The 57,671-nt window shown below is 55.6% G+C and carries 48 protein-coding genes (1 of these 48 running past the window's edge); 21 read left to right on the forward strand and 27 right to left on the reverse strand.

Annotated elements, in window-relative coordinates; translation table 11 throughout:
- Nucleotides 1-241 (forward strand): group II intron reverse transcriptase/maturase (locus KJ970_11125; GenBank protein ID MBU2691468.1); only part of this gene is annotated, 241 nt, incomplete at its 5' end.
- A 301-nt stretch (nucleotides 242-542) separates the two neighbouring features.
- Here the strand turns inward: KJ970_11125 and KJ970_11130 are convergent.
- The 4 genes from KJ970_11130 to KJ970_11145 all read right to left on the reverse strand — a co-directional run bounded on the left by KJ970_11130 (nucleotide 543) and on the right by KJ970_11145 (nucleotide 3,048).
- Nucleotides 543-929: a HigA family addiction module antidote protein gene (locus tag KJ970_11130; protein ID MBU2691469.1), complete on the reverse strand. Its 387-nt coding sequence runs from the start codon at nucleotides 927-929 to the stop codon at nucleotides 543-545.
- A complete protein-coding gene (locus tag KJ970_11135) occupies nucleotides 850-1,137 on the reverse strand; it encodes a type II toxin-antitoxin system RelE/ParE family toxin (GenBank protein ID MBU2691470.1) in 288 nt (95 codons plus the stop codon). The genes KJ970_11130 and KJ970_11135 overlap by 80 nt, the downstream gene beginning before the upstream one ends.
- A gap of 327 nt (nucleotides 1,138-1,464) precedes the next feature.
- Nucleotides 1,465-2,208 carry a class I SAM-dependent methyltransferase gene (locus KJ970_11140; GenBank protein ID MBU2691471.1) on the reverse strand — a complete coding sequence of 248 codons (744 nt, stop codon included), beginning with the start codon at nucleotides 2,206-2,208 and terminating at the stop codon, nucleotides 1,465-1,467.
- Nucleotides 2,209-2,376: 168 nt separating this feature from the next.
- Nucleotides 2,377-3,048: a hypothetical protein gene (locus KJ970_11145; GenBank protein MBU2691472.1), complete on the reverse strand. Its 672-nt coding sequence runs from the start codon at nucleotides 3,046-3,048 to the stop codon at nucleotides 2,377-2,379.
- 429 nt (nucleotides 3,049-3,477) lie between these two features.
- On the opposite strand from KJ970_11145, the gene KJ970_11150 reads away from it, so the two are divergent.
- On the forward strand, nucleotides 3,478-4,308 hold the full coding sequence (locus KJ970_11150; GenBank protein ID MBU2691473.1) for a phage integrase N-terminal SAM-like domain-containing protein: 831 nt from the start codon (nucleotides 3,478-3,480) through the stop codon (nucleotides 4,306-4,308).
- A gap of 179 nt (nucleotides 4,309-4,487) precedes the next feature.
- On the opposite strand, the gene KJ970_11155 is transcribed toward KJ970_11150, so the two are convergent.
- From KJ970_11155 to KJ970_11170, 4 genes are all read right to left on the reverse strand, one after another.
- Complete coding sequence (locus KJ970_11155; GenBank protein ID MBU2691474.1) at nucleotides 4,488-4,649, reverse strand: hypothetical protein; 162 nt, start codon at nucleotides 4,647-4,649, stop codon at nucleotides 4,488-4,490.
- 94 nt (nucleotides 4,650-4,743) lie between these two features.
- Nucleotides 4,744-5,151, reverse strand: coding sequence for a hypothetical protein (locus KJ970_11160; protein MBU2691475.1), 408 nt, complete (start codon nucleotides 5,149-5,151; stop codon nucleotides 4,744-4,746).
- On the reverse strand, nucleotides 5,148-5,753 hold the full coding sequence (locus KJ970_11165; GenBank protein ID MBU2691476.1) for a GNAT family N-acetyltransferase: 606 nt from the start codon (nucleotides 5,751-5,753) through the stop codon (nucleotides 5,148-5,150). Before KJ970_11165 ends, KJ970_11160 begins: the two co-directional genes overlap by 4 nt.
- Before the next feature lie 23 nt (nucleotides 5,754-5,776).
- Nucleotides 5,777-7,627: a carbamoyltransferase gene (locus KJ970_11170; GenBank protein MBU2691477.1), complete on the reverse strand. Its 1,851-nt coding sequence runs from the start codon at nucleotides 7,625-7,627 to the stop codon at nucleotides 5,777-5,779.
- A 251-nt stretch (nucleotides 7,628-7,878) separates the two neighbouring features.
- Between KJ970_11170 and KJ970_11175 the strand changes: the two genes are divergently transcribed.
- From KJ970_11175 to KJ970_11185, 3 genes are read left to right on the forward strand one after another with little or no spacing between them, the layout of a single operon-like run.
- Nucleotides 7,879-8,643, forward strand: coding sequence for a hypothetical protein (locus KJ970_11175; GenBank protein ID MBU2691478.1), 765 nt, complete (start codon nucleotides 7,879-7,881; stop codon nucleotides 8,641-8,643).
- 36 nt (nucleotides 8,644-8,679) lie between these two features.
- On the forward strand, nucleotides 8,680-8,976 hold the full coding sequence (locus KJ970_11180; protein ID MBU2691479.1) for a hypothetical protein: 297 nt from the start codon (nucleotides 8,680-8,682) through the stop codon (nucleotides 8,974-8,976).
- Between the two features lie 28 nt (nucleotides 8,977-9,004).
- The gene (locus KJ970_11185) at nucleotides 9,005-9,685 is read left to right on the forward strand and encodes a class I SAM-dependent methyltransferase (GenBank protein ID MBU2691480.1); all 681 of its coding nucleotides are present in this window, start codon (nucleotides 9,005-9,007) and stop codon (nucleotides 9,683-9,685) included.
- 54 nt (nucleotides 9,686-9,739) lie between these two features.
- On the opposite strand, the gene KJ970_11190 is transcribed toward KJ970_11185, so the two are convergent.
- The 6 genes from KJ970_11190 to KJ970_11215 form a co-directional block, all read right to left on the reverse strand.
- Nucleotides 9,740-10,408 (reverse strand): PEP-CTERM sorting domain-containing protein, encoded by a 669-nt coding sequence (locus KJ970_11190; protein MBU2691481.1) that lies wholly within the window; start codon nucleotides 10,406-10,408, stop codon nucleotides 9,740-9,742.
- 169 nt (nucleotides 10,409-10,577) lie between these two features.
- A complete protein-coding gene (locus KJ970_11195; protein ID MBU2691482.1) occupies nucleotides 10,578-12,440 on the reverse strand; it encodes an Ig-like domain-containing protein in 1,863 nt (620 codons plus the stop codon).
- Between the two features lie 45 nt (nucleotides 12,441-12,485).
- Complete coding sequence (locus KJ970_11200) at nucleotides 12,486-14,570, reverse strand: prolyl oligopeptidase family serine peptidase (protein ID MBU2691483.1); 2,085 nt, start codon at nucleotides 14,568-14,570, stop codon at nucleotides 12,486-12,488.
- 151 nt (nucleotides 14,571-14,721) lie between these two features.
- Nucleotides 14,722-17,211, reverse strand: a complete 2,490-nt coding sequence (locus KJ970_11205) for a T9SS type A sorting domain-containing protein (GenBank protein MBU2691484.1) — start codon at nucleotides 17,209-17,211, stop codon at nucleotides 14,722-14,724.
- Between the two features lie 113 nt (nucleotides 17,212-17,324).
- Nucleotides 17,325-17,852 (reverse strand): flavin reductase, encoded by a 528-nt coding sequence (locus KJ970_11210; GenBank protein MBU2691485.1) that lies wholly within the window; start codon nucleotides 17,850-17,852, stop codon nucleotides 17,325-17,327.
- Nucleotides 17,853-17,867: 15 nt separating this feature from the next.
- Nucleotides 17,868-18,668, reverse strand: coding sequence for a M55 family metallopeptidase (locus tag KJ970_11215; GenBank protein MBU2691486.1), 801 nt, complete (start codon nucleotides 18,666-18,668; stop codon nucleotides 17,868-17,870).
- Nucleotides 18,669-18,945: 277 nt separating this feature from the next.
- Here KJ970_11215 and KJ970_11220 point away from each other — a divergent pair, with 277 nt between their 5' ends.
- Complete coding sequence (locus KJ970_11220; GenBank protein ID MBU2691487.1) at nucleotides 18,946-21,279, forward strand: S8 family serine peptidase; 2,334 nt, start codon at nucleotides 18,946-18,948, stop codon at nucleotides 21,277-21,279.
- 7 nt (nucleotides 21,280-21,286) lie between these two features.
- On the opposite strand, the gene KJ970_11225 is transcribed toward KJ970_11220, so the two are convergent.
- Nucleotides 21,287-21,748, reverse strand: a complete 462-nt coding sequence (locus KJ970_11225; protein MBU2691488.1) for a VOC family protein — start codon at nucleotides 21,746-21,748, stop codon at nucleotides 21,287-21,289.
- Nucleotides 21,729-23,051, reverse strand: coding sequence for a reductive dehalogenase (locus tag KJ970_11230; GenBank protein ID MBU2691489.1), 1,323 nt, complete (start codon nucleotides 23,049-23,051; stop codon nucleotides 21,729-21,731). The genes KJ970_11225 and KJ970_11230 overlap by 20 nt, the downstream gene beginning before the upstream one ends.
- Before the next feature lie 163 nt (nucleotides 23,052-23,214).
- On the opposite strand from KJ970_11230, the gene KJ970_11235 reads away from it, so the two are divergent.
- The 3 genes from KJ970_11235 (at nucleotide 23,215) to KJ970_11245 (ending at nucleotide 28,464) form a co-directional block, all read left to right on the forward strand.
- The gene (locus KJ970_11235) at nucleotides 23,215-26,190 is read left to right on the forward strand and encodes an insulinase family protein (GenBank protein ID MBU2691490.1); all 2,976 of its coding nucleotides are present in this window, start codon (nucleotides 23,215-23,217) and stop codon (nucleotides 26,188-26,190) included.
- A gap of 253 nt (nucleotides 26,191-26,443) precedes the next feature.
- The gene (locus KJ970_11240; protein ID MBU2691491.1) at nucleotides 26,444-27,352 is read left to right on the forward strand and encodes a hypothetical protein; all 909 of its coding nucleotides are present in this window, start codon (nucleotides 26,444-26,446) and stop codon (nucleotides 27,350-27,352) included.
- The gene (locus KJ970_11245; GenBank protein ID MBU2691492.1) at nucleotides 27,349-28,464 is read left to right on the forward strand and encodes a hypothetical protein; all 1,116 of its coding nucleotides are present in this window, start codon (nucleotides 27,349-27,351) and stop codon (nucleotides 28,462-28,464) included. The genes KJ970_11240 and KJ970_11245 overlap by 4 nt, the downstream gene beginning before the upstream one ends.
- Here the strand turns inward: KJ970_11245 and KJ970_11250 are convergent.
- Nucleotides 28,461-28,883: a MarR family transcriptional regulator gene (locus KJ970_11250; GenBank protein ID MBU2691493.1), complete on the reverse strand. Its 423-nt coding sequence runs from the start codon at nucleotides 28,881-28,883 to the stop codon at nucleotides 28,461-28,463. The genes KJ970_11245 and KJ970_11250 overlap by 4 nt on opposite strands.
- A gap of 101 nt (nucleotides 28,884-28,984) precedes the next feature.
- Here KJ970_11250 and KJ970_11255 point away from each other — a divergent pair, with 101 nt between their 5' ends.
- On the forward strand, nucleotides 28,985-30,196 hold the full coding sequence (locus tag KJ970_11255; protein MBU2691494.1) for a BamA/TamA family outer membrane protein: 1,212 nt from the start codon (nucleotides 28,985-28,987) through the stop codon (nucleotides 30,194-30,196).
- Between the two features lie 20 nt (nucleotides 30,197-30,216).
- On the opposite strand, the gene hemA is transcribed toward KJ970_11255, so the two are convergent.
- Genes hemA through hemC form a run of 10 tightly spaced genes read right to left on the reverse strand, consistent with a single transcriptional unit; the run spans nucleotide 30,217 to nucleotide 41,341 of the window.
- On the reverse strand, nucleotides 30,217-31,521 hold the full coding sequence (gene hemA / locus KJ970_11260) for a glutamyl-tRNA reductase (GenBank protein ID MBU2691495.1): 1,305 nt from the start codon (nucleotides 31,519-31,521) through the stop codon (nucleotides 30,217-30,219).
- A 5-nt stretch (nucleotides 31,522-31,526) separates the two neighbouring features.
- Complete coding sequence (gene ccsA / locus KJ970_11265; protein MBU2691496.1) at nucleotides 31,527-32,384, reverse strand: cytochrome c biogenesis protein CcsA; 858 nt, start codon at nucleotides 32,382-32,384, stop codon at nucleotides 31,527-31,529.
- A 12-nt stretch (nucleotides 32,385-32,396) separates the two neighbouring features.
- Entirely contained in the window at nucleotides 32,397-33,839 is a 1,443-nt protein-coding gene (hemG, locus tag KJ970_11270) for a protoporphyrinogen oxidase (GenBank protein ID MBU2691497.1), read from the reverse strand.
- On the reverse strand, nucleotides 33,832-34,962 hold the full coding sequence (hemH, locus tag KJ970_11275) for a ferrochelatase (GenBank protein ID MBU2691498.1): 1,131 nt from the start codon (nucleotides 34,960-34,962) through the stop codon (nucleotides 33,832-33,834). Before hemH ends, hemG begins: the two co-directional genes overlap by 8 nt.
- An 8-nt stretch (nucleotides 34,963-34,970) precedes the next feature.
- Nucleotides 34,971-36,347, reverse strand: coding sequence for an oxygen-independent coproporphyrinogen III oxidase (gene hemN / locus KJ970_11280; GenBank protein MBU2691499.1), 1,377 nt, complete (start codon nucleotides 36,345-36,347; stop codon nucleotides 34,971-34,973).
- The gene (gene hemE / locus KJ970_11285; GenBank protein ID MBU2691500.1) at nucleotides 36,344-37,405 is read right to left on the reverse strand and encodes a uroporphyrinogen decarboxylase; all 1,062 of its coding nucleotides are present in this window, start codon (nucleotides 37,403-37,405) and stop codon (nucleotides 36,344-36,346) included. The genes hemN and hemE overlap by 4 nt, the downstream gene beginning before the upstream one ends.
- A complete protein-coding gene (gene hemL / locus KJ970_11290) occupies nucleotides 37,402-38,733 on the reverse strand; it encodes a glutamate-1-semialdehyde 2,1-aminomutase (protein MBU2691501.1) in 1,332 nt (443 codons plus the stop codon). Before hemL ends, hemE begins: the two co-directional genes overlap by 4 nt.
- On the reverse strand, nucleotides 38,721-39,695 hold the full coding sequence (gene hemB / locus KJ970_11295) for a porphobilinogen synthase (protein MBU2691502.1): 975 nt from the start codon (nucleotides 39,693-39,695) through the stop codon (nucleotides 38,721-38,723). Before hemB ends, hemL begins: the two co-directional genes overlap by 13 nt.
- Complete coding sequence (locus KJ970_11300; protein ID MBU2691503.1) at nucleotides 39,695-40,396, reverse strand: uroporphyrinogen-III synthase; 702 nt, start codon at nucleotides 40,394-40,396, stop codon at nucleotides 39,695-39,697. Before KJ970_11300 ends, hemB begins: the two co-directional genes overlap by 1 nt.
- Nucleotides 40,397-40,426: 30 nt before the next feature.
- Nucleotides 40,427-41,341 carry a hydroxymethylbilane synthase gene (gene hemC, locus KJ970_11305; protein ID MBU2691504.1) on the reverse strand — a complete coding sequence of 305 codons (915 nt, stop codon included), beginning with the start codon at nucleotides 41,339-41,341 and terminating at the stop codon, nucleotides 40,427-40,429.
- Between the two features lie 672 nt (nucleotides 41,342-42,013).
- Between hemC and KJ970_11310 the strand changes: the two genes are divergently transcribed.
- From KJ970_11310 to KJ970_11360, 11 genes are all read left to right on the forward strand, one after another.
- Entirely contained in the window at nucleotides 42,014-42,913 is a 900-nt protein-coding gene (locus KJ970_11310) for a 4Fe-4S dicluster domain-containing protein (protein ID MBU2691505.1), read from the forward strand.
- A 1-nt stretch (nucleotide 42,914) separates the two neighbouring features.
- Nucleotides 42,915-44,156, forward strand: coding sequence for a Ni/Fe-hydrogenase cytochrome b subunit (hybB, locus tag KJ970_11315; protein MBU2691506.1), 1,242 nt, complete (start codon nucleotides 42,915-42,917; stop codon nucleotides 44,154-44,156).
- A gap of 34 nt (nucleotides 44,157-44,190) precedes the next feature.
- Nucleotides 44,191-45,576 carry a cytochrome c family protein gene (locus KJ970_11320; GenBank protein MBU2691507.1) on the forward strand — a complete coding sequence of 462 codons (1,386 nt, stop codon included), beginning with the start codon at nucleotides 44,191-44,193 and terminating at the stop codon, nucleotides 45,574-45,576.
- Nucleotides 45,577-45,794: 218 nt separating this feature from the next.
- On the forward strand, nucleotides 45,795-47,693 hold the full coding sequence (locus KJ970_11325) for a cytochrome b/b6 domain-containing protein (protein MBU2691508.1): 1,899 nt from the start codon (nucleotides 45,795-45,797) through the stop codon (nucleotides 47,691-47,693).
- Nucleotides 47,694-47,770: 77 nt separating this feature from the next.
- Nucleotides 47,771-49,948, forward strand: coding sequence for a hypothetical protein (locus tag KJ970_11330; protein MBU2691509.1), 2,178 nt, complete (start codon nucleotides 47,771-47,773; stop codon nucleotides 49,946-49,948).
- 65 nt (nucleotides 49,949-50,013) lie between these two features.
- Nucleotides 50,014-50,592, forward strand: coding sequence for a hypothetical protein (locus KJ970_11335; GenBank protein ID MBU2691510.1), 579 nt, complete (start codon nucleotides 50,014-50,016; stop codon nucleotides 50,590-50,592).
- Nucleotides 50,592-51,752 (forward strand): hypothetical protein, encoded by a 1,161-nt coding sequence (locus KJ970_11340; protein MBU2691511.1) that lies wholly within the window; start codon nucleotides 50,592-50,594, stop codon nucleotides 51,750-51,752. The genes KJ970_11335 and KJ970_11340 overlap by 1 nt, the downstream gene beginning before the upstream one ends.
- 3 nt (nucleotides 51,753-51,755) lie before the next feature.
- Nucleotides 51,756-53,438 carry a peptidyl-prolyl cis-trans isomerase gene (locus KJ970_11345; GenBank protein MBU2691512.1) on the forward strand — a complete coding sequence of 561 codons (1,683 nt, stop codon included), beginning with the start codon at nucleotides 51,756-51,758 and terminating at the stop codon, nucleotides 53,436-53,438.
- Between the two features lie 83 nt (nucleotides 53,439-53,521).
- Nucleotides 53,522-56,635 (forward strand): cytochrome c3 family protein, encoded by a 3,114-nt coding sequence (locus KJ970_11350; GenBank protein ID MBU2691513.1) that lies wholly within the window; start codon nucleotides 53,522-53,524, stop codon nucleotides 56,633-56,635.
- Between the two features lie 25 nt (nucleotides 56,636-56,660).
- A complete protein-coding gene (gene phnD / locus KJ970_11355) occupies nucleotides 56,661-57,632 on the forward strand; it encodes a phosphate/phosphite/phosphonate ABC transporter substrate-binding protein (GenBank protein MBU2691514.1) in 972 nt (323 codons plus the stop codon).
- A protein-coding gene (locus KJ970_11360; protein ID MBU2691515.1) for a HAMP domain-containing protein crosses the window boundary here: on the forward strand, nucleotides 57,629-57,671 show its start. The gene runs 1,460 nt beyond the window's last position; only the first 43 of its 1,503 coding nucleotides appear in the window; it begins with the start codon at nucleotides 57,629-57,631; its stop codon lies off the right edge, out of view. Before phnD ends, KJ970_11360 begins: the two co-directional genes overlap by 4 nt.

A 57,671-nucleotide genomic window follows, 5' to 3' on the forward strand; every position in this document is an offset into this window, starting at 1 on the left:
CCGCCGGCGTGTCCGAATGTGCTACTGGAAGCAGTGGCGCCGGGCGCGAACAAAGGTGGGGAAACTGTTGGCATTGGGAACACGCAAACGCGAGGCGATCTTGACGGCGATCAGTCGCAAGAGCTACTGGCACCTGTCGAAATCCCTCGCGACGCAGACCGGGATGACGAATGTGTGGCTTGCAAGCCAGGGACTGCTTTCCGTTTGCGACCTGTGGATGAAAGCGCATGGCTATGCGTGAGGTTTCTCGTGTGCTCCATCATCGTGAACCGCCCTGTGCGGACCCGCATGCAGAGGTGGTGTGGGGGCTGGAAGTTAGACGCCTCCGGCTACCCGATTCGCCGAATAGTCCCTTCAAGTACTTCCGACGGTCCACTTCGGTTTCGGTGCGACCACCCATGCTGTCTCAGAACCAACGTTAATTATAACTGAAGGGCATGAGTGGGTCCATTGCCAAAATTGGTGGAGTGGGGGCAACGACCAAATCGGAGAGGACGATCGAAGCAGGAAGGACGATTGCCTTCGAAAGCGAATTCCTGAGATCAGCCCACCTTACGGTACATGCCGACCTCCTTCTTTAGGCGCTGCCCCAGCCGATCGGCTTCCACATCAAGTTCGTATTCCATTTGGAGTCCCATCCAGAACTCAGGGGACATTTTAAAATATCGGGCCAGACGAAGCGCTGTGTCCGCTGTGATGGCGCGTTTGCCGAGCACGATCTCATTAATACGCCGAGGCGAAACCCCCAGATCACACGCCAACTTGTTCTGGCTCAGTTCCATCGGGACGAGGAACTCCTCCAAAAGGATTTCGCCGGGATGGACCGGATCCATTTTCTTGGCCATGAGTCTATCCTTTGTGGTAATCCACGATCTCGACATCGTGGGCGTCTCCGTTGTTCCACCGGAAACAGATCCGCCATTGGTCATTAATGCAAATACTGTGCTGTCCTTTGCGTGGACTCTTCAGGGCTTCGAGTCGATTCCCAGGGGGCACACGCAAGTCCTGCAGAGTTCTTGCCTGGTTGAGCATCCTGAGCTTCCGCAAAGCCACCCTCTGGATATCGTGGGGCGGTCGCCGCGCTGGCATCCGGTTGGCGATAGCTTGAGTGTCTCGGGAGCTGAAGGATCGAATCATGGTGTCAGTATATAGCGCGTAACGTCATGTGTCAAGTTCCGATTTCTAACGTTGACTGTCAGTAATGACATTTTCATGCGATTCGGCACCATCCTTTGCCTTCTCCAGCGGCATGCAATTTGAGCAACCAGCTTTAAGGTAGGTGATCCCAAACTTTAGGATGGGGAGTTCCTTCTAGTCCATCCGAGCATGTGGAGTTCTTCTACCGAACGACAGAATGAGCGGCCGGGCCCAAGCGCTGACCTGGCGCGGGATGGGTGCAAACCCATCCCGTGACAGCCGGGGACAAAGTCCCGGTCCGCTCCATTCACTAGTTCGGCTCCTTCATCATCTCGGCTTCAAGCACGCAAACGTCACATGCTCTCTGCCGCCTTCGACATAGTTCTCCTGATGTATCTGGAAACCTACTTCCGTCAATGTCTCTCGCCACACCTCGTAGGCAAAGAGTCCCAGAATGTGGCAGTCGGTCTCGACCCGTAGTCTGCCGTGTTCTCTGATCAGGTAGAGAATTGTCCCCTCGTAGCACTCATCGGTTGGGTCAGGATCGTAGTCATTCTCGACGAACACAACCTCTACCTTTGCCAGTTTTGCAGTCCCGACCGCCGGGGTGGCGACAGTCCGGTTCTGAACGAATGTTTCCTTTGTATAATCGGGTCCGACGACCATGACGCCACCGGGGCTGAGATGTCGGTAGGCCGCCTCAAACGCCGATCTTAGGTTTGCACGGTTCGCCATGTACGAGATGGCGTCATCCATCAGGATGGCGTCAAAGGCTCTGTCGAGGTTGAAGCCACGCATGTCACCGGGCAGGAATGCACATTCTGGATTCAGTGCCCTAGACAATTCGAGCATGCGCGGGCTTAGGTCAAGCCCCGTCACGTTGTAGTGTCTTTTCAGGTTGAAGGCGTTCTTTCCCCCACCGCACCCAATGTTCAAGAGTGATCGGACAGGAATCTGGGCGTGTGCGCTGATGAGTCGGACCACATGGGTGCAATAGTCAGCGTACTCCTCCGGACCGCCCCACATCGGCCACAGCCAGGCGAGGTCATCATACAGCCTGAACATCTCCATGGTGCCCCTCATGTCTCTTGCAGAACGTTCTAATAACCCGCGAGGGTCATTGGCGCGACCCTCGCCTACTCCCAACATCGCGCTACTATTATCTCTCTTTGCGAGGGGCGTGACAATGGCGTTCGTCGGGTTAATTAGCTCGTTAGATGGCTCTACGCATTCAATGAGCTATTTGTATAGCCCCTTGATTGAACCCCAGGTCAGCTTGCTGGCATTCGTAGGATTCGGTAGGCCCGAATTTGCCGGCATCTTATAAACCCCAATGCTTAGGGCGCCCGCGTCATCGGGCCAAACTTCGGACAATTGATGCCAGCCTTCAGCCCACTGATGACCGGCTGGAACTTTGGTCCATGAATCCTCGGGGCTGCTGTCTAGATCGGACGCTAGAGACATTATGTCGTCACCTGAATGTGGCCAAATTCCGACGAAGAACTCATTCGGGACCCGGGCGTAGATCTCGATATCATACCCCCAGCAAGTTGGCCAAAACGGCGGGGCTGAAACATGGAGACCCTGGAGAACGCTAAGAACATTTCCCGGTGAGCCGGAATCGCTCGCCCAGACAAAGAGGCTTATATCAGGAGCCGCAAAACCTGTGGTCGTCAGGTAGAACTGTATACCGCACACCGTGCCCGCCCCTGTAAACCGCTCTGCGAATGATCCGAGGTCTGGAGGAGTCATTGTCCACTGCCAGCTATATCCATATTCAAAACTGCCATCGTGGTGAGTCCAAAGAGGAGTTTCGGGGCAGATTTCATCTTGAGCCGTCGCTATCCCTACTGCCGCAAGCCCGAAGGAAATAGTTGCTACCAGAATTGAAACTATCCATGGAAATTTCATGGCAGCCCCCTCTCTGCCCATCTAACCATTCCTTATCCGACCATCATGATTCGCCGGATCGGGAGGCGCCTGCGCTGTAAACGGCGCCCTTAAAACTTCCATTTCATTACATGTTTATTCACTGGCACACTGCTGGCAATAGAATACAGCACACCCTGTTAGGTGTCCAACCTGTAACGGTTTTCCTGCGCTATGATGACGGCGCGGTAACACCGTTGGAGTCTGGATATCGGGAGGTTCATTGAAGTTGGGAATATTCATATGGGAAAGCGAACCATCATCGTTACCCCGTATTATCGTGGTTATGAGGAGGTCCGCATAGAGAGAGGCAGTAGATCGGAGATGGCTCCTTGGCACGCTTCTGGACCTGTGGCGACACAACCGAATGATAACCTACGTGGCTTTGAGCTTTGGTTACGTCGTTCGCGGATGGCGACGGATCGCCAAATCCGTCAAGCTGCTGACGCTGTAAGCCTCTATTGCGGCCAGTACAAAAAGCTGGATGGGGGGAATCCCGAATCCAGGCTCGAAACAACCCACGAACCGCAAAGCCGCTCTCTGGATCCGCCGGCGGCGCTGGCCGAACTGCGACGGCTCCTCGAATTACGTCATTACGCGCCTAGTACGCTGAGCGCCTATTTGGGTTGGTCCCAGCGATATCTCAATTTTCTGGGCCGGAATAGAAAAGGGCCGCCGACAACGGCCGATGCCCAGGCCTTCCTGAGCTACCTGGCGACCCGTCGCAAGGTGGCCGCCGCCACGCAGAATCAGGCTTTTAACGCCCTGCTTTTCCTGCACCGTTATGTCTACTGCGCTGATTTCGGCGACATGAAGGATACGGTTCGCGCCCGACGCAGACGAAAGCTCCCGGTCGTCCTGACGATCGAAGAAGTGCGCGCCCTTTTCGCTCAACTGCGGGGTCTGGCTCGGATCATGTTGGCCGTGATCTACGGCGGAGGCCTGCGGCTGAATGAACTTGTACAATTACGCGTGAAGGATCTCGATTTCGACGCCGGCACGATCACCATTCGCGCGGGCAAAGGCGATACGGACCGCGTTACCCTACTCCCAAAACGGTTGCATCCCGGATTACAGAAACACCTGGAGAGAGTGAAAGCCAAGCATCACCGAGATCTGAATGCCGGCGCCTGGGAAGCCCCGTTGCCGAACAGCTTCAAGAGAAAGTATCCCAACGCTGGGCTCGAGCGGTATTGGCAGTTTGTCTTTCCCTCGAGCACAAAAGCGTTGAGACGACCATGATCTACACCCATGTATTGCCGACATTGGGATCGGATATAAGCAGTCCGCTGGATGATTTATAAGTTACTGAATTAATACCCCCGAAAAGGTCACCGACTCCCTGAGACCACTTAGTTTGAAGAGGTGAACGCCGTTCGGGCAGGATGAATCGCCGTCAAAAGATGACGTGTGTGCCTCAATTACCTCCTCGGCACAACCGCCGCGAAGAAGAGGCCGATCGGCCCGAGCAGACTGCACAGCAGGAACCATCCGCAACCTGAACGCCCTTTTGTGGTGGCGATCCAGGCGCCGATCACTCCAAAGATGAACCAAATCGGTAAAGCAAGTGCAGCTTCCATCATTCCCTCCATGCGCAGGTGGAACCACCATCTCTATACGATGTCACCTGGAGAAAATTCATCAAGATTAGAATCGGCGGCGCCCAAAATCTCTGACCTAGAATTGCTTGCGGTACTGGTTGGGGTCTGTCGGCTCAGGATCCCGCCGCTCCCAATACGATTCCTGAGGGACCGCTTTTTTCTTGAGGGGATCATGTCCGGTGAGCCGCATGATCAGGCCGATCGGCGTCACTGCGATGTAGTAGAAAACCGAGAGGATGACCCGAGTCATGACCCAGCCGAGAACGTGCGCGAACTTCATCCAATATTTATAGATCGGTTTCATGACCGCAAGTTTGAGGAGGGTCATGAGCATGAGAAGAACGCCGGGCGCCATAAGGAAAGGCCAGGGGATCTTGCCGTCGCGCCACCAGCTGAGGCCGCTGAGGAGGATCAGGACACCGCCGACCAGGTATCCGAATTGACGGACTTCTTTTGGGAGTCCCCTGTGATTCTGTTCCGTCATGACGTCACGCTCCCATCCGGCTCTGTCATCTTTTCCCATTCCGAACGGAGGCACCCGTAATGGATGCGATTATGCCAGGCGCCCTTCCACTTGATCATTTCGCGCTCCGCGCCCTCACGGACAAAACCGATCTTCTCCGCGACATGCTTCATTCGCGGATTCATCGACCATGTGGCGAGGGCGATTTTGTGAATGTCTGAGTTCTTAAAAAGATGCCGGATCCAGAGGCGCAGGGCCTCAGTGCCGATCCCTTTGTTTAAATACGCATCCTCGCAAATATCGATGCCGATGCTCCAAACGGCGGGGAATCGTTCATCGGCGTAACGATTCACCCATCCCAGCGAGAGACCCTCCTTCGAGGCGATAATCGCCGATTTGCGCGGGGTGACCTTGCCTTTGTCGCAATGAATCAGGAAATTCGTCTTAAACTTTTCGCGCTCCTCCGCCGTTTGAGGGAAATCGATATGCTCCCAGGGGGCGTCGAATTGCAGCCATTCGCCCCGTGAGAACCAACGCAGTTGCGTCTCAAGATCATCGGGTTCCCTGTCCCGGAGGACGGCCCTGTCGCCGGCGGCGATGATCTTGTCTTGTTGGATTTCCATAGTCACTTTAGATTCAGCGCCTCTTAATCCGGTGGAAATTCCTGCTGCCACTCCTCCGGCGACTCCTCACGAGCCGGTTGTTTTGTCTTATCGAGAATGAAGGGTCCCATGACGAGATAATCCATTTCGGTTCGCATGAAACAGCGATAAGCATCCTCGGGTGAGCAAACGATCGGTTCGCCGCGCACATTGAACGATGTGTTGATAATGACGGGACATCCGGTCAGTTCCTTGAAGGCCGTGATCATGGCGTGATAGATCGGATTGTCGAGTTTGTTCACCGTTTGCAGGCGCGCCGTGAAGTCGACATGCGTAATAGCCGGAACTTCCGACCGGGGAACGTGCAACTTTGCCAGCCCGGTGAGCTTCTCTTCCTCCGCTGTCAGGGTTCGCCATTTATCGGGATGCACGTCGGCCACGAGAAGCATATAGGGGCTTTCCCGGTCGATCGAGAACCACTCGGAGACATCTTCCGCCCGGACCGTCGGTGCGAAGGGGCGGAATGATTCCCTGTATTTAATCTTTAGATTCATGACCGATTGCATCTTCGGGGAACGGGCGTCGCCGATGATGCTGCGGCTGCCCAGCGCCCGCGGGCCAAACTCCATCCGGCCCTGAAACCATCCGACGACTCTCTCGGAATTGATAAGTTCCGCTGTTAGTCTCGGGATCTCTTCGATGAGGAATCTCTCATGGGGAATCCCCTCCGCTTCGAGATACGCTAGGATCTCCCTTTCTGAGAACTCGGGTCCGAGATACGAACCGGTCTGCTGATCCCGCGGCGCCTTGTCCTGATGAGACCAATCAAGCTTGCGGGGTTGATCGAGGAAATGATGCCAAATAGCATAGGCCGCGCCGAGGGCGCCGCCGGCGTCGCCGGAAGCGGGCTGAATCCACAGATCTTCAAAGGGGCCTTCCCGAAGGATTTTGCCGTTGGCCACGCAATTCAGAGCGACACCGCCCGCCAGGCAGAGATAACGCGCGCCCGTTTCTTTGTGAACATGCGCCGCCATCTTTAACATGACCTCTTCGGTGACGACCTGGATCGACCGGGCCATATCCATTTCGCGTTTTGTGATCGGCGTCTCCGGCTTTCGCGGCGGGCCGCCGAAGAGCTTTGCAAACCGGTCATTTGTCATCGTCAATCCGACTTGATAATTGAAATAGGGGAGATTGAGCCGGAAGGAACCGTCATCCTTGATATCGATAAGCTCCGATTTGATCAAATCGACATAGCGGGGCTCGCCGTAGGGGGCCAATCCCATGATTTTGTATTCGCCGGAATTGACCCTGAAGCCGGTGAAGTATGTAAAAGCTGAGTAAAGAAGTCCCAAGGAATGGGGAAACTTTATCTCGGATAGGATCTGGACCCGGTTATCCCGGCCGATCCCATAAGAAGCCGTCGCCCACTCGCCGACCCCATCCGCCGTAATCAGGGCCGCTTCACGGAAGGGCGAGGGAAAGAAAGCGGAGGCGGCGTGCGATTCGTGATGCTCGGGAAAGAGTATCTCGCCATTATAGTTCAATTCTTTGCAAATGAGATCCTTGAGAAGCAGCTTTTGCCGCATCCAAATCGGCATCGCCGTTAAAAAAGAGGTGATCCCCTTGGGCGCGTAGGCGAGATACGATTCCAGCAGCCGCTCAAATTTCAGAAAGGGTTTATCATAAAAAACGACATAATCGATGGCGCTGATGTCGATCTCTGCTTCCTGCAGGCAATACTCAACGGCGTGCGCCGGAAAGCGGTAATCATGTTTCTTCCGGCTGAACCGCTCTTCCTGTGCGGCGGCGACAAGCTTTCCGTCGCGCAACAAACAGGCGGCACTATCGTGGTAGAAGGCCGAGAGACCGAGGATAGTGAGGCTGTCCGGCATTGAAAAAATCTCCCAGATCTTGAATGCGACTAGGGTTAGAGAATATCATAGGGTCTAGGGTATTCCCACAACTCGCCTTAACTCCAAGCGTTACAACACGATACAGCCTTTTGGCGCCAGGGCTGCCGATCCTTGGAGCGAAAAAGATGATACTGCCGGACCCGGGGCCCCTGGTGTAAACTCAGGATGGCCGTTATGAACTGATCGGCAGAAGACTCTAAGATCAAAACTCTCAAGAAGGAGGAGAGCGAATGCGTGGCGGGACACCATGGTTTCGGCTCTTGTTTTCACTGCTCGTGGTCGCCGGGCTTGTTTGTCTTGCCGGATGTGGTTCGGATAAATCGACCAAGCCGGATGACGGCATCAAGGTCCGCATCACCCCAGCTCAAGTGATGGTCCGTGTACAACACACCTATCAATTCAATGCCACCGTTACCGGGGCGGTTGATCCCGATGTGACCTGGTCTCTTGATGAAGGGCCTGGTTGGGGAATGGTAGACACGACCGGAGTCTACACAGCGCCCGACACAATGCCCGATCCGGCGACGGCCACGGTGCGTGTTACCTGTGTTGAGGACTCTACAAAGCAGGCCACGGCATTGATTGATATCGGAAGCCTGATTACTGTGACGATCTCGCCGAAGCAGATCACGCTGCAGCTCGGCCAAACACATCAGTTTGAGGCTACAGCGACGACCGGCAAGCTCGATCCCGATGTGACCTGGAGCATCGATGAGAGTGAGGATTGGGGGAGTATCGATTCCGACGGCTTTTACGCCGCTCCTGCCGTCATGCCGGCGACGTATGCGGTGACGATTCGTGCGACGAGTTTGGTCGATCCCGAATCATGCGCCACGGCGCGGCTTTTTCTCTCAAGTGTCGATCCCGCCACCATGGTGCCGGATTTCATGTTGGAAGATATGCACCCGGATACACCAACCTCGGGAACACTTGTTTCACCGCGGGATTATCTGGGGAAAATATCCGTATGGGGCTTCATTAGAGGCAGCACCTGACCTTCCTGCTACGCTCAGTTTGAGCTACTTGGTTCGATGCAGGCGGAATTGGAGAATGAAGGATTGGCTCTGGATGTCCGCATTCTTGGACTCAATATGCCGAATAACGAGGTGAACAACGCGGTCATGTGCGCTCATAGCAGCTTGCCTTACCTTCAAGATACTACAGGTGAGCACGCCTGGCAGGAGTGGGATGTGATCGGCTATGACGTCATCATTGTGGACGAGAACAATGTTTTCATAACAAAATATAATGTCGGAGCGCATACTCTCGTGACGCCCAGCAACTATTACGAATTGAAGCAGATGATTTCAGACGCCGCGGGGAAATGAGCCCGGGAGTGATGGAGCGGATCATTCCATGGGGAGCGGGTATTACAGCGAAAGGCTATCCGGCAAACGCCTGCTACAATGCTATGAGGTGGCGTCCGCCCGGGTGCGCCGCTATCTCGAATCCGAGCTGAATCATGCGCTGAAACAAATCCGGCCCGGTCAATCCGTCCTTGAATTGGGCTGCGGGTACGGCCGCCTCCTGCCGCCGATCGCCGCGAAAGCCGGGCGGATCATCGGCATCGACTCCTCTTTCGATAATCTCGAGTACGGCCGGGAATACCTCGCCGGATGCGGATGCCGCTCCTTCGATCTTCAGGTGATGGACGCCGCTCGACTCGGCTTCAAAGAGGATCATTTTGATTGCGTTTTGTGCCTTCAAAATGGGATCTCCGCCTTTCAGGTCGACCAACGCGCCTTGATCCTCGAAGCTCTCCGCGTGCTGAGACCGGGCGGCCGCGCCCTTTTTTCGAGCTATGCGGAGAGGTTTTGGAATGACCGGCTGGAATGGTTCCGCCTGCAGGCCGCCGCCGGATTGTTGGGGGAGATTGATGAGGAACAAACCCGCGATGGCGTCATCGTCTGTCGTGACGGTTTTCGGGCGACGACCGTAACACCCGCCGGCTTTCATGCCTTGCTCCACGGTCTCAATGTTCAAGCGAATATTGTAGAAGTAGACGGATCGAGCCTCTTTTGTGAGATGACCAAATAAAAAAGACCCGCCTGATGGGGCGGGTCTTTCGATATTCCTTTGAACTGGAATCCTCTAGCTGTTCTTCCGGCGCTTCCTTGAGAGGGAAAGAACGCTCAATCCGAGAAGCGTCAGCCCGATGGTCGCCGGTTCGGGAACGGGCGGTACATCGGGGGTGAGGTTTGAGAAGAACAGGTCGTCGACATCGGCCCGGCGCCCCAACAGATCTGCTTCGTTGTTCGCCCAAGCCGTCACCTCGACATAGCCGAATTCCTGCCCCGCCTCGGCGATAATCCCTCCGAAGGGGTAGGCCCCCACCCGCGGGGTTAATGTAGGATTCGGTCCAAAGACGAAGCTACCGAGAGACAATCCGCCCAGATAGTCAAAGACCTCAACCTGCAAGGCTCCGGGAAAGGCGATCCCGAAACTCGCTATGGCTTCATCGAAGTCGAATCCTATCGTGGATGGATCTTCACCGCCGCCGGAGATGCCGTGTTCATCGAGCTGGAAGCGATCATCAGTATAGCCGTAGTCATCTCCCTGGGGAAAAGTCAAACCCAGAACCTGATACTGATTGGCCAGCAGCGTCCCATCGGGCAGATCGGTGAAATCAACGTGCTGAAGATCTCCCGCCGAATCCATGAAGAGAGACATGTCCTCAAAAAGGAGAAAACCTGCGGCGGGGGAGACGAGCAGTCCGAGAACAGCGAGGAGTCCGAAACAACGACTCAGTACAGCAGTCATCCTTGACCTCCAGTTGAAGTGGATCCGATGTTGTAGGATTTTACTGCTAACCCATTTGCGACTTCACAGATGGATGTTCTTTGCACTAACACCCCATCTTAATGAGGGATCTCCCAGCGGTCAAGTATGATGAGCCGGCGGCCGCCCGCGGGGCGCCGGCGGGATCGCCTCACGGCATGTTGATCAGGGAATGCAGCAGGATATCCCCCTCAGCGGTATGAAGTTCCAGATCGGGGCCCCAAGTGCCGGAGATGACCGGACCGGTGAATTGGAGCAGCCCATAAACAGCGCCGTCCTTGAGCAGGCCGCCTTCATAAAGCCAGTAGTCGGGTTCCGACACGGTATTGAGCCAAGTGGAATCGGGCCCGCCACTGCCGAAGTGTGTATAAGCCTCCCAGCGCACCGAAGCCGGCCGGCCGGCTTCCTCGCCGACGAATTGATAGTTGGATCCATTGAATGAGGCGGTATTCCCATTCCTAAAAATAAAGTTCCTAATCTCTACCGCGTCTCCGGAATTATGAATCAAATGGGACCAATAGGATTGATTGACCGTAATGGAAGCGGTTGGTGATGTAACCGTCCCGGTGGTTCCGGTGGTGAGTTCAGATTCCGCCCAGCCCGAGTCAACCGATGAGGTCTGGTCCCCTTCGTCGACAATGTCGATTTGAAGCGTTTCATCGTTGTAAACCACCGAGCCGGTACTCCGTCGCTGCCATTGCCAATGACCGTACCCAACGGAACCCTTCTCGCTTTGGATTCTGAAATTCATTTGATCCTGAATAAAGACAGTGAAATCCAACTCATGTTCATCGAGAAAATCTTCCCAGGTGCCGTCGACATAGCCGTCGAATTGTGTAAATACGAATTCTATGGCGGGAGATCCGGAGAAGAGCACGATGAGCCGGTCATTGGGCGTCGGGGAGTAGGTGAAATCCTCAGAATTGGGGGCGGATTGGGTAAGCGTTCCCGTGAAGGTCGGCGATCCACCATTGAGCTCCGTCGCTCCCCAAACCGCCTGCGCGGCCAATGAAATAGATTCTTCGGTCAATTCGTTCGACGAGTAGGCGGTATCGAAAATCTCCTGAATCAGTTCCTTTTCTTCGGTGGGGACACCGCCACTGCTCTGCAGCGTCACCTGCGCCGTGCCGCTTTTCGACGGATCGGCCGTGCTGGTGGCGCGGACGACAGCCGTTGCCGGATTCGGCAGGGCGGCCGGCGCGGTGTAAAGACCTGATGCATTGACCGATCCGAAGGAAGAGCCGCTATCAACACTCCAGGTCACGCCTGTGTCGGTTGTACCGGTGACTTGCGCGCTGAATTGCTGCGTTTGTCCCAATGTGACCGTGGCGGTTGGAGGGGTAATGCTCACCGAAATCTCACCGCCGGTTTCGGTCAGCGTGATTTGGGCTGTTCCGCTCTTTGATGGATCGGCGGCGCTGGTGGCGCGAACGACAGCCGTTGCCGGATTCGGCAGGGCGGCGGGCGCGGTGTAAAGACCTGATGCATTGATCGTTCCGAAGGAAGATCCGCTATCAACGCTCCAGGTCACGCCTGTGTTGGTTGTGCCGGTGACGATAGCGGTGAATTGCCGCGTGGCGCCCAATTGAACAACGGCTGTGGCCGGCTGGACCGCCACGGCGATCTCGCCGGTCATGTTGTTGACAATCACGGTGATTTCATTTTCCGCCGTGGCATTGGATCCTTCCGCCTTCGCCTTCAATGTGTGGGATCCGTTGGATGTATTCGCCGTATTCCACATGATCGCATAGGGAGAGGTCGCGTCATTCCCGATCTCGGTGCTCTCAATGTAAAATCTCACCATCCCGGCGTTGGTCGCGTCGGCCGTGACCGTGACATTGCCGGAGACGGTGCTGTTATCAGTCGGATGCGTAATTGTTACCGTGGGGCCACCGGAATGTTCATCCGGCTGGGTCGCTTTGTCGCGCCCGCATCCGCCGAGGAGGGCGGGCAGGATGTAGACAAGGAATGCGAAAAGCGGCAACATTTTACGGAATGATCGATTTTTGAACATGCGCCGTTCCTCTCTATTCAACGGATATCTTCCGAGCCACCGGGGCTATGGATCCACCACCAGATCTCCGGCGGGACCCGCAGGTGTTATGTCGAGCGCCGTCGTCAAGAAGGCCCATTGGTCCGTGGCCTCATCGATCAGTTTTGAGACCGGCTTTCCAAGGCCGTGACCGGCTTTGGTTTCAATACGGATAAGACCCGGTTGTTCACCTGTTTGAACACTCTGCAAGGCCGCGGCGAATTTAAAACTGTGAGCTGGAAAGACCCGGTCGTCGTGGTCTCCGGTGCAGATCAGGGTCGCCGGATAGGCCGTTCCCGGCTTCAAGTTGTGATAAGGGGAATAGGCCAGGAGCGCTTCGAATTCCGCCGGGTCGTCCGGCGAACCATAGTCGGATGTCCAAGCCCAGCCGATCGTGAATTTGTGAAACCTCAGCATGTCGAGGACGCCGACAATGGGGATGCAGGCGCCGAATAGATCGGGCCGCTGCGTCATGCAGGCTCCGATAAGCAGGCCGCCATTGCTGCGCCCGCTGATGGCCAGTTTCGATGGGCACGTATATTTGTTGTCGATCAGCCACTCGGCCGCGGCGATGAAATCATCAAAGACATTTTGTTTTTTTAGCTTTGTGCCCTGTTCATGCCATTCCTTTCCGTATTCCGCTCCTCCCCGGATATTCGCGAGCGCGAAGAGACCGCCCATTTCCATCCATACAAGGTGCGGTACCGAGAAGAATGGGGTCCTGGCGATATTGAATCCGCCATAGCCGTAAAGGAGTGCCGGTTGATGGCCGTCGAGCTGGATCCCCTTCTTATGGCAGATAAACAGGGGCACCTTTGTTCCGTCTTTGCTGTCATAGAAGATCTGCTCGGTTTCATAATCATCGGCCTTGAAAGGAAGCTCGGCCTGCCAGACGACATTCAACTCGCCGGTTCCCATATCATAATGGCAGATGGTGCCGGGTGTCGTAAAATCAGTGTATGAGAAGAAGGCCTCCCTGTCGTCATACCGTCCACGGATCTGCTCGACCGTCCCGATTCCCGGCAGCTTTATTTCGCGGATAAACTCTCCGGTTCTATTGAAGACTTTTATGCGTGTATGCGCATCGTGCAGATAGATAGCGGCGAACATCTTATTGATAAACTCGACGCTTTGAAGGGCATCGCCGGCGGGGGGGATGATCTCCTGTTTCTCCAAGCCTGCGCCGCGGCGCGTATCCATGGAGATGACCCTTCCTGAAGGAGCATCAAGATCGGTCATAAAATAGAAGATGGAGCCGGTATTACCGATAAAATGGTAGGAGGCGTCGAAATCGGTCAGCAGCTCGATAACCTGCGCCTGAGGGTCTTGGAGATCGAGATAAGCGATGCCGTTTTCACGATACGTCCCTTTCCAAATCAGGATGAGCAGGTACGCCCCGTCATGTGTAGCATGCCCTTCAAATCCCCATTCCTTCTCATTGGGCTTTTCATAGATCAAAATATCTTCAGATTGAAGCGTGTTGAGGCGATGCTTGTACAGCTTGTGGTAGTAATTTGCGCCCTTGTAGATATCGCTTTCATCTGGCTCGTCATAACGGCTGTAATAAAAATCCATCCCATCTTTTGACCAGGCCGCTCCCGAGAATTTAACCCAGTTTAGTTTGTCCGGGAGAGTCCGGCCGCTTCCGACCTCCATGAATCGCCATTCCTGCCAGTCGGAACCCGATGCCGAGAGGCCATAGGCCAGTTTCTTGCCGTCATCGCTGACGGCGAACTCGATGAGTGAGATCGTTCCATCATCAGAGAGGGCATTTGGATCCAAAAGAACTTTTGGTTCCCCGGCCAAGGATTCAGACCAGTAGAGAACATCTTGGTTTTGGAGCCCGTTGTTTTTTGTGAAGAAATACCGTTCTCCCTTTTTAAAGGGAATGCCGAATTTTTCATAATTCCACAACTCTGTCATGCGGCGGTGGATGCTGTTTCTGAAGGGGATCTTATCCAGGTACCGGAATGTTACGTCGTTTTCGGCCGCGATCCATTGTTGTGTTTGGTTCGAATCGAGATCTTCCAGCCGGCGATAGGGATCCTTGACTTCGATGCCGTGGATCTTTTCGACGATATCGTCACAAGGGGATTCAGGATATTTAATCATGAAGAGAGGCTCCCACCTTTAATTTAATGTGAATGTCTGGAGGTAGAATACTACAGAAGGGATCATGGTCAAGAATTATGCAGTGCCCGGCCGGCCGGTTTTGGAATGACGCGGCGGCTGGCCGGGCAAAGCGGTTCCAGGGCATAAGCCCTTATCTTGCCAAGATGAGCTTGCGTGTTCTGGTGTTGGGACCTGCCTCCAATTGAGCGAAGTAGACACCGGACCCGACCGGGATGCCAAGATCGTTATTCCCATTCCAACGGACAGCATGCCGGCCGCCGTCCTGCCATGCATCGACAAGCGTCGCAACCCGCCGGCCCTGGCTGTCGAAGATGCGCAGGCGGATCTTCTCTTTGCCGGGCAATGTATAATGAATCAACGTCGCCGGCGAGAAGGGATTCGGCTGTCCCGTTTCGAGGCCTAAAGAAATCTTCTGATCGAACTCTCCAATATCACTTGCCGATGCCGGATCAAGCGCCAGAATTTGTACGTCGTCGATATTCCACCCGCAGTAGGTCCAGCCCTCATCGGTCGTCCCCATTGTCCATCGGATATAGACGGTGCCTTGGTTGTTCGCTATAGCAGAGATGTTGATATCCTGCTCGTTCCAGGACACATCGGCGATCTCCAGGCTATTGGTCCAAACCGTGTTCCAGTTTATGCCGTCTTTGGAGACCCGCACATAGGCATGATCGTAGGCCGGTTCCTCAACACCCAGCCATCGTTGGAACTTTAGGTGAACATTGTACAGGTTTGTGCAGTCGATGGGCGATGTTGTGAGATGGCGCTCAGGGAGATTGTTAGGGTAGTCACCGGCGAGATTGTAACCATAAACATTAACTCCCGTATTTCCACTGGTTGGATCAGTCCCCCCATGCTGGCCGCCGAGTCCCTGCGGAGCGCCGAAAGCCCACTGATCTTCTGTTGTCCATCCCGGATCCGTATCCATGAGCCATTCATGCTTCACGGCGCCCGCACCGATGGCCAGAACGACATTGCGGTTCGAGTCGCCAAGATGGTTCGTCGTATTGGTGAAATGGATGACCGCCAGATGAGCGCCGGCCGTCAGAATTTCCGCACTGGAATTGATCTCGGCAAGTATATTCGCCGGCTGATCCGGCGCCAGAGTGCCGGACAGGTCGCCTGTGAGGGTGAGCCAATTGACGGCGGGTTCGAGAGTGATTTCGTAATCTATCGAATCCATACCCCGGTAGGTGAATTCATAAGTTTGGCTGGAAGGCGTGAAGGGCCCTCCTTCGGGGCCTTCGGACTGGAAACCGAGAGAGGGATTGATCTCCATGCCGATTTTCTTTGTCAGTCCCTTTATACAAAGATTCGCCGTGCCGCTGGGCCAGGGGGAATCGGCATAATCATACATATCCAGCCACACTGAGTTTTCGCGATAATAGCTTTCGCCGGGATGAGAGATGGATTCGACGGTTGTCCTGTACTGGGCGCCGAGAAGAACCGGCACATCCGAAGATCTATCAAAAGCATGACCGCCGTCGGACAACTCCACATAGATATGAAAATCGTCACCTTCCGATAAACCCACCGGAGCGTCCAAATCGACGGTGTGAAATCCCTTAAATTCGATGGTTCCGGTCTTGGACGCCAGTTCATCCAGAAGGTTTCCGTCGACAAAGCGATCATAGATTTTAATAGTGTAGGTGACATTATCTGCGGCGGTGTAAAAACTGACACTGTACAAAGCTTCATTATTCACGGCTGTGAATGTATTGAATCCTTCACTGCAATCGGTTTTTGTCGCCCGCCAGCCGTGATAATCATGATAATAAACAGTGTCGTATTGCAGGGGCTCGACATCCTGGAATGAAATGGCCCCCATTTCCGGGTTCTGGCAACAGTGTTTGTCATAATAGGAAATCCAGAAACAGCCTGCGTTCCCCCACCCCTCGCCCCAGCTGTTTTTACACAACCAGGCGCCGGGCAAAGGGGCCTGGGTCACAAGATTGTCATTCCATCCGATAATCGCGATGGCATGATTAGGGTCCAATAGGCTGCTGGGGGGCTGGTAATGTATATAGTTGGATATAAATCCGCCGTCATAACACATGCATGTTCCCATGACCCCTTCGGACATGATCTTGTTTTTGATTGTATTGATCCGGCTCAGATCCGATCCGGCAGTATACCATTCGATATCGCGGGGATAAAAATAGTGATAGCTGGCATCGCTTCTCAGGGGCGGATCGTCGAAGGACTGGCCGTCGATATCGCGGACAGCCCCCTCCAGCCGGCCGAGATAGGCCGCCGTGACCAGGTAATCACCGCCCATATGAACTTCCAGGCCGCCGCCGGATGGAGGCAATCTGTCATCATTGTTGTGTTGATTGAAACCATTCCACCAATCGAGGTGGTATTCCGCCAGATTCGGTTCCCCCGACTCACCCGCTGCGGCCCATGCTCCCGTCATCAACAGATTTCCTTCGATCGCCGCCATGGCGCCATGGGTCCAGCAGGTGCCGCCCTGCTGGCTCTTAATTGAAGTCACATAGTTTTCGCCGCCCACGTTCCTTAAATCGAAGGTGCTCGGTGGATCGGCAAGAGCAGGAGGCGTTACCATCAGGCCATTGGCTATCATCAAGGCAATGATGCAAAAGAAAGCAGGAAATTTCATTTCCGAATCCTCTCATGTCAAGAAACCCCGCATTATCCACAATTAGAGTATAGTCGAGAACAGGCTAAAATGCAACCGCGAAAGAGGATGAAAACATGTTGTCGGAGTTGATGTTACGCTGAATACAGGTCGCTTCCATAAACCGCCCTGATCTCACCAAAATAGATCCGGTGATAATCTTTGGCGGGGTAGTGCGATTCAGTTGAAGGGTGAAGAAACCGGTCCGGTTGCATGTCATCCCAGTAGATCTTCCGGCATTCGATAATCAGCTCAGCTTCCTCGAAGCCGGGGGCGTCGATTGTCTTGGAGGGGATGGGTGTTAAACCGGCTTCGGCGATTTTGTCGCCATCACGGCCTGATTTTGTGCCCAGCAACGTAAGCTTTTCACGGTATTCCCGGGGAAAGGCGCAGAGTGTGAAAGAGTTGTGCCTTTCCATGAATTCGAAAGTGTGCCGCGTGGGGCGGACAACGGCCTGAGCAAAGGGCAATTGCCACATTGTGCCGAAACTTCCCCATCCGACCGTCATGGTATTGAAATCCCTTTTTTTAAAGTCGCCGCTGGTGAGGAGCATCGATTGCCTGCCCCAGAGATCATGCGGCTTTACCAGAAATTTACCGAAAGGTATCTCTCGCCGAATCATTGGACTCTCCCTCAATCAAAGGACAGTGAAGTAGAAGAAGCGCAGGACTTCGAAATAATCATCCGCCGCATATGAAACACATTGCGGATCGATGAGTTTTGCTCCCGGATAAAAAGAGGCGCGGTAGGCCTTCATATGCTTCTTGTAGGAAATTTTCACTGAGAAATGATACGGAAGAGGGATTTTACATTTGGAGATGTCGCTTTCCAGCGCCTGCTTGACCCGTTCTCTTGTCAATTTGACGGCGAGGGCGGGGTGGATGCTGATCGCGGAGTCGCCGATCCCGCGCATCACGGCGTTCGTTTTGATATGCGGGTTGATCCCGATGACCTCCTGGCAGAGTCCCTCGTCGCCGGAGAGGAAGACAACCGGAACATCGACCAGCGCGGCGGCGTAAGCATGAACAAGAAATTCCGACACGAATAGGTCGTTGATCTTTATGTAATTGACCGCTCCCGTCAGTGTATGGGACAGCGGATTTGTATCGGCCCCGGCGCGGGAGTGGTATCCGATCATCATGACGGCGTCAAAGCTGTCGTCCAGCTCCTGAAGCATCATAAAGGGATGGGCGCTCCATCCGCGGATCAGCTTTACCGATTCGGGTAATTTTGCCGCGTGAATATTTCTTCCGGTATCATGCGCGTCCTTGATCCAGATCTCGGCGTCACCGGCCTGGTAGATACCCTCACAGGCGGCGATAACCTCCGCTGTCATCTGCGTTCTGGAATCATTGCAGTCGGGGTGTTTCTTTTCGGCCTCATCCCAATGGGAGACGCCGGCGATCCCTTCTATATCAGCGCTGATGTAGATTTTCATAGAGTCCCTCTGGGTTCTTCGTGAGGAATCCTCGTTCGGATTCCACATGTGGATTCCATATTTGGGGTCTTCATTTTCAGGATCAATCTCCCAGTGACTCTACGCCGTTTCGGGACCTCGGGCAAATCCCTTCTCGCACAATCAGATAGGTTCATCCGATACGCCTGTAGCCTCCGGCCTCGTCCTTTGGTATAATCACTGCGACCCGTGCAGCGAACCAACAATGATTGTGGAGTCACCAGGGAGCGTACAGGGAAGAATAACAGGGGAGGGGAATATGCGTCGCAACATAGTTTCTCCGGATAACCATGCCCGCCGGATCGTCTTTATCAGTATCCTTCTGGCCGGATTTTGGATCACCACGAGTTTTGGAATGGAGCCGGCCGCTGGCGGATCAAACCAGGTGCTGCTCAAGGCCGGTCGATTGACGCCGGTCGACGGCGATCTTCATGCCGGTCTCGATTATCTCCGGGATCATGCCGATCGTCCATCGGCACACTTGTTGGTTCAGCTGCGCACGATACCGGATCTTTCAATGCGGAGGCGTCTGGAGATCCAGGGTATTCATCTGCAGCAATACATTCCGAACAGGTCCTGGCTGGCTTCCGTCCCCACCGATATCAATAAGACGGTTCTCGCGGCGGCCGGCGTTAGCTGGCTCTACCCTCTGTCGGCCGAGGAGAAGATCGATAGGCGCATTCTTGAAGGCGCCCGGGCTCCTTGGGCCGTCACCCATGATGGGGATCTGATTTGCGTTGTTGAAATGTATAAGGATATCCCCCTGGAGCGGGGAAGAGCGTTGATGGAGTCTCAAACAACACTCTTCAGCGCCCGGTTGCGATCGCTGAACGCTTATTTTGCCGTCCTTCATCCGGGGCAGATACGCGCCCTGGCATCATTTGACGAGGTTCAAATGATCAGTCTCCGGCCGCCGGATCTCGAACCGCTGAATGACGGAGTGCGAGAGGCGCTGGGTGTCGATCCTGTTCAAGAACCTCCCTATGACCTTGATGGTTCGGGTGTTGACATTCTCGTCTATGATACCGGCCTTATCGATACCCATCCCGATTTCGGAGACCGTGTGGTTTGGGGTGAGCTGGGTGCGGTCGATATGCACGCCACGCATATGGCCGGGACGATAGCGGGGGACGGCACAAACAGCGGCGGCCTGCTGCGGGGGATGGCGCCGGCGGCGGGGCTGATCTCTTATATCTATGAGGCCTGCAATCCTTATTGCTTGTACAATTCACCGCTCGATATCGAAGATAACTATTATGATGCGGCTTGGATATATGGAGCCGACCTGGCCAACAACTCCATCGGCTCCCACATCGCGCAAAACGGATATCCCTGCGAGTGGGAAGGGGATTATGAACTGGTTGCGTGGGTCATGGACGCGATCAGTTGCGGCGCGTTGGGCCTCCCATTCTTGAGTGTGTGGTCGGTCGGGAATGAGCGTTCCGACGGCCGGTGCGGCACCACTTATGGAACGGTCGGTATCCCGGCGACCGCCAAGAATGTGATCGCCGTCGGTTCCACAATGTCCAACGATCATTCAATGACCTGGTTCTCCAGCTGGGGGCCGGTCGATGACGGGCGGATCCGTCCCGATATCTGCGCGCCCGGATGTCAAGTCGGTGGCGACAATGGCGTGACCTCTACCATACCAGGCGGCGGTTATGAATCGTGGTGTGGGAACTCGATGTCGCCTCCTTCGGTATCCGGCATCCTCGCGCTGGCGCTCCAGCAGCTGCGTCAAATCACCGGCGATCCTGAATACCAGCCCCTGCCCTCAACGTTAAAGGCGCTTCTCATCAACACGGCGCAGGATGAAGGTCCGATAGGACCCGATTTCCAGTTTGGATACGGCGAAGTAAGGGCGCAGGGCGCCATCGACGCCATCCGCGACGGAGATGCTCTTGAGGAGGCATCTTTAGAGCAAGACCAGGTTGATGCCTACCAGTTCCAGTTGGGGCGGGATGAGGGGGAGATCAAGATCACTGTCGTCTGGTCGGATCCGCCGGGATCACAGTTTGCAGAGATCGCGCTCATTAACGATCTCGACATCACGCTGACCTCTCCCGGCGGCGTTTCTTATGATCCGTGGGTCTTGGATCATACTCAGCCCGAGTCTCCCGCGATCAATGGAGGGGATCACTTGAATCCGGTCGAACAGGTTTGGGTCGCCGACCCGGAAGAAGGCCTTTGGACCCTGTTTGTCAGTGGAACGAGTATCCCCGAGGGGCCGCAGAGTTATTCTCTTTCAGCGAATCTGCCGCTCCTGAGGGGTCCGGCCGCTGTCGAGGAGCCGATCGTCGCTAGGCCCGATGCGGAGTCGAATTACCCGAATCCCTTTAAAAATTCGACAACGATCCAGTTCCGGATGCGCCCGCCGGCCGGGGGTGTCGAGATTGCTATTCAGGATATTCGAGGACGTAGAGTCAGAACGCTGATCGATGAGCGGCCGTCTAACGGACTTTGCCGCCTATCCTGGGATGGTTGCAATGACCGGGGCGAGAAGATGCCGGCTGGGTTCTATTTCTATAATGTTAAAGGCTTGCAAGATGCCGGTCATGTGACGGGGAAAGGAAGAATGCTCTTAGTGCGGTAGGGGGCCGCTAATCCTCCCAACGCTGGCACTCGATGATGTTTCCCTCTGGATCGGTAAGATAGACGGCGGTGAGGTGCCCGCCGTCTTTTATTTCAAGGGCCACCGTTTTCCCGATAGCGCCGCCGCCGGCCGAGAGAACGGCGCTTCGGATCTCATCAACATCATCAACTTTAAAGGCGATATGCGCGAATCCAGGCCGGTGGATCGCTGTTCCAGGCCTTGCCTCTGAAATGTTATACTGAAAGATCTCCAATGTCGGGCCATCCGCCCCGCAACCGGGCAGCCGAAGATGAATCCCGCGGATCCTCGCTTGCGGTAGTCCCGTCAAATGATCGATAGCTTCGCCCTCGAGATCCCGCTCGGGCGGAACTCTTTCGCATCCGAAGACTTGCTCGTAGAACGCCGACAATTTGCGCCAGTCGCGGGCCACTATATTTACATGCGCAAATTTAAACAATTTTCTTTCCATAAATAAAATCATCTCCCCACACGGAAACCGTGCGGGCGAATGATGACTTCCTGATTCCAAAACGGATAATATTGTGAGCCCATGTGGGCGGATGGCTGAACGGACAAACCTTCATGCAAATGCCGCAGTCGGTGCCGATATGGCGCCAGTACCGCAGGCAAGATTCCATATTCATCCGCCATTTCTCGACACCTCGAATGTCTGCTTTACCCTTATTGGGTATGGCGCCGGGTGGGCAGTTCACTGCGCATTTTTTGCATTTGGCGCAAAAGTCCTGAACGCCGAAGGTGATCGGCTGATCGGTATCGAGGGGCAGATCGGTTGTGACGGCGCCCAACCGGACCCGGCCCCCTTCCTTCGGGGTGATAAGGTAGCCCATCCGCCCCAATTCACCGAGACCGGCGTCATGCGCCGCCGGTGGGAGCATGATCTGATAGTTGCTTCCTGAAATATGGGCTCTGGCGGGATATCCAAGCGACCGGATATAAGCCGCCAATGAAATAGAAAGATGCGCGCCGCGCAAATACTGTGTGAGCGATTCTTCCGTTATCGGCAATTCAGGGGCGCGCCTGACCCGGCCGGCATTCATCTCTAATGTGAAAACAATGACATAGCGGTGATGATTCTCTATGGCTGAACCCCAGGGTTCCGGTCCGCGCCCGACATGCGAGTAAAGATACATCGGGTTGAGCGCGGCGATGCCGACATCCGTTGCTCCAAGACGGCGGATCAGTCTTTTGATATACTTTGTTGTTTCCGTTCGGTCAACTTCGAATCTTTCCGGCGCAACCCCGCCGTCCACCTTTGTTGTGAGGTTCTCGGTGACCTTCATGATATTGTGAAGCTGTTCGGATTCTTGTTTGTCGTAGTATCGGCCGCCAACCTCCAAAAGCGCCGGCAACTCTCTGATCTTGTCGTCGACGTCTTTTTTCTCCGGATGATCGGTGTAATACTCTTCGTATGCCTTGGATCCAGGAAAATACTCCTCGCGCGAGAAAACGACATCTCTCTCGTCAACCCGCTCTGTGATTTCCCCGATTCGAATTCCTTCTGTTTTTCCAATGGGTGCAAAGAAGGCGATGCCGAGTGACAGCAGAGAAAGGGCGGCCAGCAGTCGGCACCAATCCGGCGGATTAAAAAGAGGACCGGCGCCGAACCAGAGAACGGTGAAGACGAGGAACAGGACGGCGCTTCGAAAAATGGGGCGGGCGGCTCTTTCGAAAATGGAGCCGGCAACGAAAGCGGCCAAAAAAAGAGAAGCGGCCAACCCGGATGCAATAAATATAAAGGATATGAGGCTCATTTCAATCGCATTACTAATTGAAACGGGGATCATCGTCAAGAAATATCGATTGGGTCTTGATCATCACCATCTTCCAGTATAAAAATCAGTCTTAATCCCGCCCAATGAGGAAATGCGGATGAAGTAAATGTGGATGAAGGAAACTCGGATGGAGGAAATGCGGATGGCGGATTTGTCACAATGTCCCAAGCCGGCGCTCGCCGCCGGAGATGAACTGCATGGATTCAAGATCAGGAAGGTTTCGCCCTTGCCGGAATTGCGGGCGACGGCCTATGAGGCTGTGCATCACAAGACGGGCGCCAAGGTGCTGCATCTACACTGCGATGATGCCGAGAATCTCTATGCCATTACCTTCCGAACGCCGCCGGCCGATTCCACCGGAGTGGCTCATATCCTGGAACACTCGGTTCTCGCGGGCTCAAAAAACTATCCCGTCAAAGATGCCTTCAATCACCTTTCCCGAAGTTCTCTCAATACATTTATCAATGCCTTCACCGCTCCCGATTTTACCTGCTATCCGATTTGCAGCCAGGTCCGGGCCGACTTTTACAATTTGGCTTCGGTCTATACCGATCTCGTTCTCCGGCCCCGGCTCGAGCGCAATACCTTTCTGCGCGAAGGGCATCACCTCGAGTTAAACGAGAAGGGCGACCTGGCCATCACAGGGATTGTCTACAATGAGATGAAGGGGGCCTATTCAACGCCGGAGAGAATTTCCCACAGCGCCACCCTGCAGGGTCTCTTCCCGGACACACCTTATGGCGTCGAATCGGGGGGGCGTCCCGATTGCATTCCGGATCTCACCTACGAAAACTTCTGTTCCTTCCATAAGCAGTACTATTCACCCTCCAACGCCCGCTTCTTCCTCTACGGGAATATTCCAACGCGGGATCACTTGGAATTTCTCGCGGGGCAGCTGCGGGATTTTGATCCCGTCGACGTTGATTCCTCCGTGAAGGATCAGCCCCGCTGGTCAGCTCCCCGGAACGTTACCCGGCCGTTCCCGGTCGGCGCGGAAGATTCGCTCGAGAAGAAATCCACCGTCAATGTGGCCTGGCTGACCGCGCCGGCCTCGGATTTGAAAGAACGGTTGACGCTCGAGATCCTGGAGCAGGCGCTCATGGGGAACGCGGCCGCGCCCTTGAGAAAGGCGATGATCGATTCCGGATTGGGCGAGGATCTATCTCCCGCCAGCGGCTTGATTACCTGGTACAAGGAATTGCCCTTTATCGTCGGCCTGAGGGGAACAGATCCGGCAGAGGCGGAGCAGATTGAGCGGCTGGCGTTGACAACCCTGGAGAAGATCGCCGCTGAGGGGATTTCACACGGTCTGCTCGAGGCGGCTTTCCACCAGGTGGAGTTCGGCGGACTGGAGATTACGCGCAGCCCTTATCCCTTCTCGATCACCTTGCTGTTTCGCGGCCTGAACACATGGCTTCACGACAATGATCCCTTGATCCCCCTCTCATTCGGGGCTCACATTTCCGCGTTGCGCGGGAAGTGGGAAGCCGATCCTGATCATTTCCGCAAGGCGGTTAAAAGATGGCTGGTCGACAATCCCCATCGTCTGCGCGCCATGGCTGAACCGAGCCGGTCATTGGCATCGGAACAGGAAGAAAAGTTAAACCGGGAATTGGCGGAACGAAAAGGAAAGATGACAGCGGGAGAGCTGGAAAAGATCCGCGAAGCCGCCGAGGCGCTCTTGGAGGATCAGCGGGTTGAGGATTCGCCGGAGGCTCTGGCGACTCTTCCCCGGCTCCGGGTGGAAGATATCCCCAAAAAAGTGGAGACGATTCCGACGGTGGAGCGATCCATCAACGGCATAAGGGTTCTGGAGCATCATCTTTTCTCCAACTCGATTGTCTATCTCGATGTGGTCTTTGATATTTCCGACATCCCCGAGGATCTTCAGATCTATCTGCCCTTGCTGGGGGCGGCATCAACCGGAATGGGCGCCGCGGGTATGAACTATGAGACATTCGCGACACGTAAGGCCTTGGTCACCGGCGGTGTCACGGCGGACTGCTTGGCCGGAACAAGGCTCGGGGATCAAACGCCGGTGGAATCGTTTGTTCTCCGGGCCAAGGCCTTGGAGCGGAATATCCCGGCGATGGTGGATATTATCCGGGATATACTTATCAGCGGGGATTTGGAAGATGCGGCCCGGCTGAAGGATATTGTCTCCCAAGAGCGGAACCAGCTGCGGGCCGCTGTCGCGCCCCAAGGACATATTTTCAGCTGGCGGACGGCGGCGGCGGGATTATCCCGCGAGGGCCGGCGCGATGAGCAATGGCACGGCGCTGTTCAACTGCGCCATCTGGGCGGGCTGGTTCAGTCGTATGATGAACAAAAGGGAGACATTCGCGAGAAACTATCCCGCTTGAGAAAATGGGTGTTCCAAAGCAATCGAATGATGATCAACCTCACGGGTGATGGATCCTGCCTTGCGGCGGTGTCCAAGGCCGTGGATGCGATGATCGCCGCCATGCCGGCTGGTGATCGCGCCGGCGACGCCGCAGGCCCGGCGATGTCACCTCAATTGAAACCGGCCCGTCCGGGAGTGGCGATCCCCGGAGAGGTTTGTTATGTCTCGCGTGTTATTGATGTTCCACGATATACCGATAAGACCGCTCCGGCGCTATGGGTTCTGGCCTCTCATCTCCGAACCGGTTTTTTGTACAAGAAGATTCGTGTTGAGGGCGGGGCCTATGGCGGCCTTAGCGTCTATGATCCCCTCAAAGGCCAATTCGTCATGCTCTCTTACCGGGATCCGAATCTCGAAAAGACGATCGATGTCTACGATGCGTCGATCAAAGCCTTCCTGGAAGAGGACATGACACCCGAGTCCCTCAGCACCACGATCATCGGCGCGATCGGACGCTTGGACCGGCCCATGGATCCCGCGGCGAAGGGGATGGAGGCGCTGCTGCGACTGCAGTTGGGTCTCGGTGATGCAGATCGCCAATCCTTCCGCGACAACGTGCTGCGTACCGATCTTGAAACCTTGCGCGGCGGCGCCGTGCAGTGCTTGGTCGAGGGGATGAAGACGGCGCCCGAAGCCGTCTATGCGCCGCGCGAGCGGATTGAGGAAGCGAATCGCAGCCTGAGCCGCCCCTTCGAGATCATGACGATCGAATAGAATCCTCATGATTTCCAGGGGCGTCCGGGCATTCGAGTGCGGGGGTTTTAAGGCCCCGCATATAACTTGTTGTTGATCAGTGTGTTGCAATTTGTTTCCGGCCGTGCTCAGCACCCCGCCTCAACCCAGGAATCATTGGAAATCCCACACCAGTCCGTCGATATATATGGATGTGCATCCAGCGGCTCCTGCAACTCTGTCGAATGAACGTATTAAACGAATCTATCCATAGCGCGGGGATCGGGAGGGAGCGATGAGATATTTTTCCTCAGCCATCATCCTGTTGAGCCTTCTGACGATTGTCGGTTGTAGCGGCGACGGCGGCGACGGGGGGACCAATCCCGGTCATGAGAATCCGGCGAACAGCGAGGTGATCGGTGTTTGGGCCACATCGAGCCAGTATGGGGAACACACGCTCTATTTCGATGAGAATCAACGGTGGCTTGATGTCAGCACGACCTTTGTCAGCCTGCCCGATTTCGATCCCTATCAGCCCGATCCCGTGTGGTTGGTGCAGTCAGGGGTTGATGGGGGAACCTACCAGATCAGCGCCGGATCGATAACGTTTACTTATTGGGATGACGAAAGGAGCGAGAGCTTCATCTTCGAAACGGAAGACTACTCCACCCAGACAAAAGACGATGACCTGCTGACTTTGGGAAGCAGATATTATCTTTATGAGTCCGCTATTACCGAGTTGATACAGGATCCTGTCCCGATTGAGACAATAGACATTACCACTACCGATAATGATGAGAGTTTCCCCTTCAATACTTATTCGACCGATGGAAGCCAATGGGAAACCGATTTCTTCGGCACATCACCGGTAACATTGCTGTTCGTTTCAATGGGAGGGCACCATCTCGAGGTCCGGATTGGGGATCGGGATTGGATAACTCTCGGTGAGATGATTCCTTTTGACGGATACCGAACTCTGGGCGTGCATGCCTACTTCAACAATCGGGACGGAATCTGGGAAATCCTCGCGGATCGATCGGAGGGCGGGGTGACCTTTACAAAGTTCGACACGAGTCAGAACGGGATTGTTATTGTCAGTGGCACGATTGACGGAGCGGTCCTATACGATACGCTGGACTTCTCCGGCGAATCGCTCACTCTGAATGCCTCATTTGAGGATCTTGAATGTCTTGTGGAGGAATGATGAAAGCCGGAATCACACATCACACATGGCTAAACTATCAATGGCTGAATTATCAATGGCTGAACCATCAATGGCTGAAGGGGACGGCCATTCCCCTCGTCGCGCTTCTACTGATGCTCTTCCTGGCGGGCGCCGGCACCGTCTCGGCCGAGGATACCGATCCGATCGATCCGGAATATGAGACTCTTTTGACGGAGAATCCTGATGATCAAGAGCAGCTCCGGGATATTGAAGCTCTTCTGTCGTCCGACATTGAATTGGAAGACAGCTTTATAGCCTACGAAGATTCGCTGGCCACCCATCCGGAACTGGCCGGGCAGGAGGAAGAACTGGCCGAAGCTCTGGCCGGGGATCCCGAATTACAGCGGCAGCTGACGGAGTTTGAAGGATGGCTTTCATCGGATCCCGAATCGGCGGGGCGCATGGCCTCTTATGACAGCCTGATGTCTTCGAACCCCGAACTGGCCGAGGCGGTGGAGGAGATGGAGCGACTGGCCGCCGAGGATCCCGATCTCTTGGAATCACATGGGGAGGCGATGGCGGCCATCGAAGGGGATTCGGAGCTGGCCGCGGAGATTTTTGCCGAGGAGGATGGACCCACGGATGTTGCAAGGGATCCCGCGGTTTCAGCTTATATTATCTATCTCAGAGGCCACCCGGCATATTACCACACCGGCTGGCGTATTTATCATTACGCCAGGCTGCATCCCCCGGCGGCGCGGGGGCTGTATTCACATTGGCGCTGGTTCCATCCGCGGCGAGATCTCTGGAGATCCTGGTGGGGTTGCCGGATCCGGGCTGCACACAATGTTAAAGTTCACAAGATCCTATGGCGGCGGCGGGCTTATCTGGGCCGCCGCCCGGCTCTCGCTCATCAGGTGTATCGCCACCGGATGGTCGTTTTGTCCCGACCGGCGCTAAGATGCCACATGAGTTTTTTAAGCAAGCACCAACGGCTGGCGCGGGCCGTTGTGAAACACCGGAAACAGGTGCGCCATTACAACGTCCACAAAGCCAAACCGGTCCGCCAACCCAACAAGAATCACAAGGCAAAACCGGACAAGAAGGCGCCGCCCCCGCCCAAAGCGAAGAAGCCGTCGAACACGCGTTAATTGTCTATCTGAGTCACCGCTGTGATGGCGGCCAGGACTTGGTTAAAGCCTTCGATCTCTTTGACCCGGACGCGATTCCGAATGGCGGTTTCGAGAGCTTCCATGTGTCTGCTGATCTGCGCCGCCTGAGTCCGGCCCCGCGATGTGATGTGTACAAGCACAGCCCGCCGGTCACCGGGGTGGGCCTTCCGGACCACAAAACTCTTTGAGCTCAACCGGTCGAGGGTGCTGGTCAAGGTGGAGCGCTTGCAGCCGGATATGATCTGCAGGACGCCCACCGTGCAGGGTCCGCATTCCCGTAAGTAGATCAGGATATGGGCTTCACCGGATGATAGGCCTGATCGCTTGAGGTGGTTTTCAAGATGACGGGTGATCTTCCGGCCGGCCTTATGAAGGGGTGCTAGAAATTGCAAGGGCATCGGCGCCTCCATCAAGTAAAATCCTCAGAGTCTGTCAAACATTCCGATATCGGATATTCCAATAACAGATTATCGTTTTTCGTATCCCAACCTGTCAACTCTTGTCCGCTGCATACGCCGTGGGGTATGATGCGCGAAAGTTTCACTTTGGGGGCTCGGATAGTGTGACATTGCGGATGGGAAGGATCGCTGCCGTATTACTGATGGGGCTGTTTTTTGTCATGGCGGCCACCGCACAAGAGTCCCCCGGGGAAGGAGCGCCGGAGGATGGCGCTGATCCGGCCGCTGGTGGAACCGCCGCCATCGAGGGACCGCCCGGCGCATGGGATTTCAGTATTTTTCCGGGTTTCTTTGTGACGCCGGAGACCGGATTCGGCGGCGGCGGGGGTCTCATCATCAACCGCCTGCAGAGTGAGAATTCGCCGGAGATGCGCCAATCGGCGATAGCCTTTGCGACGTTTTATACTGAAAAGAGGCAATCGATTGTCAGTATGGCCCCGGATCTCTATTTTAATGGCGACAATTGGAATCTGAGCGCCGAAGTCAGCTATATGAATTTCCCGAACACCCTCTTCGGGATCGGCAATGATACCCCGGAGGATTCCGAGGAAGATTATACGTTGGAGAGTTCGTCATTGGGGGTAAGAGTCCTTCGCAGGACCCTGCGCTCTTTGTACCTCGGGGCCTCGTATGCCGTGGAAAGAGGTCACATTCTCAAGAAGGAATCCGGGAGGCTTCTGGATAATGAAAATTTGCCGGGATTCAACGGCGGCCTCCGGTCCGGTGCAGGTCTTATCGTCTCTTGGGACAGCCGGAACAACACCTTTTACCCTACGAAGGGCAGCTGGTATCTCTTTGGAGGCGAAGTTTATGGCGGCGGTTTGGGCAGCGATTTCACCTATGAAACAATTCAGGTGAACCTCCGCCGGTATATAACATTGCGCCCGGCCCATATCTTAGCAGGACAAGTCCTGATCACCACCGCGCACGGAGAGGTCCCTTTCTACCGCCTGCCGCATCTCGGCGAACATCTGCGAGGCTACTATGCGGGAAGATATCAGGACAACGCCATGGCTGTAGCACAGGTGGAATACCGGTTCCCGGTTGTGAGTCGGTTTTCCGGCGCCGTTTTTGCGGGCGCCGGCGATGTGTCCGATGGATTGGAAGCCTATCGCCTCAGAGATTTGAAATATGCGGCAGGTCTGGGCGCGCGTTATGCCATGAATGAGGCCGAGAAAATCAATCTGAGGCTGGATTTCGGATACGGCAGGCATGGCGGTGAGATGTACATCGCGTTTTTGGAGGCTTTTTAAGGAGCACCCGGCGCCGGCAGCTACAATGAATCTTCTTCTTCATCATCCAATTCAAAAAGGCGTCTCAAGCTGTTGATATCCTGGCTGCGTTCTTCCTGGGATCCCGCGCTTTTCAATCTGACCACGGGCTTTCGCATGAGGGTTTTGATAAAGGTTTGAAGGCTGTTTTCAACAGCCGAAGCGGTTTCTTCGGAGACCTTTTTGCGGACCCGGTTGACTTCCTTTTCCCGCAATTCTTCGAGAAAGGCCCTAAACTCCGTCACCGTGGGCCGCATGCCCATATCCTTGATCCACTCCTGGAAAGTCTCAAGCTCCTTCTCGATGATTTTGTCGGCCTTGGGAAGCTCCTTGCGGCGGGCCGCAAGGTTGAATTGTACAATTTCTTCAAGATCGCCCAAGCCGAACAGGTAGACACCGCGCAAGCCGGCCACATCGTCGTGCACATCACGGGGAACGGCGATATCCAGTATAAATAGCGGCTTCCCCTTTCGATGCGGCAAGGCCGAGCGGACCATACCCGGAAGAATGATCGGCTCGAGAGCCCCTGTCGTCGTCAAGACAACATCGACATCGGCGAGGGCCGCCGCCAACTCCTCCCACGGCCGCGTCCGCACAAGACCGCCGTTTCCGTCGTTCAATTCTTCCGCCAGCGCCTTGGCTTTCTCCGGGCTCCGGTTGATCACCGTCAGCCATCCGATGCCGTGCTGCAGGAAGTGCCGGGCCGCCAGCGAACCGGTTTCACCGGCGCCGACGAGCAAGGCGCGGTTCTCCGCGAGATTGTCAAAGAACTTCCGCGCCAATTCGACCGCCGCAAAGGCGACGCTGATGGCCCCGGTACTGATCTCTGTCTGACTGCGAACCTGTTTGCAGGCGCGGAAGGCGCATTGGAAGGTTCGCATCATGATCGGCCCGAGTTTGTGATACTCCTTCGCCAACCGATAGGCGTCTTTGACCTGCCCCCCGATCTGGGATTCGCCCAGCATCATGCTTTCCAGGCCGGAAGTGACCCGGTAGATATGCCGCACCGCCTCAAGATCGCTTTTGTGCGAGGCGAACTCTTTCTCGAACAGGGATCCATCGATTCCGGCATGCGTTAAGGCCTGAAGCAATGCGTCGCGGGTTTGGAATCCTTCCGAGGCCTCGAGGTAGATCTCAGTGCGGTTGCAGGTGCTGATTGGAATCGCGGATATAAAACCTTCCTGTTCCTCTAAATACTTAAGCATCAGCTTCACTTTGCCGGGATCGATATGCACCTTCTCGCGCACTTCGGTCGGCGCGTTCCGGTGATCGATTCCCCACATCTGCAGGTAGGATTCTCTTTCCATCACCCCTACCCCCGGAACCTGAAATTGTGAAAGCTTGGAAAGAAGTGATGGATCAGGGCGATAACGAAAACCATGATGAGGAAAGCGGCGATGGTGAAGATGTTCATCCGCCGGCCCCGCCAGCCCAGGAATTGGTAGCCGATAAGACAGACTGAATAGCAGATGAACACAAGCCATGATCCGATTATTTTTGGATCCATGGCGGAGATAGTAGATGCCGTCTCTTTATCAACCTGGCCTGAGATGGAATGCATCCAGAGATACCCGAGAATCAAGGAGCCGAACAGGAGGGGCACACCCAGTTTGTAGGCTCCCATGCTCATTCGCTCGAGCTTCTCCAGCGGCGGCAGCCGCCGGAAGAGCAATCCGAAATTGCGTGAGGCGAGCTGCCGGGCTTGTACAAGATAGAGGACCGCATAGAGAAAACCAATGCAGAGGGCCGTGTATGAAAGCAGAACCAGGATGACATGCCCGACAAAACCGGGTTTGCGAAGAAGGGGGTTGATCGGGCTTTGGCCGTACATGAAGGCGCTGGAAATAAACTCCAGGAGAAAGGCGAGACCCAAAATGAGGATTCCGGTTTCTCTAACCTTCAGCCGCTCTTCGATAATGATATAGATGACGAGTATGGAAAGGGCCAGCAATGAGCAGAACTCCAGCGGCGTTCCCATCGGGATTCTGTGGTAAACCATCGTCCGGTTTATAATCGCCGCCAAATGAATAAGAATGGTCGCGCCGCTCAAGCCGCGGCGCCATCTCAGCGGCACAGGTTCATTGCGGCAAAAATCCCAAAGATAACTGGCCCAAAGAACCAAATAGGAGATGGGCAGCAGCACTCTGGTCAAGCTGAGAAGTATCGGCATTTTAATCGGCCCTCATCCCTTCCATGAAGAACCCGGCGAGCGCAGGAACTCCAAGACTCTCATCGATGAAATCTCCGCCTCTTTTACGCAGTAGTTCACCGAGATGCCATGGTAGGAGCTTCCTGTGAGAAATAGGCCCGGCTGCCGGTCTAAAGCCCTCTCAATTTCAAGCAAACGGGCGAGGTGGCCCGGCTCATATTGGGCGATCGCCTGACGATGACGGATAATCCAAAAGTCCTCGGGCTGTCCCTGCAGGCCGTATAATTCTCTTAAATCATCAAGACACATCTCCACCAGAGACGCGTCGTCATGCTGCAATATGTCGAGCCGGCCGGGGCCTCCGGCCATGCAGCGCAACAGAACTTTGCCTTCAGGGGAGCGGCCGGGAAAGATGCTGGATGACCAAAGGACACCGAGGAGATTTCGTTTTTCCCTGCTGGGGATAAGCATCCCAAATCCATTCAGGTCGTGGGCGACACGGCTGCGATGATAGGCGAGTGTGATGACGGCCATGGGGACATATGGGATGCCGGCCAGTTGTTTGCAGAGATCCGGATCAGCGAGGTGATGGGCAATGGCATGCGCCGGCGCGGCGTCAACGACGGCGCCAAAGGGACCGAACGTTTTTGATCCCGCGGCGATATGCCACCGCTTGCCCTCGCTCCATACTCTTGAGATCGGGCTGCTGGTGTGAATGGTGGCATGCAGCGCACCGGCCAATCGATCGGTCAGCGTGGCCATCCCACCGTCAAAACTGTGCAGTACGCCGCTCGGCCCGGGAGAGGCGGAGGCCTGGCCGCTCTTCTTGCGAGCCCGGGATAACTTGATCAATGCTTTAAAGAGGCCGCCGTAATTTTTTTCAAGCTCCACCATGCGCGGGAAGGCTGCGGCGAGACTCAGCCGGCGGGCGTCGCCGCCGAAGATCCCTTTGACCATGGGGTCGAGCATCACCTCGGAAAATTCGGCGCCCAGCCGCCGCCGGCCGAATTCATAAACCGTTTCATCGGTATCGGGATCCAAGGCGGCGCGGCCCAAGTCATCGCGCGGCGGGATAAAAAATTCGCAGGCCATCCGCATTTTCGCGCCGATCGACAGAAGATCGGATTTGATAAAGGCCGGCGGCGTCATCGGCAGCGCGCGCATCCGGCCGCCGACCAAGAGGTAGCGGTGCCGCGTGGCGTCGGAGCTTCGCTGAAGCAGGGCGTTGACATTGAGCCGGTCGACCAGCCGGAGTGTGGCCGGTTCGTTGTCGAGGAATCCGTTGGGGCCGACTTCGATCGTGTACCCCTTCTGGCGCATTGTTCGAAGATATCCACCGATTTCAGCCGCTGATTCAAAGAGGGTGAGATCGAGCTTCACACCGCGTGATGCGGCGTCGCGTTCAAGATTGAACGCCGTGGCGAGACCCGCAACCCCGGCTCCGATGACGGCGACTTGTGGCGCGTTGTCAGACATGCATCTCCTGTCTCGTTGCGTCCGCCGACATGAAACCCTCTTGATAGAGCGTGTCCGCCAGGGAGGCGAGCCAATCCGCGTCGATGTTCAGGGCCGGGCCCCGTTCAAAATGCTCGATACCCCAGGCGCGGGCCTCCGCGGCCAGCTCGATATCCAGCTCGTACAGCGTCTCGATATGTTCGCACGAAAAACTAACGGGTTGAATCATCAGCCGGCGAATGCCCATGCCGGCTAGTCTCCGGGTTTCCCCGCGGACAGGGGGGCCAAGCCATTTGACCGGTCCGACGCGGCTTTGAAAGGCCAGCAGCGGCGATTCGTTTCCAGGCAGGCGGCGCCACCAATCCAGCGAATCCCCGCGGGCGGCCCCGAAGCATGCCTTCAGCTTCGCATGAACAGCGTTGACCGTCGCCGTCGTTTGTGAAAGATAGGGATCGCCTTTTTGTATAAATCGTTCGGGCAGGGAGTGGGCCACAAACAGAACGGCGCATCTCTCGGGATCCGCGCCCTCGGAGATCCACCGGCGCAGGACGGCTTCCACCGGATGGGCCAGAGCTTCAATATAACCGGGGATCAGATACCAATCCGGGACGATATGAAGCGCCGCGCCGTGGGCCTTTTTGCGCAGCGTGTGCTGCAGGAGTTTCAGGATGCTGCCGCTGGTGGCTTCAGCGTACTGGGGATAGGTCGGCGTCACGATGAATTGCCGGACTCCTTTTTTCAGCAAGGTCTCTATCGCCTCATGGGCGTAGGGGCGCCAGTAACGCATCGCGGGTTCAAAGAAAACGGAGATGTTCCGGCCGGCGAGAGATTGTACAAGAACATGCCCCTGTTTTATCGTCCATTCGAGCTGGGGTGATCCGCCGTGCGTATCGATCATGCTGTAACGTCGCCTGACGGCCGGCGCTCTTTTTGAGGCGATCATTCCGCCGATGAAGAATGAGAGCCAGCGGGGCAGCGTCAGGATGGCTGGATCGCGAAAGAGATTTTTCAGGAAAGGCTCCACGGCATCGGGGGAATCGGGGCCGCCCATGCCGCAGAGAATCAGACCCACCGGCATCTCCGGATTGAGCGGATCCCGTTGATAGAGATTCCGGCCGCCGCTGTCGAGAAGCCTGTAGCCCATAACACTCCTTAGATGGTCTTCGAAAAACGCCGGCTGCCGCTATCCCGATCAAGGTAGGCATCCAGCTCCATACAGACATTTCTAACAAAGAAGCGGCCCAGCTCCGTCACCCGGATCTTGTCGCTCTCAAAGATGAGAAAACCCTCCTCTTCGTATTTTCGCATTTGGTGCAATTCATCGGGAAGCAATGCGTCGAGACCGGCGCCGAACTCATCTATTGTAAGGTTGTACGGCAATTCAAGGTTGCACATGAGGTGGATGATGGCCATGCGGCGCATCCGATCGTCCCTGGTGAGGGTATGACCGCGCACAATGGGGAATCCGCCGGCATCAATCGCGTCATAATACTTCTGGAGATCGCTGTTGTTCTGGACAAAGCAATCGGCGATTTCACTGATGGCGCTCATCCCAAAAGCCAGCATATGCATCGCCGGCCGGGTGGTATATCCCATGAAATTGCGGTGCAGCCGCCGTTCCCTCAACGCGATGGATAATTCATCCTGCCGCAGCGCGAAGTGGTCGATGCCGATCCAGTCATAACCGGCGTCATTGAACATATCGATCGCCGTTTGGAACAGGCTGAATTTGTCATAGGCGTTGGGGAGGTTCCCGGTTTTGACCAATTTCTGCTGCGGTTTGACCCAGGGAACATGGGCATAACTGAAGCAGGCCACACGATCGGGTTTGAGACCGATGATCGATGCGAGGGTCTTTTTAAAGGATTCCCCCGTCTGCTCCGGCAATCCATAAACGATGTCGAGATTGACCCCCTCGAAACCTGATTCCCGGCAGGCTTTGAAGACATCGAGGGTCCGTTGCTTTGATTGGATCCGCCCGATGGCCTCCTGAACATTTCTTTCAAAATCCTGTACGCCAAGACTTATACGATTAAATCCGAGCTTGCGTAGATGAGCGATCTGCTCCGGATTGCTGATACGGGGATCGACCTCGAGGGACACTTCACTGTGGGTGTCAAGGGTGAATCGCGTTTTGAAGAGATTCAAAGCTCTTTCAAGCTGAGCGTCGTTCAGATAATTCGGCGTGCCGCCGCCCCAATGAATCTGCACAATGCGGCGGCCGGTCCCGATAATACCTGTCACCATTTCCAGTTCGCGCTCGACTCTGTCGAGGTACCCTTCGACGACTTCCCTTTTCTGCGAAGCGATCGAATTGCACCCGCAATAGTGGCAATGGCTTGCGCAAAATGGGAGGTGAAGATAAATGGAAAGGTCGTCTGCCTTTCTATCATTCAGTGTTTGCAGGGCCCGGCGGTATTCGTCTGCGCTGTATTCAGCCGACCAGATCGGTATCGTCGGATAGCTCGTGTAGCGGGGGCCCGCAATATTGTGTTTCTCCAACAGGGCCTGCGGAACTTCTATGCTCACGATGGGTCACTCCTCCGATAATTCTGCACGGTTTCCACGAGAACGTGAACCGCATCGATGGGCGTCGGCGGTGTAATGCCGTGTCCCAGATTGAACACATGCCCCGGAGCGGCCGATCCCGCCCGGCAGATGTCCAGCGCCCGCCGCCGGATCTCGTCAGAGGCGCCGAAGAGCACCATGGGATCGAGGTTCCCTTGAACCGGGAAGCCGCCAAGTTGTTTTATCGACCGGCCGATATCCATCGTCCAATCCAGCCCGATCATCTCAGCGCCGGATCGGGCGACGTCGTCGAGATAGGGCGCGGCGCCCTTCAGAAAGAGGGTGCGGGGGATGCCGGTGCTCTCGAGCTTGGCGAAGATTTTCCGGACAACGGGAAGAATGTGAATCCTATAATCTTCCGGTGTTAGAATCCCCCCCCAAGTGTCAAACAATTGAACGGCGTCGACGCCGGCCTCGACCTGCATCAAGAGATAATCGCCGACCTGATCGGCAAGCTTATTGAGCAGTTTTGCCAGAAGGTCCGGCCGGCTGTAGAGCAGCGTTTTTATATGGCGGAAATCCTTGCTGCCGCCCCCCTCTATCAGATAAGAGGCAAGAGTGAAAGGAGCGCCCGCAAAGCCGATCAGGGGCGTCGCGCCCAGTTCTGTTTTGAGGAGGCGAATGGCGTCGCCGACATAGGAGAGATGCTCCCGCGCGTCGACGATTCGAAGCGCCGTGATGTCTTCTTCATGACGAATGGGCTTTTCAATCTTCGGTCCCCCGGAATCAAAGTTAAAGGGAACGCCCATCGGTTCTAGCGGGACAAGGATGTCGCTGAAAAGGATCGCCGCGTCAAAACCAAAACGGCGGATCGGCTGCAGCGTGACCTCGCAAGCCAATTCGGGGGTCTTGCACAAATCGATGAAGGTGGTTTTCTCGCGGACGGCCCTGTACTCAGGAAGATAACGGCCCGCCTGTCGCATAATCCAGATCGGCGTGCGTTCCGGTTTTAATCCGGCAACCGCCGCCAGGTAAGGTGAATTCTCCGTTGAGCAGGACGTCTTTTTTTTCTGGCTCAATGTTTTATCCCATCTGTTGCGCCCGCCGTTGCGCGAAGGGCGTTGCGTGCGGCATCGATTGTCGCCTGAAGATCTTCGGCGGTGTGCGCCGAGGAAACGAAGCCGACCTCATAACCCGACGGCGCCAGATAGACGCCCTCTTCCAGCATGGAGCGATGAAAGCGGCCGTAGAGTTTCATCCCCTCCCGGCCGATTTCGGAAAAGGCCCGCGGCTGTTCCTTTTGAAAGGCCAGCCAAAAGAGAGATCCGAAGCGGATAAAACGCGCGGGGACCCCCGCGGCGTCAATAGCCTCTGTCAGGCCTTTCTCAAGCCGGGCGCTTTTTTGTTCAAGCTTCTCGTAAAAACCCGGCGCGCCGGTTTTCTTCAAGGCGGCCAGTCCGGCGGCCATGGCCACCGGATTGCCGCTCAGTGTGCCGGCTTGGTAAACGGGGCCTGCGGGCGAGATCTGATCCATAATCTCTTTGCGCGCGGCAAAAGCTCCCACCGGCATCCCCCCTCCGATAATCTTGCCGTATGTTCCCAGATCCGGCTTGATCCCGAACAACAGCGCCGCGCCGCCGGGGCCGACCCGGAATCCGGTGATGACCTCGTCGAAGATGAGCAGGGCGTTGTGCTTCGCCGTGAGTTCGCGGCACAGCTTCAGGAACTCCTCGCGTTGAATCAGGAGCCCCGCATTCGCGGGCACCGGCTCGATGATGAGGGCGGCGACCTTGTCTCCATGTTCCTTAAAAAAGCGGCTCAGCGCCCCTTCGTCATTGAGAGGCAGAACGGCCGTGTGCCGCGTGAAGTCGGCTGGAATCCCGCCGCTGGACGGGTTTCCAAAGGTGGCCAATCCGCTCCCCGCCTCGACCAGCAGGCTGTCGGCATGGCCGTGATAGCACCCCGCGAATTTAACAATGAGATCGCGTCCGGTGAATCCGCGGGCCAGACGGATGGCGCTCATGACCGCCTCCGTGCCCGAACTGACGAAACGGACTTTGTCGTAGATGGGAACCCGTTCCAGGAAGGCTTCCGCCAATAAAACCTCGCGGCGGCTGGGAGCGCCGAAACTCATCCCCTCGGCCACGGCTGCTTCCACGGCCGCTTGCACATCGGGATCGGCGTGGCCCAGGATCATGGGGCCCCAGCTTTGGCAGTAATCGATGTAGCTTCTTCCATCTTCGTCTTCGAACCGGCTGCCCTTGGCGCTCTTGAAAAAGATAGGATCGCCGGGCACTGCTTTAAAGGCGCGGACTGGGCTGTTAACGCCGCCGGGCAAGACATCCTGAGCCCTCCGCCACCAACCGGAATTTCCCGGCGGCCTTCCCGGTGCGGTCATTGAATCCATCCCTTCTGGCAGGCTTCCCGTCCATGGTATGTGATGATCAGATCCGCGCCGGCGCGCCGCATGGCGAAGAGATTTTCCAAGACCAATGCGGCTTCATCGGCATACCCCGCCGCGACGGCCGCTTTAACCATTGAGAACTCGCCGCTGACATTATAGACAACGACCGGCACAAGGCTCTCCGCGCGGAGTTTTGCGACAATGTCGAGATAAGCCAGCGCCGGCTTGACCATGATCATGTCGGCGCCTTCATCGATATCGAGAAGCGCTTCGAGCACCGCCTCGCGGCTGTTGCGGTAATCCATCTGATACGTTTTGCGATCCCCCTGCGGAGAGCTGTCGCAAGCGTCGCGGAATGGACCGTAATAAGCGCTCGCATACTTCGCCGAGTAGGCGAGGATTGAGACATTTGTATAACCTTTGTCATCGAGAAGATTGCGAATCCCCGCGACCCGGCCATCCATCATGTCGCTCGGGCTCACGATATCGGCGCCGGCCTCGGCATGGACCAAGGCCATTTTCGCCAACTGCTGCACGCTCTCATCATTGACGACCTCGCCGTTCTTCATGAGACCGCAATGACCGTGAGTTGTATAAGCGCAGAGACAGACATCGGTGATCAGGATGATCTCTTCGCCGAACCTTTCGCGCAGCGCGCGCAGCGCGCGCGGAATGATTCCGTCCTTGTCGGCGGCGCCTTCACCCGCTTCGTCTTTTTTACCGGGGATTCCGAAGAGCAGATGGCTCTTTAGTCCCAGCCCCACATCCGACGCGATCTCGCCCAGCAGGCTGTCGACGGAAACATGTTTCACACCCGGCATGCTGGGGATCTCTTCGCTGACGCCATTCCCCTCCACGACAAAGTGGGGGGTTACAAGATGCCGGGGAGCGAGGCTGGTTTCGGCAACGAGTTCACGCAAAATCAAGGTTTTGCGAAGCCGGCGAGGTCGTCTCAGCAGATCCATCAATCATCCTCCACTAACTCTTCGACGTGTGATGTCGGCGACAGACCAACCGCCCGGCAGAGCGACGGCAGATCCGGGTTTTCGGCCACGAAGGGATCGAATCCCTCGCCGCGGGCCGTCTCGGCGGTGGTCTCACCGATAGCGGCGCAGGGTAATCTCTCTTTATAAGCCAGGACAAAGGATGTTACGGCCGAGGGACTGGCAAAGAGGATAACGTCGCCCGGTTTGAATGGGTTTTCCGGCAATTCAGCGGCCGGCACCGGCTCGGTTTTGTACAAGGGAAGCTCCGTGACCGAAAATCCGGCCTGCGTGAGATCGGCCTTCGGCTGCGCCAGGCGCTTTAAGGCGCCCGGAAGCAGCACCCGCGCCGGCGCTTTCACCATCCGGCAAAAGAAGGTTGCCAGTTCATGGCCGGTCCTGACCCTCGCGCCCAGATCGTCACGATAGCCGCATGCGGCGAGAACGCCCGCTGTCCCCTCGCCCAACACCCCCAATTGCGCCGCCCCCGGACGGAGACCCGCTTCGAAAAAGGACCGGACTCCCTGCGGCGATGTAAAAAGGATCCAATCAAATCCGGCCGTGTCGACGGCCGCGGGCGCCTTGAGGGGCGAGAAGCGGATGAGGGGCAAGTTCAGCACGTCGATGCCGATCGATTTTAGGGAGGTCTCCCATTGCCGGTTCTGCTCGCGAGCCCGGGTCAATATGATGCGCCTGGGATTCATCGGGTGAATCTATGTCCTCTCGGTAATGATTTTCTCCGCCTCACTGGCCAACGCCATCGGATCCAGGCCGTCGATCTGGAAACGAAGCCTATTCTCAGGGGATTTTGGATCCTGCCAGAAGACGACCATCCGGTAGTGATCCCCTTCTCGCCGGACATTGACACCGAAAGGAAGTTGGCAGCCGGCTTCAAGAGCTTTTAGCAATTGACGTTCCGCACGAACCGCACGGGCGGCCTCTTCGCAATTCAAATGGCCAAGGAGGTCGGACAGGGGCTCCTCGTCGCGACACTGAATCCCGAGCATACCCTGGCCCGGCGCGGGAATGAAGGCCTCAACATCTAATGGACAAGAGACCAGGTCATCAAGTTCCAGCTCTAGTCGCCGGACGCCGGCGCGGGCGATCAGGATGGCATCATATTGCCCCTCTCTCAGCCTGTTGACGCGGGTCGGAACATTGCCGCGAAGATCCTTTATCTGCAAGTCGGGTCTTAGGATACGCAGTTGGGCCTGCCGCCGGGCGGCACTCGTGCCGATCACGGCCTTATCCCGCAGCGGAAGGATCTCCCTATCCGTCATTCGCTGAGGATCAACTCCATCTTTCCGGATCAAGAGCAGCTCCCGGGGATCCTCCCGGCCGATCATGGCCGCAAGGGTCAGCCCCTCCGGCATTTCCGTCGAAAGATCCTTGAGGGAATGAACCGCCATATCGACACGCCCATCCAACTGGGCATCCTCAAGTTCTTTGGTGAAGAATCCCTTTCCCTCCAGCTCCGAGAGGGGGACATTGTCGATCTTATCCCCTTGGGTCTTGATGACGGTGATTTCGGTCTCCGATCCGAGATGTTTGAGCAGGTCCTGCACATGATGAGCCTGCCACAGGGCCAGATCGCTGCCGCGGGTTCCGATTCGAATCTTTTTAGGCATGAAACAATCCACATCTCCTAGAGCAGTTTTCTTTGCATGGGTTGGCTTGATTCCAATCATACACAAATTTTCTGGGAGTTATCCTTATTATTTTAAGAATCTGATCTACTGATTGAGATCGTTCGGCTCACCGGCTTTGCCTCGGAGGCCTACCTCTATGCCGCCCCAACCCGCCGTGATCCACAGAGGACGTAAACAATGGATGTCGATGGGCGAAGGCCGCCTGAGGAAGCCCATGAGGAAGACGAAAGGGCCATGAAATGAGCCACGGTTTTGCTTATACACTTCATTAATTTTTAATGTTCAAACTCTGAGTCCTGACGGCTTGCGTTGACAAGCATTGGGGTTGAGGATATAAATCTTTAGTGAGGAGGGGATAGATGTCGTGGATTGACATTCCTGAAGCAAAACCACCTCAAATTACAGGCCCGTTCCCGGAGCCCCTGGACGGTATCCCAATCACAGATACCCGCTGCGGATGCCCCTTCAAAAATCGGTCATTTAATTCTCTATTAATTGGTAGGTGTTTTGGTGTGAAGTGATGCTAATAGGGAAAGAATAAATGTGTTTGAAAAGACCGATAAAAAAGTGGGAATTCAAAGGGCGGCGTCCAGGAGGTGGGGCTCAACAATGAATCTCGGCCGGATCTCTCAATAGGGTGAGGAAAGAGTCATGGATATAACGCGTCGGAATTTTTTGGGATTAACAGCCTTGGGAACGCTCTCGGCGGCGACGGGCACGAGTGCCGCGTCCTCTTTGCACAGGGAGCCGGTCGACAACAAAAAGGTCTATGGCGTTTTGGTTGATACGGTCCTGTGCATCGGCTGCAGAAAATGTGAATGGGCCTGCAATCAAGAGCACAAGCTGTCAGACAAAAAGCTGCAGGAGTATGAAGACAAATCGGTTTTTGACCGGCATCGGCGCCCGAGCGACTCAGCTTATACAGTCGTGAATGAATTCTCCAATTCAGAGGATCCGACGGGGAAAAAGTACCAGATAAAAGTACAATGCATGCATTGTAATCATCCGGCGTGTGAATCGGCTTGTATCGTAGGCGCTTTCAAGAAGGTGGAAAACGGAACGGTGAGGTACGATGCATGGAAATGTATCGGATGCCGTTATTGCATGATCGCTTGTCCGTTCCAGATTCCAGCTTATGAATATTCGAAGGCGATCGAACCGCGCGTCATGAAATGCACATTTTGCCTCCACAGGACGGAAGTTGGGAAGAGGCCGGCATGTGTGGAGATCTGCCCGAATGAAGCGTTGGTTTTCGGCACGCGGGAGCAGATCCTCCAGGTGGCCCATGAGCGCATTCAAGCCCGCCCCGAGAAGTATTCAGCCCATGTTTACGGAGAGCATGAAGCCGGCGGAACGAGCTGGATCTACTTGCTGCCGTACGACTTCAAGCACACAGAATTGCCCGCCCTCGATGATAGACCGATACCCGACCGCACAGAGAAGATTCAGCATGCGATCTTTAAATCATTTGTGCCGCCGGCGGCTCTTTATGGATTGCTCGGCCTGATCATGTATACCCAGAAACGGGATAGTCGTGGGGAGGAGGACTGAGATGAGCGGGCATGAAATTCCTACACCGATCAGAAAAGTGCCCTATTTCACAAAAGGAACATTGGTGTTGTTCGGTATCATGTGCCTCGGTCTGGCCACCTTCCTTGCCCGCTTTCTATTCGGATTGGGCGCGGTGACAAATCTCAATGATCAGTATCCCTGGGGATTGTGGATTGCCATTGATGTCGCGACGGGGGTTGCTCTGGCGGCGGGGGGGTTCACAACAGCCGCGCTCGCCGAGATTTTCCACCGGGGCAAGTACCATGTTATAACCCGTCCGGCGCTGCTGACGGCGATGTTGGGTTATACATTCGTTGCCATAGGCGTTGTGACCGATCTCGGGCGCTATTACAACATCTGGCACGTGCTGCTTCCGCCTTTCTGGCAGGGCAATTCGGTTCTCTTCGAAGTCGGCATGTGCGTCATGATCTATCTCACCGTACTTTATGTCGAGTTCCTCCCGATTGTTGTGGAGCGTTTCGTCGGGCGGGTCAATTTCCCGGGTCCATTCTCCATCTTTAATAAGATCGTTGATCTCTTCCTTAAACTTGCCGGGCGTGCACTGCAACGCGTCCTTTGGGTTTTCATCATCGCCGGGGTGGTGCTTTCCTGCCTGCATCAGTCCTCGCTGGGGACATTGATGGTCATCGCGCCGTACAAGATGCATCCGCTTTGGTATACGAGCCTTTCGCCGCTTCTTTTTTTGCTTTCGGCCATAGCGGTCGGGTTTCCCATGGTGATCTTTGAGTCGATCCTGGCATCACGGTCTCTGAAACTGAAACCCGAAACGAAGGTCCTTTCCTCCATCGCGCGCTATACACCGATCATCTTAGGGACCTATTTTATTGTTAAAATTGGTGATATCACGCTGAGGGAGGCCTGGCCGTATGTCATCGAAGGATCGCTTCATTCTTTCATGTGGAGTGTGGAAATGATCCTGGGCGTTGTCACGCCCATCGTGCTCTTCTCCATCAAAAGGGTTCGGAACTCCGTCGGGGGGCTCTTTACCGGCGCGACCCTCATTGTTCTCGGAGTCGTTCTCAACCGGATAAACGTGTTTATCATCGCCTATAAACCCCTCTATGCCGTGAAACCCTATTTTCCCACTTTCTGGGAAATCATAGTAACAGCCGGGCTTGCCTGCGCACTGGTCCTGATCTACAGGTTCTTTGTGATGAATCTTCCTGTGATCTCGGTGCCGGAGAAAGATCTTCAATCCGCCAGTACAAGGGTCGGGAGTTGACAAACGGACTTGTTCAAGTCAACGAGGTGGTGTCATGGTCGCAAAAGCATTTTTTAAGGCGGTATGTCATCTTGTCGGGATCGGTGTGATACTCCTGTTTTATCCGGTCATCAGCAGCGCTCATGATCCGAATGAACCCAGCGATCTTGATTGTATGGAATGTCATACCTGCGAAGAACCGACGCTTGAGAATATGTGCCTCAAAGCTTGTCCGAGACTGGCTTCCGCCCACAAGACCGCCGGTTTTGATCTTTCAAAGAGCCCCGATATCCTCAAGCTGGACGATCTCGCGGACCTCTATGAGGCGACTCTTTTTAATCACAAAGGCCATGCCGAGATGACCGATCGCGGTATCGGATGCGAGGTCTGCCACCACTACAGCACTTCGGATGATATCCCGCTCTGTTCAGATTGCCATGTTCCCGGCAATGAAAACACCAATCTGCGGATGCCCGGACTGAAGGGGGCGTTTCACCGTCTCTGTCTCGGATGCCACCGTGAATGGAGCCACGAGACGGAATGCGATGTCTGCCACGTACCTGCAAAGGATGGAGCCCTGGAAGCTTCGGGTTACGACCGCTCTGATATCATCGGCCGGGAGCATCCCAAGTTGGTGCCGCCTGTCACAAAGATTCTTCAGGTTGATTTTGCAGAAGGGCCGGTTGTCCGGTTTCCCCATGCCGAGCATGTGGAATCGTTCGGATTCGAATGCGTCGATTGCCATCAGAATGAAAGCTGTGATCAGTGCCATGACCTGCAGCGGAGCAGCTCCGGCAGGGATCCAAAGAAAGCGGCGCATGCCGATTGCAAGGCCTGTCATGAGGATGATAAGTGCTCAAAGTGCCATACCTCTCACGATTCAGCCGAACCACTGTTCAATCATGAGGCCCATGCCGAAATGACCGAGCGGGGCGTCGGGTGCAAGATCTGCCATCACGATGTCGAAGAGAATGATATCCAGGCCTGTTCGGCGTGCCACACCTCAGTAGAAAAGGGAGCCCATATGGGCCAGCCGAGCCTGCAGGGGGCTTATCACCGTTTGTGTCTCGGCTGTCATCGCGAGTGGGATCACGAGACTCGTTGTACCGCCTGTCATCATCCATCCCAGACAAAAGATCTCGAGGCCGCGGGGCAGGACCCGACCGATATCGTGGGGCAAAGTCATCCCAAACTTATCCCGCCCATCACAAAGGTCTTTCAGACAAATTATAAGGAGGGGCCGGTTGTCAGATTCGCCCACTCCGATCATATCGAAAAACAAGGTTTCGAATGTGTCGATTGCCATCAGAAGGAGAGCTGCAATCTTTGTCATGATCTGGCGAAGGACCCTACAAAACGGGATCCATCAAAGGAACATCATGAAGATTGTAATGCCTGCCACGCGGGTGATGAATGCGTTCTGTGCCACAAGGCCCATTAGAAGCAGGCGGGCGGATCCGGTAATTTGTGAGGGGGAAAACCCGCAAATTGACATTAGGCAGGACTCAGCCATCTTCTTCACAGGATTAGTATATTGATTTAAAGGCTCACTATCTGTTATTGATATTTCCAGGTTCTGCAGGGTGGCCCGGCCGCGCCGAGAGAGTCAAACACACCCCGCCACCCGCTTTCAAAGCCAGCTATTTGGGGAGGGATATTGTGTTGTCTCAAGAATTGGTCCGGCGCTGCCTTGTTTTACTCGTCTTGATCTGTCTGGCCGTCCTTCCGGCGGCCGCCCAGGATTTTACAAACGAAGATTGTGATGCTTGTCACGCGGACACGGGCGGGGATCTTCCGGAGGTTTCCCATAGCACGCTCATGAGCAGTGTTCATGCCGATCAACTTTGCACCGACTGCCATACCGGTATTGAGGAGCTGCCGCATAGCGAAATCCTCCCGCCGGCGGAATGCGGCGCCTGCCACGGCGATGTCGCCGAGTCTTATGTAAAACACGGTCTGGGGATTGTCGGCGTATCAACGGCGATTCCCAATTGCATCGATTGTCATGGCACCCACGACATCAAGCCGGTGGCTGATAAAACATCGAGAGTCAATCCCTTGAGGCTTCCACAAACATGCGGGAAATGCCACGAAGACGAAAAATTCACCGAGGCACAGGGTATTCGCTTCAAACACCCCGTCAAGGTTTACTCGGTGAGTGTTCACGGACGGGCCGCGCTGGGGGGCGTTTATTCGGCCGCGAGCTGTAATGACTGCCACTCCGCGGGTGGGGATGCCCATCAGATCCTCTCTCCCGGTGATATCAAATCGCCGATCAACCATTTCAACATCACCAAGACCTGCGGGCAGTGCCATCGATATATCGCTCAGGATTATTCCGAGGGTATTCACGGGCAATTGACCGAACGGGGCGAGGTGGAATCACCGATTTGTACAACCTGTCACGGTGAGCATAATATTCTGCTTCACGACGACCCGCGATCCCCGGTCAGCTCCCACCGCCTGGCCGAGGCCACCTGCTCGCCCTGCCATGAATCGGCCGCCCTAAACGAGAAATATTCGCTTCCCACGGGAAGGCTTCACAGTTTCCGCGATTCTTATCATGGCCTCAAGAGCCAGGCCGGTGATATCACGGTCGCCAACTGCGCCTCATGCCATGGCGCCCATCGGATTCTGCCCGCATCCGATCCCACCTCGACGGTGTACAAGGGGAATCTTGTGACAACATGCGGTGGATGCCATCCCAGCATCACACCCGAGATGGCCAGCACCCCGATTCACGCCTCCTCCACCGGGATTCAGGCCGGCGCCGCCGCCGTCGTGCGGGCCATCTATGTGTGGGCGATCGCCATCATCATCGGGGCCATGGCCCTGCACTGGCTCATCGATCTTATCCAGCAGATCCATGTGACAATGAAGAAGAAAAAACAGGTTAAGCGGATGGACGCGGATGAGGTCGTCCAGCACTTCTTCCTCGCGCTCTCTTTTACATTACTTGTCATCAGCGGTTTCTCCCTCCGGTTTTATGATGCGTGGTGGTCGAAGCTGTTCTTCGGCTGGGACGGCGGGTCGGCGTTCAGGGGAACGCTTCACCGCGTCTGCGGCGTTGTAATGCTGATGGTGACGCTCTGGCACATGCTCTTTCTCTTGACCGCCAGGGGGCGGCGATTCTTAAGAGACATGGCGCCCGGCTTCCTGGATGTAAAGCAGTTCTTCCAGATGATGGCTTACAATTTGGGCCGCCAGGGGGATCATCCCCAATTCGGCCGTTTCTCCTATGTGGAGAAGGCGGAGTATTGGGCGCTCGTTTGGGGAACGGTTGTCATGGCGATTTCCGGGCTCTTCCTCTGGTTCGACAATTTGGCGATCCACTGGTTCCCCAAGGGGTTCCTCGATGTCATGCTTGTGGTTCACTATTATGAAGCCTGGCTGGCTTTCCTCGCCATCTTGATCTGGCACATGTACTCAACCGTATTCAGTCCCAAGGTTTATCCCATGAACCCCTCCTGGCTTACTGGAAATATGCCCGAGGAACAATTCAAGGCGGAGCACCCTTTGATCAAGATTCCGGAACCGAAGAAAGAAACGGAGTCGTAGGGAATCATGAGTTTTCGTCGCGTTCGGAAGCGGCCGCCCCGTTCGTTCTAGAAGATCATGTGATAAACTAAGATGTTATGTTGAGAAGAATCGGAAAATATATTTTCCCGGTCGCGGGTTTGTTGCTGCTATTTTTTCCCGGCCAAGGTGATGCCTTGGACGGAAGGCTCGATATATGGAATTCGCATCAGAATGGCCGGGCCGGCGCAGGATCCTACAATACCTTTTCAAGACGTGAAACCTATGTGCTGAACCAGCCCTTCACCCTCCTTCAGGAAATCATGGTCTCCACACGGCTCCGCTGGGTTCGTGAGTTCTCGGGCAGCGAGACAAACGGGCTGTCGCAGGAATGGGATAATCATACGCTGCAACCCTCCTACTCGATGAGTTACAGAACCCGGCGGCTGAACCTCGGATTGAAGGGCGATTGGTTCGAAAAGGAATCCTCGGGCGCGACGGCCCTTGCGCCCTTGTCCACCCGCAGCCAGCATGGCGGATGGTTCAATGCCCGCAGCGACCGAGGGACGCGTCTCAACATCAATTGGACACAAACGCTATCTAAAAGAGAAGGAGAGATTGGGGGCGACAAAGAAACCCGGGAGAAATCAGGGTTTTTGGACGCCGAACAATCTCTGGGCACGATCGGGCAGATCCAGTACAAGTTCTCCGCTCTTTCCAGCGATGTCGTGGATCGGCAGGTCCAGCGTACAGATTATTCACATGGGTTCGATTTAGGCGCCGACAAACGATTTGCCGATAATCGAATCGATCTGTCCGTTCGGGCTCGAACTCAATATTTTATACAGAAAGCTGAGACGGGCGGGAGTGTTGAAAACACGGTTCTTCTTCAGCCTTTTTCCGGGCATGCGTTGCTTGATGATACGCCTGAGATTCACGATCCCCTTGAAGGAGATTTGATCAGCGTTCCCGAATTGTTTGACCGGGATCGTGAAAGCCCCACCTCGATCAATATAGGCGATTCGGCTCCGGTCGTGCGGGAGTTCGGAGGGGATTACCGGAATATACAATATGATTTCGGCGATCAGGAAGAGCTGAGTTCGGCAATCCTCTTCGTCGATGAACGCTTGCTGCATCCCGAGTTGTTCCAGTGGCGCCTCTTCGTCACGGATGATCCCGAAGGGCGGATCTGGACTGAGCTGGAGACGGATAGATTCAGTATTGGATACAATGAATGGAGCAATGTTCACCAAGGGTGGGCCATCGATTTTAATGACACTGTTTCCGCCCGCTATTTCAAGCTGGTCGATGTCAAATTCGGTCCAACAGTACCCGATCTTTTTATCACCGAGCTGGAGGTTTACACGCTCGATGTCAACGAGATCGAGAAAACAGAAGAGCGTTCGCGGAATGACAAACTGGATGCGAGTGTCAGCCTCACTCCCATACCCATTCTCAATTTCAGATACCAGACGACCCTGCGGCAGCGCGTTTTTTACGAGATGGACGGCCGGGATCTTGATGCCGTGACCCAGGGTTTTCACTCACGGCTAAAATTGGGCGGCCTTATTCTCACCGGCATGGTTCAGACCTACCGGCTCACCAGGGAGGCGCAGAGCAGCACCAATGTCGAGGATTATGAGGCGGCCATCGCCCGGGGATCCACGACGCGGTTTACCACCAAGCTCTCTTGGAATCATTCCGTGGATCACAGCACCCATCAGGACAAAACAACCAATTATGTCACACTGGCATTATCCTGGCAGGCGACCCCAAGGCTGCAGATCAAACAGAGATTCAGCCATGGCCGGCGGGAGGATTTTATTCTCGATGTAGAATCAGTTTCCAACGCCATTGCGACCTCAATTTCGACTCGTCCCCTATCAAGTCTGAGCCTTGATTTTAATCGAACGGATCGATGGGTCAACACGGAGGCGGGAGCGGGGTTTCAGAGGTTTGACAATACCAATCTTACGCTCAACTGGGCACCCCTCCCCTTGATTAGCTTTTCGAGTACTTGGCTCTATCAGGTGCGGAAGACAACCGAATGGAGCGCCCGTCACTCTGTGGCCTGGTCTCCCCTTAGCGGTGGCAGTGTCGAAATCCGAATCAATGGCAATGGATTCCAGGATTCCAGGACCGATGCAACACAGTGGGGCGGCGGTGTTTCGACGAAATGGCGGATGCGGCCGAGACTCCTTTTGGAGGGGGGTATCGAGACCCAGAGATACGAAGTGTCCGGGGAGAGAGTTAGGGCTCCCATCAGCACGAATATGCGAGTCAGTTGGTCTTTTTAGGTGATTCCTTATAAAGTGTGATGAAGGATCACTGATCTGAAGAGGATGGGGCGGGAGGACTTTTCATGAATCGATGGGTCATGCCGGCAATCGCCAGGCTGCTCCTTTTGCTGGTGGCGGGGACTCTTAGCGGGTGCGCCTCCAGCGGGGAGAGCTTTATCCATCCGAATATGGATTTTGGACACGTTCAGCGTTGCGCGATTCTTCCCTTCCAGAACCTGTGCTCCGACGACCTTGCCGATGAGAGGCTGCAGTCGATTTTTCTCATGGAAGTTTTGAAGAAGGAGAGGCTTGAAATCATCGATCCGGGTGAAACCCTCTCGGGCATGTTGGTCCAGCGATTGAGCCCCGGGAAGGAACTGACCCCCCAGCAGGGGGTCGCCTTGGGGAAGGAACTGGGCGTGGATGCGATCTTTTTCGGAGTCGTCGAAGAGTATGGGATCAATACGGCAGATCGGAAAAGGGGTCCGGAAATCACATTGGTTCTGGGGATGATGGAGACCGAAACCGGAACAACAATCTGGCGTTCACAAGTTCATAAAACCGGGATGTCGATATGGAACCGGCTGTTCGGTGGAAGTCCGGCAAGTCTATACGATGTCTCCCGCAATGCTGTCCGGCAGGCTTTGAAATCGCTATTCTGATGATGATTCCACGGGAGGTTCGGCTTCAGTTCTTCGGGATCCTCTTTGGAATCCTCCTGGCCCTTCCCTCGGGATCGCTCGGGCTTGTTCCGTTTCCGGCGGACTTTGTTCCGCCGGCCGCGGAAAGCTCGCCCGCGGATGGATCCCAAGCGGAGATGAGGGAGATCCGGTACAGATCGGCCCTCTTGTTTTTCTTTTCAAACCGAAGTGTTTATCCACTGCCCATCGATCCGTCACACATCCGCCTATCCGGGCAGGAGATTCTTGCGACGGATCTGGAGCCGTACGGATATGACTTTGTTCCCTATCTGGAGTTGGAGCCTCTGCTCCAGGAGTGGAGGATTCGATCCGGCAACGATCTGCATTTCGATTTCCTGGCGGAGAGCTCAAGAGAGTTATCATTGGACCGCCTGATGGTGGCCGACCTCGTTGTTTATGCCGACCGCCTGCTCCTTCTGATCCGGGCTATCATTCCCGATTCGGGCCTGATGGCAGGTGTCGATGTGGCCGAGACGTTGATCCCTCCTGAGGTTTGGGATTCTTCTGCAGGCAGCCAAGCCGCATGGGATAAAGAAGTTGCCAAAATCAGCGGGGAATTGGCCCGCCGGTGGTTGGAAGTCACGCCGAGAAAAGGACAGCAGACCCTGGTTGTACTGCCGGTTTCGCCGGCCGGCATCGAGGCGGCCCAGGCCGACTTATCGACTCATTGTCTTCTCCGGTCCCTGCTTCGGTTGGAACGCTGGGTGATGCCTGATCCATCCCTGGTTGTATCGTCCCTCTTAAGAGAAGGGTACGATCCCAAGCGACTGGAACCGATGGCGCGGCGAAGCCTCATGTCCCGCTTTAACGCGGAATCCATACTTCAATCACATCTGTTATCATACGGGATAAAAACGGAGCAGAGAGGGCCGCGGTATGAGTCTGAGGACGATGATGGTGCGGTCGGATCATCCCCCCGGGGAGTGCAATTGCCGCTCTATCTAGCCCTCATGATGATCAATGGCGATTCCGGACGGATCATCGCCGCAGGCGCCGAGTATATGGAGCCGGAGAGTTCGATCGGCCTCTTTGGAGTGATCAAGGGGGTCATGATGTCTCGTCGGATACAAAAAGGAACGGATCGCCTGGTGAGCCGTTTGCCCTATAAAGAGGATCTTTAAATCATGGATCGACCCCGGTTTTGGAGTTGTCTCCTCGCCATACTTTTCATGGCAGGCCCGCTTCTGCACGGTTCCTCCAGGGTCGCCGCCGCCGATGCCCCTATGCCGGCCGGGGCCGCCGTCCTCGCTCTGGTGGATGGTGATCCCATCACAATGACCGATCTGGAGATCATCCTCCCCCGCCCGAAACCGAGTCTCACGGCGGAAGAGCTTCAGGGATATTCACCTGAGTCGATCCTCAAGCGGATGATTCAGAACAGGCTCTTGGAGCAGGAAGGGTACCGCCTCGATGCGCAGGAAGACCCGCAGATAAAGAACCAGGTCGAAGAGTTGATGAGGCACCGCAGCGTGATCGCTCTTCTCGATTCGATCTCGGCGCCCGTAGAGAAACCGAAACCGGGCGAGTTGGACAGCCTTTTCACGAAGACAAATAGAATGAATCGGATATCCCACATCCTATTGGATGATGAAGCCTCCGCTCTGGCCCTGCGTGACAGTCTGAAGGCCGGCATTCCTTTTGCCACATTGGCGGATCGACATTCCCGGGACACGACCTGGGCCGGCAAGGGAGGGGACATCGGGTGGGCTCGTGAGGGAATGTTCATCCCCGAATTCGAGACACTGATGCCACAGCTCTCGGTGGGAGAGATCGGTGGGCCGGTTCAGACCGAAAAGGGCTGGCATCTGGTTCTTCTGGCGGAAATCCGGGATGAAACCGTCGGGCAATCCGATGCCATGCAGGACGCGCTGGTTGATGCCGTGATGAAGGATCGCGTGATGACGGTTGTTAAAGCTTATGTGGAGGCATTGAAAGAGAAATACAATGTGACCATTGATGAACCCCTCCTGCAAACACTCGATTACGGCTCTCCCGATCCCGAGGTGCAGAATCAGCTGCGCGACAATGAGGCTGTGCTGGCCACATTGCCCTGGCGGCAGATCAAAGTCAGCGAGTTGACCCGGGCCATGCGTTTCCAGCATTTCCACGGCATCGAAAACAAGCCGAATGCGCCTGAGCTCCGCGATAAAATGTTTGGCGAAGTCCTGGCCGAATCCCTCCTTCGGCATGAAGCCGCCATCCTTCACTTACACAAAAGACCGAATATCATCATGGAGTCAGATGCGCTGGAGCGCCAGCTTCTCCGGGAAAAAGTCCTCAATATGATCGTGGATTTCCCCTTCAACCCAGATGAGAAGGAGATAGAGAGTTTCTATAATGCGCACTCTGAAGAATTCACACCCAAGGCCAGATTGCGGGTGAATGGCGCCTTATTGGGGAATGAAGAGGCGGCGCGCCGGTTTCGGGAGAAGTTGGAGGAGGGGGCGAGTCTGAGTTGGCTCATCCCCAGGACGCCCGCAGTCAGTGACCCCAATCCGGTGGCATTTACGAATTGGGTCGACGCCCAGATGCTGGGCCTCTCCAGCGATGTTGACAAGGGAATGCTGCTGGGACCTTTGCCGTTCGAGGGAGCCTGGGCGGTGGTGAAGATTGTGGAAATCGAAAGGGTCACAGCGCCCCCATTGGCCCAGTGCCGGGGGCAGGTCCTCCGATCGTTGAAGAGTCAACGGACACGTGAGGCGGTAACCGATGCGGTTGCCCGGCTCGAATCGGCCGCGACAATCGAAATCATGGATGGGGCTTATCAAAGGATCGAACAACGCATCCATGATTGGATGGGAATGTAGAAGACGGGAATGCAAAGTATGGGAATAGTGACAAAGCCGCAGGTTTATCGGATTGATCCGGCGAAGAGACAGGGAGATTCAGGGTGAGACCAGGAATACAAAGAGATCGCGCTCTGCCATGGATGGGGATCCTCGTGGCTTTGGCACTTGCAGGCCTCATCACCCTTCCGAGTGGTCCGGGGGCCGCCGACCGATTCAAGCAGAAGGAATGTCTTGATTGCCACAAAGAGATGGAGTCGGCGCTCAAAGAACGTCATGCGCATGATCCATTCAAGGCCAAAAAATGTGATGCCTGTCACAAACCCCATGGCATCTTGGGTGCTCTCAATTTGAAGGCGGAGGGCGCGGATCTCTGCCTCGGGTGTCATGAAGAATTCGGCGCGAAGATGGAATCGGCGCATCTCCATGCCCCCATGCAGGGTGGAGATTGTTTAACTTGCCATTCCGCTCACGGCACCGGCCGCCCGGCTCTTCTCACGCACGAGAAAGGAGAACTCTGTTTCGCATGTCATGACCGCGGTCCGTTTGAGAGAGCGCATGTTCATGAGCCGATGGCCGCTAAGGGGTGCGAAGCCTGCCACGATCCCCACGGATCGGAGCATGCCGGGCTCTTGACCTCTGAATCCATTGATCTCTGCCTGGGCTGCCATAACAATAAGGCCACCCTGCGGGAGAAGCACGGTGGCACGGATATAACCACGGCCCGTTGCGTTTTCTGCCATGATCCGCACTCGTCGGCGGAAGCCTCGCTGCTCTTGCCTTCGATCCACAGCCCGGTCGCTGATATGGATTGCGAATCGTGTCACACGTTGGATGATCAGGGTTTGGTCACAGCTTCCGCCGGTGACGAGATTTGTCTTGAGTGTCATGACCTGGAAATTTCTGGAATAGCCGTACCGCACGCACCTGTGGCTGATGGGGATTGCCGTTCCTGCCACTCCCCCCATGGAAGCGCCTACCCTTCCCTGCTTGTACAAAGAGAAGATAAGCTATGCGAAGAATGCCACGACCCGGCCGGCTCGGGCGCATCCGACGCCCACCAACCGGTTGCGGATGGGCTCTGTTCCGATTGCCACAAGCCCCATGGAACCGACCATCCCGCCCTTTTAACTTCCGGGATCAATGATCTCTGCCTTTCCTGTCATGATATGGATCTCCAGGAACCGGATGGCGGCAGTCTTCATGCTCCTCTTGCAAAGCAGGAGTGTACCGTCTGCCATAATCCACATCGTTCCCGGCAGAAGCCCCTGCTTGTGGCCGGCAGCGGGGAGCTGTGTTTGTCGTGTCATCTAAAGATTAAGCTCCGCAATGCGATGGAATATCCTCACGCCGTCGTGGCGAGCGGGGAATGCATCGCCTGTCATGAGGCGCATCTTTCAAGCCGAAGGAATCTCCTCAAGGGGGCGGCGGGCGATCTTTGTATAAGCTGCCACGGCGAAATGGTGGAAGAGTCGCCGAAAGGAAGCGTGCATGCGCCGAGCAAAGAAGGCGAGTGCCTCACCTGCCACGAACCGCACGGGGGCGGGCGCCCGGGTATGCTGACCGATGATCCGGTGGCGATATGCGCCGGCTGTCATGACGATGTCGCTGATCCAACCGCCTTTGCGCATGGCCATCAGCCGGTTATTGACGGCAAGTGTTCTGATTGCCACGACGCCCACCGATCCGACAGCCCGGCCCTGCTGGCCGGTCCTTCACCATTGATTTGCATCGGTTGCCACCCCGACGTTGTCGATGTGGAAGGGGCGCAATCGATCCATCCTCCCAGCCAGGGAGATTGTCTGGCTTGCCACCTCCCGCACGGGGGTGGGGAGGCCGGGCTCCTGGTCAAGTCGTTGCCCGCGCTTTGTTTCGATTGCCATGATGAAGGATCAGAATTCAAGCGAATTCACCTTAAATTGGATACCGCTGGAATCGATTGCTCGACCTGTCATGAACCGCATCACTCGCAGCAGCCTTCGCTCTTCCTGGCTCAGTCGCATGCGCCCTTCGAAGAGAGGGATTGCGCGGTCTGCCATGATCCGATCGGTGCAGGGACGCCTGCCGCTGAAGTCTGCAAGGAGTGCCATGATCTGCCCCAAGCAAGTCTGGCGAAGGCAAAACAGCATGCGCCGTTCCTGGAGGGTGAGTGCACCGCTTGCCATAATCCGCATGTGGCGGAAGGAGCATCGCTGCTCCCGGTCCGTCCCGTGGACGCCTGCAAGGAGTGCCATGACAGCGAATCCCTTTACCCCGACGCCGAATTGGCTCATGAACCGGTCCGCATGGGTCAATGCGAACATTGTCATGAGAGCCATGGCTCGGAACAGGCGCCGTTACTGAAGGTAGGCCGCAAGGATCTCTGCTTCAGTTGCCACGAAGAAATGCGGAGTCGGCTGCAATATGCAAATGTTCACGCGCCCTTTGCGCAAAACAGTTGTGATGATTGCCATGACTCCCACGGGACAAATTTTCCGGGAATCCTGACTCAAGAGGTCCCGGCCCTCTGCTTCAAATGTCATGACGCGGGGGATTCCCAGATGACGGCCAAACACGGGGGCATGTCCCTCACCAGTGTCGACTGTCTGGGGTGTCACGATCCACATGCCTCGAAGGGGGCCGCCCTTTCGTACAAGAATGTGCATGCGCCTTATGAGGGGGGAGATTGCAACGATTGCCATGAGGCCGGCACGAGAAGAATAAAGGGCGGCGAGAGAGAACTTTGTTTCAGCTGCCACCCGGGCACGCGGGAGGATCTGAAAGAAGGCAAACTGCATCAGCCGCTGACGGGAGATTCACCCTGCACCGCCTGCCATGAACCCCATACGGCGCCGCAGGAAAAGCTCCTGCGGGTGACGCAGGATAAGCTCTGTGAAAAATGCCACAGCGAGGCCGCTGGAGAATTCAAGCAGGCGGCGCATTCCCATCCGGCGGCTGAAAATGGGGCCTGCACCGCCTGCCACAATCCCCATTTGGTCTTTGCCGATGATGAAAATATAACCACCCAGATTTGTTCACGCTGCCATTCTTTTAAGGATCATATCCTGCACCCTATGGGAGAGGATGATCTCGATCCCCGGACAAACGAGCCGATGGGTTGTCTGAGCTGTCACAACAAACACGGATCGGAATACGAATACATTCTCGCCGCCGATCCGAAGGGGCCGCTCTGCGTTCAATGTCACACCGATAAAATCAGGGAGATAAAACTCAATTAGCTGAATTCGGTTTCGGGGGAGGCCTATGGAGGTTCAAACGAAGGTCGCCGCATTGTTTTTCCCCGGCCTGCGGGCCGGAATCCTGGGTGGAATGTGTCTGCTGGCGGTCCTTATGCTCTTCGGCCGGGCCGCGGGCGCGCAAGAGGATGTCATCGATCTGTCCGACCTTTCCCCGCCGCCGGCGCCGCCGCCCAGTGAAGTCCCGCCTTTGCGGGTCGCTGTATCCAATGTTCTCTCGCCGCAAGGAACAGTGGAAAGTTATGGCCTGCTGTTAAAGTACCTTGGCGATAAGATGAACCGTCCGATCGAGCTGGTTCAACGCCGGACCTATCTGGAGACAAACGAGCTGATCCGCGCAAGTGAAGTCGACCTGGCCTTTGTTTGTACAAGTTCATATGTGGTGGGGCATGAGCAATTCGGCATGCAGCTTCTCGCGGTTCCTGTTGTTCATGGAGCGACGACCTATCATGCCGTCCTCATTGTACATCATAATAATCCGGCCGAATCCATGGAGGATCTCAAGGGATCGATTTTCGCCTTCACCGATCCACTATCACATACGGGGCACAATTATCCGAAATTCTTGATCCGTCAATTGGGGGAAACACCGGAGAGCTTTTTTGGAAAGACGATCTATACATACAGCCATGATACCGCGCTTCAGGCGGTGGCGGATGGATCGGTGGACGCGGCCTGTTTGCACAGCATTGTTCTAGGTTTCGCCCTGAAAAGGGATCCGAAGCTTGCGGGGAAAATTAAGCAGATCCACCAGTCTCCGCCCTTTGGCATGCCCCCGGTCGTCATAGGTCCGGGTGTGGATCCAGCGCTTGTTGCGCAGCTGAGGGAGATCCTCATCGGGATGAAGGATGATCCGGAAGGAAAGCGAGCGCTGGCCTTGATCGATTATGACGCTTTTGTGACGATTGAGGACAAGGCCTATGATTCCATCCGCGTAATTTTCCGAGCCGTGGGCGTTCTTGAGACACCGGAACCATGAGCTCTTTCAAATCTCTTAGAGGAGCCTTCATCCGCCGCT

This window comes from Candidatus Eisenbacteria bacterium, assembly GCA_018831195.1.
In the GTDB taxonomy this organism is placed as follows: Bacteria; Eisenbacteria; RBG-16-71-46; order CAIMUX01; family JAHJDP01; genus JAHJDP01.

What these genes read in the sequence shown, in the direction of transcription:
- KJ970_11130 (MBU2691469.1), bottom strand. Translation starts at nt 929, where the DNA reads ATGACCAATGGCGGATCTGTTTCCGGTGGAACAACGGAGACGCCCACG.
- KJ970_11135 (MBU2691470.1), bottom strand. Translation starts at nt 1,137, where the DNA reads ATGATTCGATCCTTCAGCTCCCGAGACACTCAAGCTATCGCCAACCGG.
- KJ970_11140 (MBU2691471.1), bottom strand. Translation starts at nt 2,208, where the DNA reads ATGGAGATGTTCAGGCTGTATGATGACCTCGCCTGGCTGTGGCCGATG.
- KJ970_11145 (MBU2691472.1), bottom strand. Translation starts at nt 3,048, where the DNA reads ATGAAATTTCCATGGATAGTTTCAATTCTGGTAGCAACTATTTCCTTC.
- KJ970_11150 (MBU2691473.1), top strand. Translation starts at nt 3,478, where the DNA reads ATGGCGACGGATCGCCAAATCCGTCAAGCTGCTGACGCTGTAAGCCTC.
- KJ970_11155 (MBU2691474.1), bottom strand. Translation starts at nt 4,649, where the DNA reads ATGATGGAAGCTGCACTTGCTTTACCGATTTGGTTCATCTTTGGAGTG.
- KJ970_11160 (MBU2691475.1), bottom strand. Translation starts at nt 5,151, where the DNA reads ATGACGGAACAGAATCACAGGGGACTCCCAAAAGAAGTCCGTCAATTC.
- KJ970_11165 (MBU2691476.1), bottom strand. Translation starts at nt 5,753, where the DNA reads ATGGAAATCCAACAAGACAAGATCATCGCCGCCGGCGACAGGGCCGTC.
- KJ970_11170 (MBU2691477.1), bottom strand. Translation starts at nt 7,627, where the DNA reads ATGCCGGACAGCCTCACTATCCTCGGTCTCTCGGCCTTCTACCACGAT.
- KJ970_11175 (MBU2691478.1), top strand. Translation starts at nt 7,879, where the DNA reads ATGCGTGGCGGGACACCATGGTTTCGGCTCTTGTTTTCACTGCTCGTG.
- KJ970_11180 (MBU2691479.1), top strand. Translation starts at nt 8,680, where the DNA reads ATGCAGGCGGAATTGGAGAATGAAGGATTGGCTCTGGATGTCCGCATT.
- KJ970_11185 (MBU2691480.1), top strand. Translation starts at nt 9,005, where the DNA reads ATGGGGAGCGGGTATTACAGCGAAAGGCTATCCGGCAAACGCCTGCTA.
- KJ970_11190 (MBU2691481.1), bottom strand. Translation starts at nt 10,408, where the DNA reads ATGACTGCTGTACTGAGTCGTTGTTTCGGACTCCTCGCTGTTCTCGGA.
- KJ970_11195 (MBU2691482.1), bottom strand. Translation starts at nt 12,440, where the DNA reads ATGTTCAAAAATCGATCATTCCGTAAAATGTTGCCGCTTTTCGCATTC.
- KJ970_11200 (MBU2691483.1), bottom strand. Translation starts at nt 14,570, where the DNA reads ATGATTAAATATCCTGAATCCCCTTGTGACGATATCGTCGAAAAGATC.
- KJ970_11205 (MBU2691484.1), bottom strand. Translation starts at nt 17,211, where the DNA reads ATGAAATTTCCTGCTTTCTTTTGCATCATTGCCTTGATGATAGCCAAT.
- KJ970_11210 (MBU2691485.1), bottom strand. Translation starts at nt 17,852, where the DNA reads ATGATTCGGCGAGAGATACCTTTCGGTAAATTTCTGGTAAAGCCGCAT.
- KJ970_11215 (MBU2691486.1), bottom strand. Translation starts at nt 18,668, where the DNA reads ATGAAAATCTACATCAGCGCTGATATAGAAGGGATCGCCGGCGTCTCC.
- KJ970_11220 (MBU2691487.1), top strand. Translation starts at nt 18,946, where the DNA reads ATGCGTCGCAACATAGTTTCTCCGGATAACCATGCCCGCCGGATCGTC.
- KJ970_11225 (MBU2691488.1), bottom strand. Translation starts at nt 21,748, where the DNA reads ATGGAAAGAAAATTGTTTAAATTTGCGCATGTAAATATAGTGGCCCGC.
- KJ970_11230 (MBU2691489.1), bottom strand. Translation starts at nt 23,051, where the DNA reads ATGAGCCTCATATCCTTTATATTTATTGCATCCGGGTTGGCCGCTTCT.
- KJ970_11235 (MBU2691490.1), top strand. Translation starts at nt 23,215, where the DNA reads ATGGCGGATTTGTCACAATGTCCCAAGCCGGCGCTCGCCGCCGGAGAT.
- KJ970_11240 (MBU2691491.1), top strand. Translation starts at nt 26,444, where the DNA reads ATGAGATATTTTTCCTCAGCCATCATCCTGTTGAGCCTTCTGACGATT.
- KJ970_11245 (MBU2691492.1), top strand. Translation starts at nt 27,349, where the DNA reads ATGATGAAAGCCGGAATCACACATCACACATGGCTAAACTATCAATGG.
- KJ970_11250 (MBU2691493.1), bottom strand. Translation starts at nt 28,883, where the DNA reads ATGCCCTTGCAATTTCTAGCACCCCTTCATAAGGCCGGCCGGAAGATC.
- hemA (MBU2691495.1), bottom strand. Translation starts at nt 31,521, where the DNA reads ATGGAAAGAGAATCCTACCTGCAGATGTGGGGAATCGATCACCGGAAC.
- ccsA (MBU2691496.1), bottom strand. Translation starts at nt 32,384, where the DNA reads ATGCCGATACTTCTCAGCTTGACCAGAGTGCTGCTGCCCATCTCCTAT.
- hemG (MBU2691497.1), bottom strand. Translation starts at nt 33,839, where the DNA reads ATGTCTGACAACGCGCCACAAGTCGCCGTCATCGGAGCCGGGGTTGCG.
- hemH (MBU2691498.1), bottom strand. Translation starts at nt 34,962, where the DNA reads ATGGGCTACAGGCTTCTCGACAGCGGCGGCCGGAATCTCTATCAACGG.
- hemL (MBU2691501.1), bottom strand. Translation starts at nt 38,733, where the DNA reads ATGGATTCAATGACCGCACCGGGAAGGCCGCCGGGAAATTCCGGTTGG.
- hemB (MBU2691502.1), bottom strand. Translation starts at nt 39,695, where the DNA reads ATGGATCTGCTGAGACGACCTCGCCGGCTTCGCAAAACCTTGATTTTG.
- hemC (MBU2691504.1), bottom strand. Translation starts at nt 41,341, where the DNA reads ATGCCTAAAAAGATTCGAATCGGAACCCGCGGCAGCGATCTGGCCCTG.
- KJ970_11310 (MBU2691505.1), top strand. Translation starts at nt 42,014, where the DNA reads ATGGATATAACGCGTCGGAATTTTTTGGGATTAACAGCCTTGGGAACG.
- hybB (MBU2691506.1), top strand. Translation starts at nt 42,915, where the DNA reads ATGAGCGGGCATGAAATTCCTACACCGATCAGAAAAGTGCCCTATTTC.
- KJ970_11320 (MBU2691507.1), top strand. Translation starts at nt 44,191, where the DNA reads ATGGTCGCAAAAGCATTTTTTAAGGCGGTATGTCATCTTGTCGGGATC.
- KJ970_11330 (MBU2691509.1), top strand. Translation starts at nt 47,771, where the DNA reads ATGTTGAGAAGAATCGGAAAATATATTTTCCCGGTCGCGGGTTTGTTG.
- KJ970_11335 (MBU2691510.1), top strand. Translation starts at nt 50,014, where the DNA reads ATGAATCGATGGGTCATGCCGGCAATCGCCAGGCTGCTCCTTTTGCTG.
- KJ970_11340 (MBU2691511.1), top strand. Translation starts at nt 50,592, where the DNA reads ATGATGATTCCACGGGAGGTTCGGCTTCAGTTCTTCGGGATCCTCTTT.
- KJ970_11345 (MBU2691512.1), top strand. Translation starts at nt 51,756, where the DNA reads ATGGATCGACCCCGGTTTTGGAGTTGTCTCCTCGCCATACTTTTCATG.
- phnD (MBU2691514.1), top strand. Translation starts at nt 56,661, where the DNA reads ATGGAGGTTCAAACGAAGGTCGCCGCATTGTTTTTCCCCGGCCTGCGG.